Source organism: Streptomyces griseoloalbus (assembly GCA_014650015.1).
Classification (GTDB): Bacteria; Actinomycetota; Actinomycetes; order Streptomycetales; family Streptomycetaceae; genus Streptomyces; species Streptomyces griseoloalbus.
Window position 1 is genome coordinate 113581 of sequence record BMUD01000015.1, and the last position, 55451, is coordinate 169031.

General features: G+C 71.4%; 55 protein-coding genes and 2 pseudogenes (2 of these 57 only partly in view). 17 read left to right on the top strand and 40 right to left on the bottom strand.

Features of this window, described 5'->3' with window-relative positions; all coding sequences use genetic code 11:
- Positions 1 to 536, top strand: the 3' portion of a protein-coding gene (locus IE178_RS22830; protein ID WP_193513588.1) for a class I SAM-dependent methyltransferase. The gene continues 172 nt to the left of window position 1, outside the view; 536 of the gene's 708 nt are visible here — the last part of the coding sequence; the start codon falls outside the window, past its left edge; the stop codon is at positions 534 to 536.
- 45 nt (positions 537 to 581) lie between these two features.
- Here the strand turns inward: IE178_RS22830 and IE178_RS22835 are convergent, their stop codons facing one another.
- Complete coding sequence (locus IE178_RS22835) at positions 582 to 2525, bottom strand: AMP-dependent synthetase/ligase (protein ID WP_193513589.1); 1944 nt, start codon at positions 2523 to 2525, stop codon at positions 582 to 584.
- Between the two features lie 206 nt (positions 2526 to 2731).
- Entirely contained in the window at positions 2732 to 4018 is a 1287-nt protein-coding gene (locus IE178_RS22840) for an acetyl-CoA C-acetyltransferase (protein WP_193513590.1), read from the bottom strand.
- Positions 4019 to 4140: 122 nt separating this feature from the next.
- Here IE178_RS22840 and IE178_RS22845 point away from each other — a divergent pair, with 122 nt between their 5' ends.
- On the top strand, positions 4141 to 5445 hold the full coding sequence (locus IE178_RS22845; RefSeq protein ID WP_193513591.1) for a 3-oxoacyl-ACP reductase: 1305 nt from the start codon (positions 4141 to 4143) through the stop codon (positions 5443 to 5445).
- A 5-nt stretch (positions 5446 to 5450) separates the two neighbouring features.
- Complete coding sequence (locus tag IE178_RS22850; protein WP_193513592.1) at positions 5451 to 6311, top strand: MaoC family dehydratase; 861 nt, start codon at positions 5451 to 5453, stop codon at positions 6309 to 6311.
- Between the two features lie 15 nt (positions 6312 to 6326).
- On the opposite strand, the gene IE178_RS22855 is transcribed toward IE178_RS22850, so the two are convergent.
- The 8 genes from IE178_RS22855 to IE178_RS22885 all read right to left on the bottom strand — a co-directional run bounded on the left by IE178_RS22855 (position 6327) and on the right by IE178_RS22885 (position 12473).
- Positions 6327 to 7046 (bottom strand): TetR/AcrR family transcriptional regulator, encoded by a 720-nt coding sequence (locus tag IE178_RS22855; protein WP_318280193.1) that lies wholly within the window; start codon positions 7044 to 7046, stop codon positions 6327 to 6329.
- 239 nt (positions 7047 to 7285) lie between these two features.
- Positions 7286 to 8590: a dicarboxylate/amino acid:cation symporter gene (locus IE178_RS22860; protein WP_184760887.1), complete on the bottom strand. Its 1305-nt coding sequence runs from the start codon at positions 8588 to 8590 to the stop codon at positions 7286 to 7288.
- 64 nt (positions 8591 to 8654) lie between these two features.
- Positions 8655 to 8852 (bottom strand): putative leader peptide, encoded by a 198-nt coding sequence (locus tag IE178_RS36145; protein ID WP_318280194.1) that lies wholly within the window; start codon positions 8850 to 8852, stop codon positions 8655 to 8657.
- A 54-nt stretch (positions 8853 to 8906) separates the two neighbouring features.
- Complete coding sequence (locus IE178_RS22865) at positions 8907 to 9218, bottom strand: DUF4229 domain-containing protein (RefSeq protein WP_193513593.1); 312 nt, start codon at positions 9216 to 9218, stop codon at positions 8907 to 8909.
- 156 nt (positions 9219 to 9374) lie between these two features.
- Positions 9375 to 9899: a GNAT family N-acetyltransferase gene (locus tag IE178_RS22870; protein ID WP_193513594.1), complete on the bottom strand. Its 525-nt coding sequence runs from the start codon at positions 9897 to 9899 to the stop codon at positions 9375 to 9377.
- Between the two features lie 123 nt (positions 9900 to 10022).
- Positions 10023 to 11186, bottom strand: coding sequence for an aminofutalosine synthase MqnE (gene mqnE, locus IE178_RS22875; RefSeq protein WP_184760884.1), 1164 nt, complete (start codon positions 11184 to 11186; stop codon positions 10023 to 10025).
- A 57-nt stretch (positions 11187 to 11243) separates the two neighbouring features.
- Positions 11244 to 11702, bottom strand: coding sequence for an Lrp/AsnC family transcriptional regulator (locus tag IE178_RS22880; RefSeq protein WP_184760883.1), 459 nt, complete (start codon positions 11700 to 11702; stop codon positions 11244 to 11246).
- A 78-nt stretch (positions 11703 to 11780) separates the two neighbouring features.
- Positions 11781 to 12473 carry a UbiX family flavin prenyltransferase gene (locus tag IE178_RS22885; RefSeq protein ID WP_184760882.1) on the bottom strand — a complete coding sequence of 231 codons (693 nt, stop codon included), beginning with the start codon at positions 12471 to 12473 and terminating at the stop codon, positions 11781 to 11783.
- 91 nt (positions 12474 to 12564) lie between these two features.
- On the opposite strand from IE178_RS22885, the gene IE178_RS22890 reads away from it, so the two are divergent.
- Complete coding sequence (locus tag IE178_RS22890; RefSeq protein WP_193513595.1) at positions 12565 to 13164, top strand: rhomboid family intramembrane serine protease; 600 nt, start codon at positions 12565 to 12567, stop codon at positions 13162 to 13164.
- 12 nt (positions 13165 to 13176) lie between these two features.
- Here the strand turns inward: IE178_RS22890 and mqnP are convergent, their stop codons facing one another.
- From mqnP to IE178_RS22905, 3 genes are read right to left on the bottom strand one after another with little or no spacing between them, the layout of a single operon-like run.
- Positions 13177 to 14100: a menaquinone biosynthesis prenyltransferase MqnP gene (gene mqnP / locus IE178_RS22895; protein ID WP_438874407.1), complete on the bottom strand. Its 924-nt coding sequence runs from the start codon at positions 14098 to 14100 to the stop codon at positions 13177 to 13179.
- On the bottom strand, positions 14097 to 14567 hold the full coding sequence (locus tag IE178_RS22900; RefSeq protein WP_193513596.1) for a hypothetical protein: 471 nt from the start codon (positions 14565 to 14567) through the stop codon (positions 14097 to 14099). Before IE178_RS22900 ends, mqnP begins: the two co-directional genes overlap by 4 nt.
- The gene (locus tag IE178_RS22905; protein ID WP_184760878.1) at positions 14564 to 16021 is read right to left on the bottom strand and encodes a menaquinone biosynthesis decarboxylase; all 1458 of its coding nucleotides are present in this window, start codon (positions 16019 to 16021) and stop codon (positions 14564 to 14566) included. The genes IE178_RS22900 and IE178_RS22905 overlap by 4 nt, the downstream gene beginning before the upstream one ends.
- Positions 16022 to 16087: 66 nt before the next feature.
- Between IE178_RS22905 and IE178_RS22910 the strand changes: the two genes are divergently transcribed.
- Positions 16088 to 16429, top strand: coding sequence for a PLD nuclease N-terminal domain-containing protein (locus IE178_RS22910; RefSeq protein WP_184760877.1), 342 nt, complete (start codon positions 16088 to 16090; stop codon positions 16427 to 16429).
- 12 nt (positions 16430 to 16441) lie between these two features.
- Here IE178_RS22910 and IE178_RS22915 read toward each other — a convergent pair whose 3' ends face one another.
- Positions 16442 to 18211, bottom strand: a complete 1770-nt coding sequence (locus IE178_RS22915; protein WP_193513597.1) for a serine/threonine-protein kinase — start codon at positions 18209 to 18211, stop codon at positions 16442 to 16444.
- 177 nt (positions 18212 to 18388) lie between these two features.
- Here IE178_RS22915 and IE178_RS22920 point away from each other — a divergent pair, with 177 nt between their 5' ends.
- Entirely contained in the window at positions 18389 to 18988 is a 600-nt protein-coding gene (locus IE178_RS22920) for a TetR/AcrR family transcriptional regulator (protein ID WP_193513598.1), read from the top strand.
- 22 nt (positions 18989 to 19010) lie between these two features.
- On the opposite strand, the gene IE178_RS22925 is transcribed toward IE178_RS22920, so the two are convergent.
- The 3 genes and pseudogenes from IE178_RS22925 to IE178_RS22935 all read right to left on the bottom strand — a co-directional run bounded on the left by IE178_RS22925 (position 19011) and on the right by IE178_RS22935 (position 22785).
- Positions 19011 to 20933, bottom strand: a complete 1923-nt coding sequence (locus IE178_RS22925; RefSeq protein WP_193513599.1) for a protein kinase domain-containing protein — start codon at positions 20931 to 20933, stop codon at positions 19011 to 19013.
- Between the two features lie 119 nt (positions 20934 to 21052).
- Positions 21053 to 21664: pseudogene (locus tag IE178_RS36985) on the bottom strand (hypothetical protein).
- Between the two features lie 356 nt (positions 21665 to 22020).
- Positions 22021 to 22785 (bottom strand): CDP-alcohol phosphatidyltransferase family protein, encoded by a 765-nt coding sequence (locus IE178_RS22935; protein WP_193513658.1) that lies wholly within the window; start codon positions 22783 to 22785, stop codon positions 22021 to 22023.
- Positions 22786 to 22892: 107 nt separating this feature from the next.
- On the opposite strand from IE178_RS22935, the gene IE178_RS22940 reads away from it, so the two are divergent.
- On the top strand, positions 22893 to 23351 hold the full coding sequence (locus IE178_RS22940; protein WP_193513600.1) for a nucleoside deaminase: 459 nt from the start codon (positions 22893 to 22895) through the stop codon (positions 23349 to 23351).
- 139 nt (positions 23352 to 23490) lie between these two features.
- On the opposite strand, the gene IE178_RS36990 is transcribed toward IE178_RS22940, so the two are convergent.
- The 8 genes from IE178_RS36990 to hemL all read right to left on the bottom strand — a co-directional run bounded on the left by IE178_RS36990 (position 23491) and on the right by hemL (position 31646).
- Positions 23491 to 23652 carry an RNA polymerase sigma factor gene (locus IE178_RS36990; RefSeq protein WP_438874408.1) on the bottom strand — a complete coding sequence of 54 codons (162 nt, stop codon included), beginning with the start codon at positions 23650 to 23652 and terminating at the stop codon, positions 23491 to 23493.
- Positions 23653 to 23729: 77 nt separating this feature from the next.
- Complete coding sequence (ccsB, locus tag IE178_RS22950; RefSeq protein ID WP_184760871.1) at positions 23730 to 24857, bottom strand: c-type cytochrome biogenesis protein CcsB; 1128 nt, start codon at positions 24855 to 24857, stop codon at positions 23730 to 23732.
- Positions 24854 to 26581: a cytochrome c biogenesis protein ResB gene (resB, locus tag IE178_RS22955; RefSeq protein ID WP_193513601.1), complete on the bottom strand. Its 1728-nt coding sequence runs from the start codon at positions 26579 to 26581 to the stop codon at positions 24854 to 24856. Before resB ends, ccsB begins: the two co-directional genes overlap by 4 nt.
- A gap of 4 nt (positions 26582 to 26585) precedes the next feature.
- Positions 26586 to 27359 carry a cytochrome c biogenesis CcdA family protein gene (locus tag IE178_RS22960; protein WP_184760869.1) on the bottom strand — a complete coding sequence of 258 codons (774 nt, stop codon included), beginning with the start codon at positions 27357 to 27359 and terminating at the stop codon, positions 26586 to 26588.
- Between the two features lies 1 nt (position 27360).
- Positions 27361 to 28029 (bottom strand): TlpA family protein disulfide reductase, encoded by a 669-nt coding sequence (locus tag IE178_RS22965; protein WP_193513602.1) that lies wholly within the window; start codon positions 28027 to 28029, stop codon positions 27361 to 27363.
- A gap of 66 nt (positions 28030 to 28095) precedes the next feature.
- Positions 28096 to 29400: a polysaccharide deacetylase family protein gene (locus IE178_RS22970; RefSeq protein WP_193513659.1), complete on the bottom strand. Its 1305-nt coding sequence runs from the start codon at positions 29398 to 29400 to the stop codon at positions 28096 to 28098.
- Between the two features lie 240 nt (positions 29401 to 29640).
- Positions 29641 to 30288 (bottom strand): histidine phosphatase family protein, encoded by a 648-nt coding sequence (locus tag IE178_RS22975; RefSeq protein WP_184761298.1) that lies wholly within the window; start codon positions 30286 to 30288, stop codon positions 29641 to 29643.
- Between the two features lie 41 nt (positions 30289 to 30329).
- Positions 30330 to 31646, bottom strand: a complete 1317-nt coding sequence (gene hemL / locus IE178_RS22980) for a glutamate-1-semialdehyde 2,1-aminomutase (protein ID WP_184760867.1) — start codon at positions 31644 to 31646, stop codon at positions 30330 to 30332.
- A 499-nt stretch (positions 31647 to 32145) separates the two neighbouring features.
- Between hemL and IE178_RS22985 the strand changes: the two genes are divergently transcribed.
- Positions 32146 to 32583 (top strand): hypothetical protein, encoded by a 438-nt coding sequence (locus tag IE178_RS22985; protein WP_003992141.1) that lies wholly within the window; start codon positions 32146 to 32148, stop codon positions 32581 to 32583.
- Between the two features lie 317 nt (positions 32584 to 32900).
- Here the strand turns inward: IE178_RS22985 and IE178_RS22990 are convergent, their stop codons facing one another.
- Genes IE178_RS22990 through IE178_RS23000 form a run of 3 tightly spaced genes read right to left on the bottom strand, consistent with a single transcriptional unit; the run spans position 32901 to position 35901 of the window.
- Complete coding sequence (locus IE178_RS22990) at positions 32901 to 33548, bottom strand: RraA family protein (protein WP_193513603.1); 648 nt, start codon at positions 33546 to 33548, stop codon at positions 32901 to 32903.
- 34 nt (positions 33549 to 33582) lie between these two features.
- On the bottom strand, positions 33583 to 34572 hold the full coding sequence (locus IE178_RS22995; protein WP_193513604.1) for a hydroxyacid dehydrogenase: 990 nt from the start codon (positions 34570 to 34572) through the stop codon (positions 33583 to 33585).
- A gap of 33 nt (positions 34573 to 34605) precedes the next feature.
- A complete protein-coding gene (locus IE178_RS23000; protein ID WP_318280197.1) occupies positions 34606 to 35901 on the bottom strand; it encodes an MFS transporter in 1296 nt (431 codons plus the stop codon).
- A 316-nt stretch (positions 35902 to 36217) separates the two neighbouring features.
- On the opposite strand from IE178_RS23000, the gene IE178_RS23005 reads away from it, so the two are divergent.
- Positions 36218 to 37759: an IclR family transcriptional regulator gene (locus IE178_RS23005; RefSeq protein WP_193513606.1), complete on the top strand. Its 1542-nt coding sequence runs from the start codon at positions 36218 to 36220 to the stop codon at positions 37757 to 37759.
- A gap of 67 nt (positions 37760 to 37826) precedes the next feature.
- Here the strand turns inward: IE178_RS23005 and IE178_RS23010 are convergent.
- Positions 37827 to 38876, bottom strand: a pseudogene (locus tag IE178_RS23010) (tyrosine-type recombinase/integrase); the annotation flags it as partial.
- A gap of 179 nt (positions 38877 to 39055) precedes the next feature.
- Here IE178_RS23010 and IE178_RS36160 point away from each other — a divergent pair.
- Entirely contained in the window at positions 39056 to 39313 is a 258-nt protein-coding gene (locus tag IE178_RS36160) for a hypothetical protein (protein WP_318280198.1), read from the top strand.
- 122 nt (positions 39314 to 39435) lie between these two features.
- Positions 39436 to 40389 carry an IS481 family transposase gene (locus tag IE178_RS23020; RefSeq protein ID WP_193513607.1) on the top strand — a complete coding sequence of 318 codons (954 nt, stop codon included), beginning with the start codon at positions 39436 to 39438 and terminating at the stop codon, positions 40387 to 40389.
- On the opposite strand, the gene IE178_RS23025 is transcribed toward IE178_RS23020, so the two are convergent.
- The 3 genes from IE178_RS23025 to IE178_RS23035 form a co-directional block, all read right to left on the bottom strand.
- Positions 40386 to 40760 carry a hypothetical protein gene (locus tag IE178_RS23025; protein WP_193513608.1) on the bottom strand — a complete coding sequence of 125 codons (375 nt, stop codon included), beginning with the start codon at positions 40758 to 40760 and terminating at the stop codon, positions 40386 to 40388. The genes IE178_RS23020 and IE178_RS23025 overlap by 4 nt on opposite strands.
- A complete protein-coding gene (gene ctaD, locus IE178_RS23030; RefSeq protein WP_193513609.1) occupies positions 40757 to 42469 on the bottom strand; it encodes an aa3-type cytochrome oxidase subunit I in 1713 nt (570 codons plus the stop codon). Before ctaD ends, IE178_RS23025 begins: the two co-directional genes overlap by 4 nt.
- Before the next feature lie 350 nt (positions 42470 to 42819).
- The gene (locus IE178_RS23035) at positions 42820 to 43257 is read right to left on the bottom strand and encodes an SPW repeat domain-containing protein (protein WP_193513663.1); all 438 of its coding nucleotides are present in this window, start codon (positions 43255 to 43257) and stop codon (positions 42820 to 42822) included.
- A 234-nt stretch (positions 43258 to 43491) separates the two neighbouring features.
- On the opposite strand from IE178_RS23035, the gene IE178_RS23040 reads away from it, so the two are divergent.
- The 3 genes from IE178_RS23040 (at position 43492) to IE178_RS23050 (ending at position 47254) form a co-directional block, all read left to right on the top strand.
- Complete coding sequence (locus IE178_RS23040; protein WP_438874411.1) at positions 43492 to 44049, top strand: DUF4396 domain-containing protein; 558 nt, start codon at positions 43492 to 43494, stop codon at positions 44047 to 44049.
- Positions 44050 to 44252: 203 nt separating this feature from the next.
- Positions 44253 to 46505, top strand: coding sequence for a heavy metal translocating P-type ATPase (locus IE178_RS23045; RefSeq protein ID WP_193513610.1), 2253 nt, complete (start codon positions 44253 to 44255; stop codon positions 46503 to 46505).
- Between the two features lie 125 nt (positions 46506 to 46630).
- Positions 46631 to 47254: a VOC family protein gene (locus IE178_RS23050; protein ID WP_193513611.1), complete on the top strand. Its 624-nt coding sequence runs from the start codon at positions 46631 to 46633 to the stop codon at positions 47252 to 47254.
- Positions 47255 to 47292: 38 nt separating this feature from the next.
- Here the strand turns inward: IE178_RS23050 and IE178_RS23055 are convergent, their stop codons facing one another.
- From IE178_RS23055 to IE178_RS23080, 6 genes are all read right to left on the bottom strand, one after another.
- On the bottom strand, positions 47293 to 48000 hold the full coding sequence (locus IE178_RS23055) for an AAA family ATPase (RefSeq protein ID WP_193513612.1): 708 nt from the start codon (positions 47998 to 48000) through the stop codon (positions 47293 to 47295).
- Between the two features lie 243 nt (positions 48001 to 48243).
- Positions 48244 to 49725, bottom strand: a complete 1482-nt coding sequence (locus IE178_RS23060; RefSeq protein WP_373301200.1) for a HAMP domain-containing sensor histidine kinase — start codon at positions 49723 to 49725, stop codon at positions 48244 to 48246.
- Positions 49726 to 50451, bottom strand: coding sequence for a response regulator transcription factor (locus IE178_RS23065; RefSeq protein WP_184760856.1), 726 nt, complete (start codon positions 50449 to 50451; stop codon positions 49726 to 49728).
- 73 nt (positions 50452 to 50524) lie between these two features.
- Positions 50525 to 51151, bottom strand: a complete 627-nt coding sequence (locus tag IE178_RS23070; RefSeq protein ID WP_184760855.1) for an FMN reductase — start codon at positions 51149 to 51151, stop codon at positions 50525 to 50527.
- Positions 51148 to 52242 carry an LLM class flavin-dependent oxidoreductase gene (locus IE178_RS23075; RefSeq protein ID WP_193513613.1) on the bottom strand — a complete coding sequence of 365 codons (1095 nt, stop codon included), beginning with the start codon at positions 52240 to 52242 and terminating at the stop codon, positions 51148 to 51150. Before IE178_RS23075 ends, IE178_RS23070 begins: the two co-directional genes overlap by 4 nt.
- 282 nt (positions 52243 to 52524) lie before the next feature.
- Positions 52525 to 52998: a MarR family winged helix-turn-helix transcriptional regulator gene (locus tag IE178_RS23080; protein ID WP_193513614.1), complete on the bottom strand. Its 474-nt coding sequence runs from the start codon at positions 52996 to 52998 to the stop codon at positions 52525 to 52527.
- 148 nt (positions 52999 to 53146) lie between these two features.
- Here IE178_RS23080 and IE178_RS23085 point away from each other — a divergent pair, with 148 nt between their 5' ends.
- Positions 53147 to 53482, top strand: coding sequence for a YnfA family protein (locus IE178_RS23085; RefSeq protein WP_184760852.1), 336 nt, complete (start codon positions 53147 to 53149; stop codon positions 53480 to 53482).
- Between the two features lie 23 nt (positions 53483 to 53505).
- Here IE178_RS23085 and IE178_RS23090 read toward each other — a convergent pair whose 3' ends face one another.
- A complete protein-coding gene (locus tag IE178_RS23090) occupies positions 53506 to 53940 on the bottom strand; it encodes an ester cyclase (protein WP_184760851.1) in 435 nt (144 codons plus the stop codon).
- A gap of 206 nt (positions 53941 to 54146) precedes the next feature.
- Between IE178_RS23090 and IE178_RS23095 the strand changes: the two genes are divergently transcribed.
- Positions 54147 to 54923 carry an SDR family NAD(P)-dependent oxidoreductase gene (locus IE178_RS23095; protein ID WP_193513615.1) on the top strand — a complete coding sequence of 259 codons (777 nt, stop codon included), beginning with the start codon at positions 54147 to 54149 and terminating at the stop codon, positions 54921 to 54923.
- Positions 54923 to 55075, top strand: a complete 153-nt coding sequence (locus IE178_RS23100; protein WP_184760849.1) for a hypothetical protein — start codon at positions 54923 to 54925, stop codon at positions 55073 to 55075. The genes IE178_RS23095 and IE178_RS23100 overlap by 1 nt, the downstream gene beginning before the upstream one ends.
- Positions 55076 to 55211: 136 nt before the next feature.
- On the opposite strand, the gene IE178_RS23105 is transcribed toward IE178_RS23100, so the two are convergent.
- Positions 55212 to 55451: the 3' end of an RtcB family protein gene (locus IE178_RS23105; protein WP_193513616.1), read on the bottom strand. It continues 954 nt past the right edge of the window; 240 of the gene's 1194 nt are visible here — the last part of the coding sequence; its start codon lies off the right edge, out of view; the stop codon is at positions 55212 to 55214.

The following is a 55451-nucleotide window of genomic DNA, read 5'->3' on the forward strand; positions in this document are numbered from 1 at the left end:
ACGCCGAACTGGTCGGGCCTGGCGGCCGGGTGGCCGATGTGGGGTGCGGTCCGGGGCGGGTGACCGCGCACCTCGCCTCGCTCGGCCTCTCCGTCTTGGGCCTCGACCTGTCCGAGGGGATGCTCACGATCGCCCGACGCGAGAATCCCGGACTGCGCTTCGAGCAGGGCTCGATGCTGAACCTCGACCTCCCCGACGGCTCACTCGCCGGCGTCGTCTCCTACTACTCGACGATCCATCTCCCGGAGGACGAACTGCCGGCCGCCTTCGCGGAGTTCCTCCGGGTCCTGGCGCCCGGCGGCCATCTGCTGGTCGCCTTCCAGGTCGGCGACGAGCCCCGCCGCCACCAGGAGCCCTTCGGCCACCGGGTCACCCTCGACTTCCAGCGCCGCCGGCCCGAGCTGATCGCCGGGCTGCTGGAGGCAGCGGGTTTCACGCTGGTCCTGCGCACCGTGCGCGCGGCCGACACCGAGCTGGGCGAGTCGACCCCGCAGGCCCTCCTGATCGCCCGCGCACCGCGCGACACCCGCCAGTGACCTGAGTCAGAGATCCGTCGGCAGTGGGCGCACCTCTGACTCAGGTCACTGGTTCCCGGCCGTCCACCCCCGGTCGGCGTACAGCCCCTCCACCTCCTGCGCGAAGTCCCGCAGGATCTGGTCGCGCCGCAGCTTCATCGACGGGGTCAGGTGGCCGGCCTCCTCCGTGAAGTCCACGGGGAGGATGGTGAAGCGGCGGATCGACTCCGGGCGGGAGAGCATCCGGTTGGCCTCGTCGATGGCGCGCTGGAGGATGGCGCGCAGCTCCTCGTCGTCGGCGATGAGCCTCGGGGGCACCGGGTGCCTGCGGTTCATGCGGCGCCAGTGGGTGATGCCGGCCGGGTCGAGCGTGATGAGGGCGGTGATGTAGGGGCGGTTGTCGCCGAGCACCATGACCTGGGAGATCAGCGGGTGGGCCCGGAGCCAGTTCTCCAGCGGGGCCGGGGCGACGCTCTTGCCGCCCGCGGTGATGATCAGCTCCTTCTTGCGGCCCGTGATGGTCAGATACCCCCCGTCGTCCAGCTCGCCGAGGTCGCCCGTGGGGAGCCAGCCGTCGGGGGCGGCGGGGACGACCCCGCCCGCCTGGGGGTCCCAGTAGCCGCGCAGCACGTGTTCTCCCCCGACCAGGATCTCGCCGTCCGCCGCGATGCGGATGCGGGTGCCGGGCAGCGGCCAGCCCACCGTGCCCAGCCGGGGTTTGAGCGGGGGCGTCACCGTCGAGGCCCCGGTGGTCTCGGTCAGGCCGTAGCCCTCGAAGATCTCGATGCCGGCACCGGCGTAGAAGGAGGCGAGGCGGCGGCCGAGCGGGGAGCCGCCGCAGATGGCGTAACGGACCCTGCCGCCCATGGCGTTGCGGATCCGGCGGTAGACCAGCGGGTCGTAGAAGGCGCGGGCCGTCTTCAGGGGGCGGGACGGGCCGGGTCCGGTGCCGGTCTGGCGGGCCTCGACGGCCTCGCCGTAGCGGCGGGCGACCGACGCCGCGCGGTCGAAGGTCGCCAGCCGTCCGCCCGCCTCGGCCTTGGCGCGGGCGGTGTTGAAGACCTTCTCCAGCATGTACGGAATGGCCAGCAGGCAGGTGGGCCGGAAGCTCGCCAGGTCGGGCAGCAGCTCCTCGGCGCTCAGACTCGGCGCGTGACCGAGGCGTACCCGGGCGCGTACGCAGGCGACGGCGACCATGCGGCCGAAGACGTGGGACATGGGCAGGAAGAGGAGGACGGAGGCCTCTTCGCTGGTGCGTGCCTTGAACACCGGGTAGAGCAGCTCGATCGCGTTGTCGACCTCGGCGAAGAAGTTGCCGTGGGTGAGGGCACAGCCCTTGGGGCGGCCCGTGGTGCCCGAGGTGTAGACCAGGGTGGCGAGGGTGTCGGGGACCAGCATGCCCCGCCGCACCTCGACCTCGTGGTCCGGTATGTGGGCGCCGGCCTGCGCGAGTGCCTCGACGTGGCCCTTCTCGGCGGTCCACACATGCCGCAGGTCGGGCAGGTGCGGGAGTTCGGGGCCGAGGGCGGCGGCCTGGCCGGCGGTCTCCGTGACCAGGGCGACCGCGCCCGAGTCGTGCAGGATCCAGCGGGCCTGGAAGACGGAGGAGGTGGGGTAGACGGGGACCGTGACCAGTCCGGCCGCCCAGGCGGCGAAGTCGAGGAGCGTCCACTCGTAGATGGTGCGGGCCATGACCGCGATCCGGTCGCCGGGCACCAGCCCCTCGGCGATCAGCCCTTTCGCCACCGCCGTGACCTGGGCGGCGAACTGACCCGCCGTGACGTCCCGCCACCTGCCGTCCGCCGTCTTCCGGCTCAACACCACCGCGTCCGGCGCCGCGCTCGCGTTGTCGAACGGCAGGTCGGCGAGCGATCCTCGCCGCACCGGCTTCGCCAACGGCGGTACGGACGCTTCCCTGACGACTCCGTCCAGGCGCCTGATCTCGGGCTCGACCGGGACGGGTGCTCCGTGGACGTCGTCGTCGAGAGCGGAGGAATACGCGGTGGACACGGGCGGCTCCTGAGGCGTGCAGGCGAACTGCTTGATGCCACGACGTACGTGCCTCGCACGCCGAGGCGCTCACCGGTGGCCCTCGGGACAAGGAGTTACCACCGGTCGGTGCCGGGATTGTACGGCTTTCACGTGAGGGGGCTGTGCGGGTACGGGGATGGTCCGGAGCCGGGGATGTGCAACGTCGGAGGTTACGTGAGGGTTACTCAGGTACGTTCCAGGATCGCCGTCACGCCCTGTCCGCCCGCCGCGCAGATGGAGATCAACCCCCTTGCGGGGGCGTCCCGTTCGGCCAGGAGCTTGGCCAGGGTCGCCACGATGCGGGCGCCGGTGGCGGCGAAGGGGTGGCCGGTCGCCAGGGACGAACCCGCCACGTTGAGCCGGGCGCGGTCCACCGGCGCCAGCCCCCGCTTCTCCCAGGCGGCCAGGGTGGCCAGCACCTGGGAGGCGAACGCCTCGTGGACCTCGACCAGGTCGAAGTCCGCCATGCCCAGCCCGGCCCGCTCCAGCATGCGCGGGACCGCGTACGCCGGTGCCATCAGCAGGCCGTCCTCGCCGCCGGCGACGTCGCCGTGCACGAAGTCCACGGCCGCCGTCTCGTACGCGGTCAGGTAGGCCAGCGGCTCCAGGCCCCGCTGCCGCGCCCACTCCTCGCTCGCCAGCAGCACCAGTGCCGCGCCGTCCGTGAGCGGGGTCGAATTGCCCGCCGTCATGGTGGGGTCGGGGTGGTCGAGCCCGAACACCGGCTTCAGCGCGGCGAGTTTGTCCACGGTCGAACCCGGGCGCAGGTTCTGGTCGCGGGCCAGGCCGCGGAAGGGCACCACCAGGTCCTGGAAGAGGCCGCGTTCGTACGCCGCCGCCAGCCGCTGGTGACTGGTCGCCGCCAGTTCGTCCTGGGCCTCGCGGGTGATGCCCCAGGCGCGGGCGGTCACCGCGGCGTGCTCGCCCATGGAGAGGTGGGTGCGCGGTTCGGCGTTGCGCGGGATGTCGGGGACCAGGTGGCCCGGGCGCACCTTCGCCAGGGCCTTGAGGCGGGCGCCGAGCGACTTGGCGCGCCGTGCCTCCAGGAGCGCCTTGCGCAGGTCGTCGTTGACGCCGAGGGGCGCGTCGCTCGCGGTGTCGGCGCCGCCGGCGATCGCGGCCTCCGTCTGGCCGAGGGCGATCTTGTTGGCGGCGGCGACGACGGCCTGGAGGCCGGTGCCACAGGCCTGCTGGATGTCGTACGCGGGGGTGCGGGCGTCGAGCCGTGAGCCGAGGACCGTCTCGCGGGCGAGGTTGAAGTCACGGCTGTGCTTGAGCACCGCCCCGGCGACGAACTCGCCCACCGCGCCCGGCGTGTCCAGGCCGTACCGCTCGACCAGGCCGTCCAGCGCGGCGGTGAGCATCTCCTGGTTGGAGGCGGTGGCGTAGGGGCCGTCGGAGCGGGCGAAGGGGACGCGGGTGCCGCCGATGACCGCGACGCGCCGGACGGCGGCCGGCTTCAGGGTGCTCATCTCGACCTGCTCCTCACCGTGACATAGTCTTACTTCCGGTAACCTTACTCCAGAGTCAGTACCGGAGTGAGTGCCGCGCGCGAGAACACCGTGAGCCCTTCTCACCCCGCTGGGAGTCCCCCATGGCCGACCGCTATCTCAGCTTCACCGGCACCGCGCCCGGCCGCTTCCTGACGCGCCGCCTGGGCCTTCCCCAGCCCACGGCGCTGCGGCGCTGGTCGCCGGAGCGGCCGGGCCTGGACGGCGGCCTGCTGCACCTCACCGCGGGCAAGACCGACCTCGACCTGCCGCCCGTCCTCGCCCGTGCCGGACTGGGCGAGGACGACACCGGCCGGCCCGCCGCCGTCGTCCTGGACGCCAGCGGCATCCGGGACGTGGAAGGGCTCGCCGAGGTGCACGCGGCCCTGCATCCCGTCGTACGGTCGGTCGCCGCGAGCGGCCGGATCGTGGTGCTCGGCGCCCCGCTCGATGCCGCCGACCACCACCAGGCCGCCGCGCAGCAGGCGTTGGAGGGGTTCACCCGCTCCCTCGGCAAGGAGATCGGCCGGGGCAGGACCGTGAACCTGGTCCGTCTCACCACCGCCCCCGCCGCCGAGTCCACCCTGTGCTTCCTGCTCTCCCCCAGGTCGGCCTACGTCAGCGGCCAGGTGATCGAGGTGGGCGAGCACGGGTCCGCCGCCCCGCACGACCCGGGCCGCCCCCTCGCCGGGCGCACCGCGCTGGTGACCGGCGCCGCGCGCGGCATCGGCGAGGCGGTCGCCGAGACGCTGGCCCGGGACGGCGCCAAGGTGGCCGTCCTCGACGTGCCGCAGGCCGAACAGGACGCACGGCGCGTCGCCGGACGGCTCGGCGGTATCGCCCTCCCCCTGGACATCACCGCCCCCGACGCGGGCGCCCGGATCGCCGAGGCCCTCCCCGACGGCATCGACGTACTCGTCCACAACGCCGGCATCACCCGGGACCGGCGGCTGGTCAACATGTCCGCCGAGCGCTGGATCCAGGTGCTGGAGGTCAACCTGGCGAGCGTGCTGCGCACGACCGACGCGCTGCTCTCGCGCGGTGCCCTGAAGCGGGGCGGACGCATCGTGGCGACCGCCTCCATCGCGGGCATCGCCGGGAACACCGGCCAGACCAACTACGGGGCCGCCAAAGCCGGCGTCACCGGGCTGGTCCGCTCCCTCGCGCCGCGCGCGCTCGCCGAGCACGGGGTGACGGTGAACGCCGTGGCGCCCGGGTTCATCGAGACGAAGATGACGGCCGCCGTTCCGCTGTTCATCCGCGAGGCGGGTCGCCGTATGAACTCCCTGGGGCAGGGCGGGCTGCCCGTCGATGTCGCCGAGACCACCGCCTGGCTCGCCCACCCGGCCTCGGGCGCGGTGAACGGTCAGGTCGTACGGGTCTGCGGCCAGAGCCTGCTGGGGGCCTGAGCGCCATGGCCTCCGTACCGCCGCCCTCGGTCGAGCTGACCCGTTCTCCCGCCCTCGCCCCGCTCCTCGCGCGCGGTGCCCTGCTGTCCCCCTTCAAACGGCCCCGCCCCGACGCCGCTCACCCCCGCACCCGGCTGGTGCTGCCCGGTCTGCGGATCGACCCCGCCCGGCTCGCCGGGTACGAGCGGGTGTGCGGCTTCCCGACCGGGGAGGAGGCGCTGCCGGTGACGTACCCGCACGTGCTGGGCTTCCCGGTGGCGATGCGGCTGATGAGCGGGCGGGACTTCCCGCTGCCGCTGCTGGGCCTGGTGCACACGTCGATCCGGATCACCCGGCACCGGGCGATGGCGTCCACCGGCGCGTACGAACTGACCGTCTACGTCGACGGGCTGGCCCCGCACCGGCGCGGCACGGAGGCCGCCGTGGTCACCGAGCTGCGGGCCGGCGGGGACGTGGTGTGGGAGTCACGCAGCACGTATCTGGCCCGGCACCGGACCTCCGGGCACCAGCCCGCCGAATCCCACGGGCCGGCAATGCGGGGGCCCCTGCCCGTCATCGAGGACTGGCGCCTGGCCGGGGACGTGGGACGGCGCTACGGTGCCGCGTCCGGCGACCGCAACCCGATCCATCTGCACCGGCTCACCGCCCGCCTCTTCGGCTTCCCCCGCGCCATCGCGCACGGCATGTGGACCGTGGCCCGCTGCCTCGCCGCGCACGGCACCCCGGACGCGGTCGAGGTCCGGGCCGACTTCAGGGCACCGGTGCTGCTGCCGGGGACGGTGACGTACGCGGCGAAGGGCGAACGCTTCGAGCTGCGCGGCGCCGACGACCGGGTGCACCTGACCGGGGAGGTCCGCCCGGCGTGAGCCGGCGGGCGGACCTCAACCGACCTGGCCGGTCCCGCCGTCGGCCCCGCCGTGGATGCCGTGGATCCCGCCGTCGGTGTCGTCGTCGGTGTCGTCGTCGGGCGGCGTCCAGTGGCGGCCGGCCATCAGGTCGCCCAGCCCCGCCCAGGCGAAGTTCATCAGCGTGGCCGCCGACTGCCGGGCCGTGACGCCGGGCGTGGCGTTGGCCCAGTCGGCGAGTGCCTCGGCGGCGCCGACCAGTGCCTCCGCGAGCCCGGAGACCTCGCGTTCGGGCAGGTCGGGGTCACGGTGCGCTTCGCGGGCGGCGGCGAGGATGAGCTGCGTCACGAACGCCACGATCTCCGCGCGTACCGCGGCGATCTCGGCGGCGAACACCTCGCCGTGCGTCCGGGCCTGGAGGTGCAGCACGGCCCAGCCGTCGGGGTGTCGCGCGGTGTGCGTGAAGAACGCCGTCAGCCCCGACCAGAGCTGGCGGTCCGCGGGCAGCCCCGGGCGGGCGCCCGCCCGCACCGCCTCGGTGAGGGCCTTCGCCTCACGCCGGATGCACGCGGTGAACAGGTCCTCCTTGGAGTTCAGGTACAGGTACACCAACGGCTTGGACACGCCCGCCAGTTCGGCGATCTCGTCCATCGACGCGGCCATGTACCCCCGTTGCCCGAAGGTTCGTACGGCGGCGTCCAGCATCTGCTGTTCACGGACCGCACGCGGCATCCGCTTCGTCTTCACGGCACCCATATGGGTTAGCGTACGGGCCCGCCCCCGCCGCACCCTCCGCCCGCCGCACCGTCCCGCCCCGCGCGCCCCCGCCGCACCGTCCGCCCGCGGACATGCCACCGCCCGCGCCGCCCCGTCCGCCCGCGGACATGCCACCGCCCCCGCCGCCCCGTCCGCCCGCGGACATGCCACCGCCCGCGACGGCCCGGGTGGGGCCGGCGCGGGCGGGAAGGCCGGTTGCCGGAACGGGCGGCCGCGGATCAGGCGGCCACCGGAACCCGCTGGGGTTCGTCGACCGGCGAGGCGTGGACCGAGTCGTAGGCGTCACGGTCGAGCAGTCCCTCGCGGGCGGAGACGACGACCGGGACCAGAGCCTGCCCGGCGACGTTCGTCGCCGTGCGGATCATGTCCAGGATCGGGTCGATGGCGAGGAGCAGACCCACGCCCTCCATCGGCAGGCCGAGGGTGGACAGGGTGAGGGTCAGCATGACCGTCGCGCCGGTGAGACCGGCCGTGGCGGCGGAGCCCACCACCGAGACGAACGCGATGAGCAGGTAGTCGCCGACGCCGAGCTGGATGTCGAAGATCTGGGCGACGAAGATCGCGGCGATGGCCGGGTAGATCGCGGCGCAGCCGTCCATCTTCGTGGTCGCCCCGAACGGGACGGCGAACGACGCGTACTCCTTGGGCACACCCAGCCGCTCGGTGACCTTCTGGGTCAGCGGCATGGTGCCCACCGAGGAGCGGGAGACGAAGGCCAGCTGGATCGCGGGCCAGGCGCCCTTGAAGAACTGCACCGGGTTGACCTTGGCGACGGTCGCGAGCAGCGCCGGGTAGACGCCGAAGAGGACGATCGCGCAGCCGACGTAGATGTCGGCGGTGAAGGTGGCGTACTTGCCGATCAGGTCCCAGCCGTAGGTGGCGATGGCGTTGCCGATGAGGCCGACCGTGCCGAGCGGGGCCAGGCGGATGACCCACCACAGGGCCTTCTGGAGGAGTTCGAGGACGGACTCGCTCAGGGTGAGGATCGGCTGGGCCTTCTCGCCGAGCTGGAGGGCGGCGATACCGGCGACGGCGGCCATGAAGACGATCTGCAGCACGTTCAGCTCGGTGAACGGGGTGATCACGTCGGTCGGCACGATGCCGGTCAGGAAGTCGATCCAGGAGCCGGTGTTCTCGGGCTCGGCGCCGTCGGCGGGTGTGAGGCCGGTGCCCGCGCCCGGGTTGGTGACCAGGCCGATGACCAGGCCGATCGCCACCGCGATCAGCGAGGTGATCATGAACCAGAGGAGGGTCCGCGAGGCCAGCCGGGCCGCGTTGTTGACCTTCCGCAGGTTGGTGATGGAGACCAGGATGGCGAAGAAGACGAGCGGGGCCACGGCGAGCTTCAGCAGGCCGATGAAGGTGCCGCCGACCTTCTCCAGGGTGGTGACGAGCCAGGAGACGTCCTGGCTGCGGGCGAGCCAGCCGAGCAGGACGCCCAGGACGAGGCCGGCGAGTATCTGGGCCCAGAAGGGCGCGCGTAGGCGCAGGGGTGAGGACTTCGTGTTCGTGGACACGGACATGCTCCGTTGAATCCGTAAAGGGGGACGCGTGAGGGAAGGTGACGTGGGACTCGGGTGCGGAACGTCAGTGACGACAGTTCGCGGAAGTGACCCGGCAGAGGTCCACGTGCAGGCGCGCCACGAGCGGAACACTCCGGGGCGTGGGGAACACGGCTGCTGACTTCACCAGGAGACCGTAACACCTGAACTTTGAGATCCTCAAAGCCTTACTTTGAGAGGTGTGAGGCCAAAAGCGTCCATATAACGCAAAGCGCCCCGGCATCCCAGGGAATCAGGGAACCGGGGCGCCCGACGCGGTGCGCGGAGGTGACGGAGGTTACGAGGTCTGGCCCTGCGTCTGCCCCTGCGCGCGGGCGGTGTCGTCGGCCTCGTCCTCCTGGTTGCGGTTGGCCTCCAGGTTGGACTTCACCCGGTCCACCCGCCGCACGATCCGCTCGGAGGCGCGGTCCCGCTCCTCGCGGAGCACGACGAAGCTGATGGGGGCCGAGATCAGCAGCGCGAGCAGGACGATCCACAGGCCGTTGGAGTCGCCGAGGCCGCGCGGGGCGAGGCCGGAGTGGACGAGGCCCCAGACGACCACGAGGCAGCCCACGAAGATCCCGAGGCGCATCAGTGTGTAGCGGAGCATCTCATCCACTCTTCCTACGTACGGCCAGAACATCCCACCAGAACATCCCAAAGGGACACCCTCCAGTGAAGCACGCCCCGGCGATCGGTCCGGCAGGGGGGTGCGGGCCTCGGGCACAGCGGGCCTCGGGCGGTGCGGGCGTCAGGTGGTACGCCCTCAGGTCAGGGGCAGCACCATGGTGATGTCGTCGCGCTCGTCGCCCGGGGCGACCCGGATCGCGCCGGGGACCCGGCCGACCTCCTTGTAGCCGCAGGCGGCGTAGAAACGCTCCAGCCCCAGGCCGCCGCGGCAGCCGAGCCGTATCGCCTCGATCCCGTCGAAGCCGCGGGCGGCGCGCTCGGCGGCGGCCATCAGGTCACGGCCGTAGCCCTTGCCCTGGTGAGAGGGATGGACCATCACCGTGTAGAGCCAGATCCAGTGGGTCATCAGACGGTGGGTGTTGAACGTGAGGAAGGCCGTCGCGGCCACCCGCCCGTCCTCGTCGTGCCCGACGAGCAGGCGGGAGCGCCTCTCCTCCATGGCCACGAGCTGCCGCAGCAGTTCGGGACGGATCTGCTCGCGCGTCACGGGCGGCACGAAGCCGACGGCTCCGCCCGCGTTGGTGACTTCGGCCCACAGATCGATGATCCCGTCGCGGAGTTCGGGGGTGACGGCGGGATCCAGCGTGAACGTAAGGGGCATGTGACCATCGTAGCCATTACCCCGTGGTGGGTCGTCGGACCCGCTTGTCACCCGCCGGATCGGGTGGCGGGTGGGCGACAGCGGAACCCCCTGGCGGGGGCGAAGGGGCGGAGCCCTTTCGCCTCACACACGCATCGGCTGCGGCGACTCCCGACGCGCCGGGTCGGGACCGTCGTACTCCCGGATGATCTCGTACCGCGTGTTGCGCTCCACCGGCCGGAACCCGGCGTCACGGATCAGGTCCAGCAGGTCCTCGCGGGTCAGCTTGTTCGGCGTGCCGAAGTTGTCCGCGTCATGCGTGATCTTGTACTCGACGACCGAACCGTCCATGTCGTCCGCGCCGTGCTGGAGCGCCAGCTGCGCCGTCTGCACGCCGTGCATGACCCAGAACACCTTGACGTGCGGCACGTTGTCGAAGAGCAGCCGCGACACGGCGAAGGTCTTCAGCGCCTCCGCGCCGGTCGCCATCTGCGTGCGCGCCTGGAGCCGGTTGCGTACCTTGCCGTCCTTCATGTCCACGAAGTCGTGCTGGTAGCGCAGCGGGATGAAGACCTGGAAGCCGCCGGTCTCGTCCTGCAGCTCACGCAGCCGCAGCACGTGGTCCACGCGGTGGCGGGGCTCCTCGATGTGGCCGTACAGCATGGTGCACGGGGTCTTCAGCCCCTTCTCGTGCGCCAGGCGGTGGATGCGCGACCAGTCCTCCCAGTGGGTGCGGTGGTCGACGATGTGCTGCCGCACCTCCCAGTCGAAGATCTCCGCGCCGCCGCCGGTCAGCGACTCCAGACCGGCGTCGATCAGCTCGTCCAGGATCTCGCTCGCACTCAGGCCGGAGATGGTCTCGAAGTGGTGGATCTCGGTGGCGGTGAACGCCTTCAGCGAGACGTCCGGCAGGGCGGCCTTCAACTCCCGCAGGGAGCGCGGGTAGTAACGCCACGGCAGGTTGGGGTGGAGCCCGTTGACGATGTGCAGCTCGGTCAGGTTCTCCGACTCCATCGACTTGGCGAGCTTCACCGCCTCCTCGATGCGCATCGTGTAGGCGTCCTTCTCCCCCGGCTTGCGCTGGAAGGAGCAGTAGGCGCAGGAGGCGGTGCACACGTTCGTCATGTTGAGGTGGCGGTTGACGTTGAAGTGCACGACGTCGCCGTTCAGCCGCGTGCGCACCTCGTGGGCCAGCCCGCCCAGCCAGGCCAGGTCGTCCGACTCGTACAGCGCGATGCCGTCCTCACGGGTCAGGCGCACACCCGCCCTGACCTTCTCCTCCAGCTCGCGCTTGAGCCCGACGTCCATGCCGATCCCTCTTTTCCTCGACCTCTTCAGGCAGACCCCGTCAACCGTACGCCCCGGTCACTCCACCTCTTCGGGCAGCTCACCGACGCGGTTCTCCCACTTCGTGGAGAGCACGATCGTCGTACGGGTCCGGGAGACGCCCTTGGTGCCGGACAGCCGGCGGATGGTCTTCTCCAGGCCGTCCACGTCGGTCACCCGCACCTTGAGCATGAAGGAGTCGTCGCCGGCGATGAACCAGCAGTCCTCGATCTCCTTCAGGTCCCGCAGCCGCTGCGCCACGTCCTCGTGGTCGGCGGCGTCGGAGAGCGAGATGCCGATCAGGGCGGTGACGCCGAGGCCGAGCGAGGCGGCGTCCACAGTGGCGCGGTAGCCGGTGATGACACCGGCCGCCTCCAGCCGGTTGATGCGGTCGGTGACGCTGGGTCCCGACAGACCGACGAGGCGTCCCAGCTCCGCGTAGGAGGCCCGGCCGTTCTCCCTCAGGGCCTGGATGAGCTGCCTGTCCACCGCGTCCATCGAATCGAAGCCTTCCACTGAAGAGGTACGAGAGTTGCTGCAAAGGGTGGTGCGTCGCCGCGGCGTCGCGGCGCGTGCTCAGTCGGTGCGGGATCCACCGGACCCACCGCCGAGTTCGCCTTCCCAGCGGCGGTAGAGGCGGTGCTCGACGCCCGCCGCGTCGAGTACGCGCCCCGCGACGAAGTCCACCAGGTCCTGGATGTGCGTCGCGCCCGCGTAGAAGGCCGGTGAGGCGGGCACCACGGTCGCGCCGGCGTCGTCGAGGGCGACCAGATGCCGCAGGGTCTGACCGTTCAGCGGGGTCTCCCGTACGGCCACCACCAGCGTGCGCCCCTCCTTCAGGGTCACGCTCGCCGCCCGCTGCAGCAGGTCCTTGGACAGCCCGAGCGCCACCCCGGCCACGCAGGCCGTGGAGGCGGGCACGATCAGCATGCCCTTGCTCGGATACGACCCCGAGGACGGCCCGGCCGCGAGGTCGCCGGCGGCCCAGTGCCGTACGCCGTCGAGGTCGACGGTGAAGGTGCCCGGCTTGCCGTCCGCGCCCCGGGACAGCCATTCCCGCAGGTCGTCCCGCCAGTGGGCGTCACGGAAGGAAATGCCGGTCTCGTCCAGCAGGGTGAGCCGCGAGGCCCGGCTGACGACGAGATCGACACTCTCGCCGGCGGCGAGCAGCGCACGCAGCACCGAGGCGGCATACGGGGTGCCGGAGGCGCCGGAGACCCCTACGATCCAAGGCGTACGCCGCGTCTCTCCTGGCTTGACTGGGTTCACGACACCGAGCCTATCCGGAGTCACAGGGTGGGAACCGGCCGAGGGGGCCGGGCGTTCCTCAGACAGAACGAGCCGATGCCGGGGGTGAGCGATGTCGGGTGCGCGTCCCGAATGGTCGCGACGTGACCGGGTCAAGGTCGCGGCCCGGCTGATGGTGGGCTGGGTGGCGCTGCTGTGGCTGCTCGAAGTGGTCGACGTGGTCAGCGGTCACGCCCTGGACGACTTCGGCATCGTGCCGCGCGTACCGTCCGAGCTGGCCGACATCCTCCCGGCGGCCTTCCTCCACTTCGGCTTCGCCCATGTGGCCGCCAACAGCGTGCCGTTGCTGGTGCTCGGCTTCCTCGCGGCGCTCGGGGGCATACGCCGGTTCGCCGCCGTCTGCGCGCTGATCGTCGTGGCCGACGGTCTGGGAGTGTGGCTCATATCCCCGGCGCACACCAACACCGCGGGCGCCTCCGGCCTGATCTTCGGCCTCTTCGGCTTCCTGCTGGTCAGCGGCTTCGTCGAGCGCCGTCCGCTCGGCGTCCTGGCCGGTGTGCTGGTGGCCGCGGTCTGGGGCGGCTCGATCCTCGCGGGGCTCGCCCCGACGCAGTCCGGCGTCAGCTGGCAGGGCCACCTGATCGGTCTGGCGGCGGGTCTGGCGGCGGCGTTCCTCTTCCGCCGTCGGCCCGCTGGACCGTCGGGCCGCTGAACCGTCAGGCCGCTATACCGTCAGGCCGCGCACCAGCAGATCCAGCAGCGCGCACACGAACAGGGCAATGCCGATGAAGCCGTTGACGCTGAAGAACGCCCTGTTCAGGCGGGTCAGGTCGTGCGGGCGGACGATGGTGTGCTCGTAGACGAAGGCACCGGCGACGATCAGCAGGCCCAGCCAGAGGAAGGCCCCGGCGTCGGTGAGGACGGCGTACCAGGCGAACAGGGCCGTCGTCACGGCGTGGCAGACGCGGGCGCCCCAGATGGCGGCCGGGATGCCGAACCGGGCGGGGACGGACTTCACGCCGATCTCGCGGTCGGTGTCGACGTCCTGGCAGGCGTAGATCAGGTCGAAGCCGCCGATCCAGATGCCGACGGCGAGACCGAGGACGACCGCCTCCCAGGACCAGGAGCCGGTGATGGCCAGCCAGCCGCCGACCGGGCCCATCGCCTGGGCGAGGCCGAGGATGGCCTGCGGGAAGTTGGTGAACCGCTTGCCGTACGGATACACCACCATCGGGATGACGGCGACCGGGGCGAGGGCCAGGCAGAGCGGGTTGAGCAGGGCCGCCGCGCCCAGGAAGACGACCAGGGCGACGAGCGCGCCGGTCCACGCGTGCTTCACCGACATCGCGCCGGTGACCAGCTCGCGGTGCGCGGTGCGCGGGTTACGGGCGTCGATCTCGCGGTCGATGATCCGGTTGGCGGCCATCGCGAAGGTGCGCAGGCCCACCATGGCGAGGGTGACCAGCAGCAGCCGGCCCCAGTGGATGTTCTCGTCCCACTCGTACATCGCGGTGAGGGCGGCGATGTAGGCGAAGGGCAGCGCGAACACCGAGTGCTCGATCATGACCAGGCGCAGGAAGGCCTTCACCTTCCGGGTCGGCCGCGGTGCCGGGCCCGGACCCACGATCCCGTCGGCGGTGGTCATCATGCGAGGCTCCCGAGGAACGCGTCGAGGTCGGCCAGCAGTCCGGCGACGGGCAGCGGACCCGTCTCCACGGTCAGTGGTGTCCCGGCGTCGTCGGGCGGGGTGACGTACGCCGTGAAGGCGTACGCGTCCGCGCCGGACGGACGGGCGTCCAGCCGCAGCACCGCGCCGCCGTCGACCGTGAACGGCCCGCTCGCCGCGGTGAGCTCGTCGCGCAGCAGCCGGGCGAAGCCGACGGGTTCCGCGTCGCGCACGCCGGGCAGCTCGAAGCCGTCGCCCTCGCCGCGGTGCTCGAACAGCACCGCCCAGGTGTCGCCGGAGCCCGCGAGCTCCTCCGGCGCGACGCCCGCCTGCTCGGCGGCCCGCCGGACCCCCGGGTCCTGCGGGTCCAGCTCGGGGCGCACCAGGGCCACGTAGTCGGTGTCGGTGCCGATGAAGAGCGCCGGGCCGCCCATGGCGAGGGGGCTCACAGTCCGTACTCCTTCCAGCGGCGGTCGACCAGGGCGGCCGTGTCCGGGTCGGACTCGACCATGTCGGGCCAGCCGCCGTCGCGCGTGTACCCCTCCTCGGGCCACTTCTTCGTCGCGTCGATGCCCGCCTTGCCGCCCCAGAACTGCTGGTAGGAGGCGTGGTCGAGATGGTCGACGGGGCCCTCGACGACGGTGAGGTCACGCGCGTAGTCGGTGTTGCCGAGGGCCCGCCAGGAGACCTCGTGCAGGTCGTGCACGTCGCAGTCGGAGTCGACGACCACGATCAGCTTGGTCAGCGACATCATGTGGGCGCCCCAGATGGCGTGCATGACCTTCTGCGCGTGCTTGGGGTACTTCTTGTCGATCGAGACGATCGCGCAGTTGTGGAAGCCACCGGACTCGGGGAGGTGGTAGTCCACGATGTCCGGGACGATGATCTTGAGGAGGGGGAGGAAGAAGCGTTCCGTCGCCCGCCCCAGCGGTCCGTCCTCCGTCGGGGGCCGGCCGACCACGATCGACTGGAGCAGCGGACGCTTCCGCATCGTCACGCAGTCGATCGTCAGCGCGGGGAACGGCTCCTGGGGGGTGTAGAAGCCGGTGTGGTCGCCGAACGGGCCCTCGGGCAGCATCTCGCCCGGCTCCAGCCAGCCCTCGAGCACGACCTCCGCCTGCGCCGGGACCTGGAGCGGCACCGTCTTGCAGTCGACCATCTCGATCCGCTTGCCCTGCACGAACCCGGCGAACAGGTACTCGTCGATGTCGCCGGGCAGCGGCGCGGTGGACGCGTACGTCACGGCCGGCGGGCACCCGAAGGCGATGGCGACCGGGAGCCGCTCACCGCGCCGGGCGGCGACCTGGTAGTGGTTGCGGCTGTCCTTGTGGATCTGCCAGTGCATGCCGATGGTGCGCTTGTCGTGGCGCTGGAGGCGGTACAGGCCGAGGTTGCGGATGCCCGTCTCCGGGTCCTTGGTGTGCGTCAGGCCCAGGTTGAAGAAGGAGCCGCCGTCCTTGGGCCAGGTGAACAGCGCGGGCAACCGGTCGAGGTCCACGTCGTCGCCGGTGAGCACGACCTCCTGCACGGGCGCGTCCCCGGATTTCACCTTCTTCGGCGGCACGTGCGTCATCGCGCCGAGCTTCCCGAACGCCTCGCGCACCCCGACGAAGCCCTGCGGCAGCTCGGGCTTCAGCAGCCCGCCGATCTTGTCGGAGATGTCCGCATACGACGTGAGGCCCAGCGCCTTCAGCAGGCGGCGGTCGGTGCCGTACACGTTCATCGCGAGGGGCATGCCGGAGCCGCGCACGTTCTCGAAGAGCAGCGCCGGACCGCCGGCCTTCTGCACCCGGTCGACGATCTCACCGACCTCCAGATACGGGTCGACCTCGGCCTTGATGCGCTTGAGGTCGCCCTCGCGCTCCAGCGCTCTGAGCAGGGAGCGAAGATCGTCGTAAGCCATGCGGTCAAGTATCCCCGAGCGGTTACCCTGGCCCTGTACCACCCACCGCTTTCGCTGGAGAGGCCCATGCTGCGGGTGCTGATGTTCCTGGTACCACTGGCCCTGAGCGTGTACGCGTTCATCGACTGCATCAGCACGAAGGACGAGGACATCCGGCACATGCCCAAGCCGTTGTGGGCGATCCTCGTGCTGCTGTTCCCGCTCGTCGGCTCGATCTCGTGGCTGATCGCCGGCAAGAAGCGGCACCCCGCGGGCGCGGGCGGCACCATCGGTTCCGCCTGGAGCCGGGGCGGCGGCCGGCACCAGTGGGTGGCGCCGGACGACAACCCGGACTTCCTCAAATCGCTGGACGAGGAGAAGGACAAGGACGACAAGCCGGGTGACGACGGGCGCGGCGGCTCCGCCTGACCGGCCCGCGCGTCAGCTCCTGATCCAGCGCTGGCCCGCCGAACCGTCGCACGTCCGCGTCATCACCATGCCGCTCGGCCGGGCGTGATCCAGGCACTGGCCGGTGTTCGTGAGAATCAGGGTGCCGCCCGAACCGAATCGCCACTCCTGACCGCTCTGCGCACCACAGGACGCGCTGTGGAGCGCCCCGTATCGGGTGAGGCAGCTGCCGGACGCCGTGTGGACGACCCGGTAGGTGCCGGAGGAGACGCCCCGCAGGTTCCATCCGGCCGTCGCGGCGGTGCAGCTGCCCATGGAGATGTTGCCGTACGCGCTGCTGTCGGAGGCGGTGAGGCACTGTCCGCTCGACGCGTTGCGCAGGGTGAATCCGCCCGTCGACGGGGCCTCGGTCGCCGTGCCCGTGCCCGAGGAGGAGTCGTCCCCTCCGCTGCCGCCCGAGTCCCCGCTCGTGCCCGCGTCGCCATCGCCCTTCGCGCCCGCGTCGTCGGTGTCCGCGCCGGCGCCCTCCGCCCCGGGCGCGGTCGCCGGCTCCCGGGATTCTGATCCCGGTTCCTTCGAGGAGGACCCGCTGGGGGACGGCGACGGCTTCCCGGACGCACCGGCCGTGCCCGACGGCGGCACGGTGGCGGGGGCCGTGACCGACACGGAGGGGGTGGGTCTCGCCTCGTTGCCGGTGTCGAAGGTGTACGGCAGGAGCGTGAAGGCGAGGGTGGTGCCCGTCGCGACGACAACGACGGGGATGATCACGGGGATCACCCGTGTCCGGCGGCCACGCTTCTCCCGCGCCGGCCCGGACGCCTCGGGCGCCTGCGGTTCCCCGGGCTTCGCCGGTTCTCCCGGTTCCTCCGGCACGTCCGGAACGGTCGGCGTCCGCCCCGTGAACGCGGCCCGCTCGGTCAGCACCCCGGTGATGGCCTTCGGCCAGAGCGGCGGGGTGAACGGACCGTGCCGTTCGGCGAGTTCGACCAGTTCGGCGGCGGTGGGCCGGCCCTCGTAGTCCTTGTCCAGGCAGGCCGCGACCACGTCGGCGAGCTCGGGGTCCAGGGCGCGTACGGCATCGAGGTCGGGTTCCTCGTGCACGATCCGGTACAGCACCCCGTGCCCGGACTCGTCGCCGAAGGGGGGCCGGCCGCTCGCCGCGTACGCGAGGACCGAACCGAGCGCGAAGATGTCGACGGCCCCGGTCGACTTGCGTGCCCCCGAGGCCTGTTCGGGTGACATGTAGGCGGGGGTGCCCACCACCATGCCGGTCCGGGTGAGCTGGCTCTGCTCGGCCGCCCGGGCCACCCCGAAGTCGATGAGGGTGACGCCGTCGAGGGTGAGCATGACGTTGGACGGCTTGATGTCCCGGTGCACCATGTCCAGCGCGTGCACGGCGGCGAGCCCGGAGGCGGCCTCGCGCAGCAGCAGCCACAGGGCGGCGGCGGGCAGGGGCCCCTCGTGGGCTTCGAGGGCCTCGCGCAGGGTGAGGCCGGGGACGTAGGCGGTGGCGAACCACGGGGGCCGGGCGGTGCGGTCGCCCGCGAGCAGCGGGGCGGTCGCCTCCTCGGGCAGACGCGCGAGGTTGTCCAGCTCGTGCCCGAAGCGGCGCAGGAAGTCCTTGTCCTCGGCGACGACCGACGGCAGCAACTGCTTGACGGCGGCGTACCGCCCCTCGTGCACACCGAGGTAGACGCGGCCCATGCCGCCGGCTCCGAGCCGTCCGACCAGCGGAATCGGTCCGATCCGCCGCGGGTCCTCGTCCTCCAGCGGCTCGGCGCCGCTTCCACCCAGCTCGATCACGCCTGCCCCGTTGTTGTGTTCTGTCCGCACCGGACCGGCGGCGGCCCGCCCGTTCCCCCCTGCGCCGGGCGGACACGCACGTCGGCAGAGCCAGTCTGGACCAGTACGAGCTAGAATTGGAAGCGAATTCTAGAAATTCACTCCAGAAACACTTCCGGAAGGGGCGACGATCCTGCGATGAGCCCCAAGCAGCACCGCGGCGAGGTCACCGCCGAACAGCTTCTGGACGCGGCACTGCGCGTCTACGCGGAGTCGGGCGAGCAGGGTCTCACGGTCAACGCGGTCACCAGGGCCAGCGGTGTCAGCATGGGCAGCCTCTACCACCACTTCGGCAGCCTGGACGGCCTGGTGAACGCCCTGCTGATGCGCTGGCTGGAGCGGCTGCTGGGCGAGATGGTCGCGGCCGTGGAGCACGCGGACTCCGCCCGGGCCGGCGTCGGCGCGCTCGTACGGATGTATCTCGCCTTCGTCCAGGAACACCGGGAAGTGGGCCTCCTCCTGCACTCCTCCCGTGCCGACCAGCTCGGGATGCGGCAGGCGAGGATGCTCCGGGACGCCCAGGAGGCCCGGCTGACACCGCTGACCGCGTGGGTGAGCGGGCACGTCGAGACGGGCGAGGTCGCGCCCCTGCCCCTGTCCGTCCTCGAGTCCCTCATCCTCGGCCCGGTCATCGGCGTCAGCCGCCGCTGGCTGACCCTCGGCGACGTCGACCTCGACGAGGCGGCCCGTGTCCTGCCCGACCGGATCTGGCGGTCGATCCGCGCGGACCCGGGGTGAACGCGGGCGGTGCCGGGGCGGGTCAGCCGAGCTTCTTGATCCGGGCGGGGGCGAGGGCCCGGTCGAAGATCCGTACGTCCCGGACGGCGCCGGGGAAGAAGTCGACGGCCCGGCCGCCGTACGACGCCCGGCCGATGATGAAGGGGCCGGTGCCGGACAGCGGGTTGGTGTCCTCGACGGCCACTTCGAGCTCGCCGTTGACGTACAGCCGCAGTCTGCGCGCCGGGCCGTCGCAGACGCCGGCCAGGTGGGTCCAGACGTTCACGGCGGGCTCGCTGCGGCCCGTGGCGCGCAGGCCGGGGCGGGAGAAGGCCCAGCGGTTCTCCGTGACGGCGTACTGGAGGTAGAAGCTGCTGGCGTCCCCGGCGTCCTGGCTGACGGCGGTGGCCCAGTTACCCGGTGCGGCGGAGAGCCGGACCCAGGCGGCGACCGTGAAGCTGCGGCCCTCCCCGGTCCGCAGCACCGGGCCCGCGGTCATGATCTGGCTGCTCCGCCCGTCGAAGACGGCGCCGCCTCCGCCGGGCAGCCAGGTCACGCCGGTCGCGGTGCCGTCGTGGCCGCCCGCCTGGTCCCGTGCCAGCGTGCCCGAGGTCTCGGCGAGGCGCCAGTGCCCGATGGGCGGGGCGGGCTGCGGGGCGGCGGAGGGCGTGGACGAGGGGCCGGCCGAGGAGGGCGGTGTGGCACGGTCCCGGTCCGCGGCGGACGACCGGTTGAGCCAGAACCCCGCGCCGACGCCGGCCGCGGCGACCGCGCCCGCGCCGGCACCGAGGAGCAGGAACGCCCGTCGGCTGCCGCCCCGTTCGCGGGCCGCGTCCCGGGCCGCCCGGCGGCCACCGGGTCCACCCGGGCCTGCGGGTCCGCCCGGTCCAGCGGGTCCGCCCGGTCCGGCGGGTTCCGTCGTGCCGGGGGTGGGCTCCAGGGCGGCGCCCACCCGGGTGGCCTGGTCGTGGAACCTGGGCGCCACCATGGTCGCCTGCTGGGGGAAGGCACCGGGCCCGCCGTCGCGCGGGAGGACGCTGGTGGCGGCCCCCAGGTCGGTGGGACGGCCGACCGGGAGGGGCGTCGCGGACGCGGCCGGGGACGCGGGGCCGTTGCCCGGCGGCCAGGGGCCGGGGTGCCGCAGGGCCATCGTCGACTCGTTGCCGAGTGCGCCGACCCGGGCGAGGATCTCGTGCGGAGTGGGACGGCCGGCCGGGTCCTTGGCGAGACAGTCGCCGATGAGGGCGCGCAGGGCCGGGTCGGTGACGGCCTGCACGTCCGGAGGGTTGTGCACGACGCGGTAGAGCAGTGCGGGGGTCGGTCCGCCGCCGAAGGGGTTGGCGCCGGTCGCCGCGAACGCGAGCACCGCGCCCAGGCAGAAGACGTCGCTCGCCGGGGTGACGTCTTCCCCGTTGACCTGCTCGGGGGACATGAACCCCGGGGAGCCCGCCACCTGCCCCGTCCTGGTGACCGAGTCGGAGTCCACGCTGCGCACGATGCCGAAGTCGATGACCCGGGGCCCGTCTTCGGCGAGCAGCACGTTGGAGGGTTTGAGGTCGCGGTGGACGAGGTGCGCGGCGTGGATCGACACCAGTGCCTCGGCCAGCCCGGCCGCCAGCGCCAGCACCGCCCCCGCCTCGAACGGCCCCCGCTCGGCGACCGCCTGCTCCAGCGACGGCCCGGCGATGTAGCTGGTCACCAGCCAGGGCAGGGGCGCGTCCGGGTCCGCGTCGACGACCGGGGCGGTGAAGGCGCCGCTGACTTTGCGGGCCGCCTCGACCTCGCGGCGGAACCGGTCACGGAACTCGGGCCTGCGCACCAGCTCGGAGTGCACCACCTTGACCGCGACGAGCCGCCCGCCCGGGGAGCGGCCGAGGTAGACCCGGCCCATGCCGCCCGCGCCCAGCCGGCTCAGCAACCGGTACGTCCCTACGGAGTGCGGGTCGTCCGGCTCCAGCGCTGACACAAATGCCTCCACGGCGTGCGATCTCGGCCCTTGGGGGCAGGCCAAGCATAAAGCCAATCGCACCCGTGTTCGCCGAAGTGCCGCACGCCGTACGGCACTTCGGTCGACGGCCCGCCCGGTCACTCGCCTTCGAAGATCTCCTCGGCCTTCGGGACGGTGACGGCGCGGGCGAGCCAGCAGCGAAGGAGGTCGGAGTCGATGCAGCCCGTGATACGGCTGCGGACGTCGTCCGAGACGTCGAGGCCACGCTGCTCCAGGACGAGCAGGATGTCCTCGACACGGCTCTCGGCGCGGGCTTCGGCGCGGGCTTCGGCGCGGGCTTCGTCCCGGATCTCTTCGACGAGGTAGGACTTGCAGAAGGAGAGGTCCACGGCCACCAGGTTCCCCCGGAGGTGCTTGGCCGGGTGCTCGCCCAGCCCTGTGCGGTGAATTCGGCGATGGGGTCCGCGATGTCAGGTAGCTGGTGCAGTACGCCCAGCTCGCCGGCTTGTCCGGGTCCTGTTTTCCTGGACCTCGACGGCGAGGAGGAAGTCGCCCTGTTCCGCGGCCTCGAACCTCAGGACCGTGTCGACCCGGCGTTCGACGGAGCTGGTCTCGGTGAGGTCGGTCGGCAACGGTGTGGCCCCGCCGGGCCTGGGGATGTCGACCCCGAGGAAGCGCGAGACGCGACTGAAGAGTCCGGGGTCGTGCCCGAAGATGCGGTGCATCGCCTCACGAGACGGCTTGACCATGGGTTTCCTTCATGCCGGCCCCGATGAGGGCTGACATATGTCGGTGGCATGTGCCTCCACGTAAGGGAATATGACACGTTAAAAGCAGGCAAACCGGTGATGCTCACCCAGGTGAGTGAACCGATGCCGCGCGAGGGTCAGCCGCGGATGCGGGTTCGCGGAGGGGTGCGGGGGCGACGGTCTGGGGAGGGGGAAGGCGGAATGTGCGTGAGCATGTGGGGCGGTCGTGTTGGAGGTGCGCTCAGATGTGAGGGGTGTGGACAAGGCCGCGGTTGGTGCTCACAGACTTCAGGCGGGGGTGGCTCTGTGGGCGGGGGGTCGGGGCAACCCTTCGCGGACGCGGCCCGGTCGGCGGGTCAGCGCAGGCGGGACGAGGACAGGATCGACAGGAGGTGGGCGGGGACCATCACCCAGGTGATGGCGGCGAGCGCGCCCAGTGCCCAGCGGGTCGGTTCGATGCCGCCGGTCACCTGGTCGGCGACCGCCGCGACGAGGAGGACGAGGGAGGCCTCGATGCCGTTGGTCACGCGGTGGATCCTGAAGGCGGCGGCGATGCGGCGGACCGTGGCGACGCCCTGAGAGCGGGGGCGGGTGGACTCGTCGTCGGCGACGGTCAATCCGCGGCGGGCGCGGGCGACGTCCACCAGGTCGGTGGAGGCCTTCAGGAGGACGACACCGAGGGCCGTCGCGATGCCGACCGACAGCCAGCCGCCGACGCCGGACTCGGCGGCCCGGTAGCCGGCGCCCGCCATCAGCGCCGCGTCCGCGAGGTACGCGCCGAGCCGGTCGACGTAGATGCCGGCCGCGCTGTTCTGTCCCTTCCAGCGGGCGACCTCGCCGTCCACGCAGTCGAAGAGCAGGAACAGCTGCATGAGGATCACGGCGAGGATCGCGCCGGTCAGCCCCGGGATCATCAGCGCGGCGCCGGCGGCGACTCCACAGACGACCATGGTCCAGGTCAGCTGGTCGGGGGTGACCGGGGTGCGCACGAGGTGGCGGGTGGTGCGCAGGGAGATCTTCCGCATGTAGAGCCGGCCGGCCCAGTGCTCGCCGTTGCGGCTCGCCAGCTTGGCCTGCGGCTGGCAGACCTCCCGCAGCTCCTCAAGTGCCGGAGCACCCATGACGTTCCTCCCAGCCCAACTGCCGCCCGTACGGCGATGATCGGGCCAGGCTACCGAGCCGGTGCGGCGTCCCTGACACGGGCCACCGGCAGGGGGAGACTGGCCGCATGGAACCGATCGATCCGGTGACCGCCCGCGCCTGGCTCGCCACCGCCCTCGCGGAGGCCCGCACCGGGCTGGAGGAGGGCGGCGTCCCCATCGGTGCCGCGCTGTACGGCGCCGACGGCAACCTGCTCGGCCGCGGCCACAACCGCCGCGTCCAGGACGGCGATCCGTCGGCGCACGCGGAGACCGCCGCCTTCCGCGCGGCGGGACGCCAGCGGTCGTACCGCGGTACGACGATGGTGACGACCCTGTCCCCGTGCTGGTACTGCTCGGGGCTGGTCCGGCAGTTCGGCATCTCCCGGGTGGTGATCGGCGAGGCGGCCACCTTCCGCGGCGGGCACGACTGGCTGGCCGACCACGGCGTGGAGATCGTGCTGCTGGACGATCCGGAGTGCGCCGCGACGATGCGGGAGTTCGTCGCCCGTCATCCACGGCTGTGGAGCGAGGACATCGGAGACTGAAGAGCCCGGTCACGGCCGCTGCCCCCGCGGCGGCGTGCCGGCGGGCCGCGCGGCGGGTGTTGCGGACGACGTTGGTGGTGATGCCCAGCAGCCAGGGGCGCACGGAACCGCCCTCCGCGTCGAGGCGGTCGCGCAGTCATCAGGCGTCCAGGAAGGTCAGGGAGACGGCCTCCTCGGCGGCCGTCCCGTCGCCGGTCAGCCGGAAGGCATGGTTGTGGACGGAGCGCGCGTACGCGTCGAAGAGGTCGCCGAAGGCGTCGTGGTCCCCCGCATGGATGCGTCTCCGCGGATTCGTGTCCACGCCCTCTTGCCTGTCCGGACGACGAAGGCCGGTTCCCGTGACTCAGGTCACGGGAACCGGCCTCGGCGGTACGCGGCTCAGAACCCCACGGACCGCAGCGCGCCCAGGCCGACGTCGGCGTACGAGTGCTTGCCGGAGACGAAGATGTTGACGCCGTAGTAGTTGAACAGCCAGCAGCCGAAGGCGAGCAGGGCCAGGTAGGCGGCCTTGCGGCCCTTCCAGCCGGCGGTGGCGCGGGCGTGCAGGTAGCCGGCGTAGGCGACCCAGGTGATGAAGGACCAGACCTCCTTGGGGTCCCAGCCCCAGTAGCGGCCCCAGGCGTCGCCGGCCCAGATGGCGCCCGCGATGATCGTGAACGTCCACAGCGGGAACACGGCCGCGTTGACCCGGTAGGCGAACTTGTCCAGCGAGGCGGAGGCGGGCAGCCGCTCCAGGACGGAGGTGGCGAAGCTGCCGGGCTTGCCGCCGCTCGCGAGCTTGTTCTCGTACGCGTCCTTGAACAGGTAGAGGATCACGGCGACCGCGCCGACGTAGAAGACCGCGCCGCACAGGATCGCCGTGGAGACGTGGATGTACAGCCAGTACGAGTGGAGGGCGGGGACCAGCTGGTCGCTCTCGGTGTAGAGCCAGGTGACGGCCACACCGAGGTCGAGGAGGACGGTGGTGGTCAGGAACAGGCCGAGCCAGCGCACGTTCTTCTTCAGCGCCAGCAGCAGGAGGTACACGCCGACCGCGGTGGTGGAGAAGGTGATGTTGAACTCGTACATGTTGCCCCACGGCGCCCGTTCCACGGACAGCGCGCGGGTGAGCACGCCGCCGAAGGAGAGGCAGAACGCGAGCACGGTGAGGGAGATGGCGATGCGCCCGTAGAGGTCGCCCTTCTCGTCCCCGCCGTGCGCCCCGGGCCCGTCGGGCACGTCCCGCGATCCGGCCGCGGCGCGTACGACGACCTTCGGCCGCTCCAGTACGGCGGTGCCGCCGGCCTGGTTGACGGTGACGGCCGGTGCCTTCTTCGCCTCCGCCTCCGGGGTGAGGGCGGCGGCGGTGCGGGCGACCTTGCTGCGGCTGCCGAAGGTCCACTCCGCGATGTACGCGAAGAAGGCAAGGGTGTAGACCGTCATCGCGGAGTAGATCAGCACGTTGCTGATCTCCGCGAGGTTCTCGTTGGCCGCGGCGGCCAGATCTGTTGCGGCGGCGAGAGTCATTTCTCAGCCCCTTCGGCAGGTACGGCTACAGGATCGGTGTCGGTGGGATCGGATGGGTCCGGGGAGGGATCGGGCGCGCCCGGTGCCCGGTCGTAGAGGATTCCGGCGAGGTCGCCGAGTTCCTCGGGCACCTTCGCGGACTCGCTGCGGCCGAGGCCGGCCATCTCGACGACGGTGACGCCGTCGGGGCCCTCGACCGCGCGCACCCACACGCGGCGGCGTTGGATGAACAGGGAGGCGGCGAGACCGCCGATCGCGGCGACGGCACCTCCGAGCGCCCAGCCGCCGCCCTGTTCCTGGACGACCTGGAAGCCGGCCCACTCCTTGACGTCCTTCTCGAAGGTGACCGAGCCGGCGCCGTTCGGGAGCCTCATGGTCTCGCCGGGCATGAGCAGCTTCTTGAACAGCTCGCCCTTGGCGTCCTTGAACTCCTTCATCTTGGTCTTGTCCATCTGGTACACGCTCTGCGGAATGCCGGAGTCGGCCTTCAGGTCGCCGTGGTAGGCGGACAGCGCGAGCACCGGATAGTCGAGCGCCGGGAACTGGGAGAGCATCGTGCCGCTCGCCGAGCCGCCGAAGGTGGGCACGAAGAAGGCGTTGAAGCCGAGCTGCTCCTTCTCGCCCTGGGGGTTGCGGTAGCCGTCGAGGACCTTGACCACGCCGGAGGAGGTGACGTTGGCGTCGAGCGGCAGCAGCGGCACGGCGTCCTGGAAGACGATCTTTCCCTTGCCGTCGCGGACGGTGACGACGGGTGCGTAGCCGTGGCTGACGAGGTAGACCTTGGCGTCGCCGATCTTCAGTGGCTTGTTCACCTTGACGAGGGCCGTCTTCTCCTCGCCGTCGGCGCCCTCGGTGTAGGTGAGCTCGGTCTCGTACGTGCGCGGGGTGCCCTTGTTGGGGCCGGTGCGCTCGTAGGTACCGGTGAACTCCTTCACGTGGAAGCTGAACGGCACCAGGTCGTCGTTGGTGAAGAGGCTGCCGGACTTGAAGTCGTCGTACTGGGTGAGCGTGTTGGAGAAGCCGTCGCCCTCGACGATCAGCTTGTTGCCCTCGGACTTGAACAGCTGGCCCCAGCCGAAGGCGATCAGCATCACGATCAGCGCGATGTGGAAGAGCAGGTTGCCGACCTCGCGCAGATAGCCCTTCTCGGCGGCGACGGCGTCACCGGCGAGGTGGGCGCGGAAGCGGCGCCTCTTCAGCAGGGCGAGCGCGGCCTCGCGGACCTGATCGGGCTCGGCCCCGGTGCGCCAGGTGGTGTGGGCGGGCAGCCGGGTCAGCCGGCGGGGCGCGCCCGGCGGACGACCGCGCAGCTGGCCCACGAACTGCCAGGTGCGGGGCACGATGCAGCCGATGAGGGAGATGAACAGCAGGATGTAGATCGCCGAGAACCACACCGAGCTGTAGACGTTGAAGAGCCCGAGCTTGTCGTAGACCGGCGCGAGGACGTCGTGGCGCTCGCGGAAGTCGGCGACCGCGGTCTCGTCGATGCCGGTCTGCGGGATGAGCGAGCCGGGGATGGCGCCCAGCGACAGCAGCAGGAGCAGCAGCAGCGCGACCCGCATGGAGGTGAGCTGCCGCCAGAACCAGCGGGCCCAGCCGATGACGCCCAGGGAGGGCAGGTTGGGCGGCTCCTCGGTGGGGGCGGTGGACAGCTGGGAGCCGGCGGCGCCGAGGTCCTGGTCGTCGGCGGCCTGGGGGGTGTCGTCGGTTGTCGTCTTGCTCATCGGGTCAGATCCCCACAGTGAAGCCGTTGGACCAGGTCTGCATCTCCGCCACGAGGCTGTCCCACGCGCCGGTCAGCAGCAGCACACCGGTCACGATCATCATCGTGCCGCCGATGCGCATGACCCAGACGTAGTGCCGCTTGACCCAGCCGAAGGCACCGAGCGCCTTGCGGAAGGCCACGGCGGCGAGCACGAAGGGCAGGCCCAGCCCCAGACAGTACGCGACGGTCAATATGGCGCCGCGTCCGGCGCTCTCCTGCTGCGCGGACAGGGTCAGTACGGAGGCGAGGGTGGGGCCGATGCAGGGGGTCCAGCCGATGCCGAACAGGGCGCCGAGGACGGGGGCGCCGACCAGCCCGGTCGCCGGGCGCTTGTGGAAGCGGAACTCGCGCTGGGTGAGCCAGGGCATCAGGCCCATGAAGAACACACCCATGAGGATCATCAGGACGCCGAGCACCTTGGACAGCACGCTCGACTGCTCCTGCAGCGTCTGCCCGAAGTAGCCGAAGAAGGCGCCGCCGGAGACGAACACGGCGGTGAAGCCGAGGACGAACAGGGAGGCGCCGGCGACCATCCGGCCGCGCCGGGCCTCGGCGAGGTCGGTGCCGGAGACGCCGGTGACGTAGGAGAGGTAGCCGGGGACCAGCGGCAGCACGCAGGGCGAGAAGAAGGAGACGAGCCCGCCCAGCAGGGCGATGGGCAGGGCGACGAGGAGGGCGCCGTTGAGCACCGTGCCGTTGTAGCCCGTCTCTGCGGCGAGCGTGTGCAGGGCGGTCACGTCACTTCTCCGCGACGACCGGCTCGAGCATCTTCAGCAGGCGTTCCTCGCTGAGCGGGGACAGTGTGCGGGCGGCGATCTTCCCGTCGCGGTCCAGGACCAGGGTGGAGGGGATCGCCTGCGGGTTGAGGGTGCCCTTCTCGAAGCGGAGCATCAGCTTGCCCGTGGGGTCGTACAGGCTCGGGTAGGTGATGCCGAAGTCCTTCTCGAAGGCGAGCGCGGCCCCGGTGCTGGTGTCCCGGGTGTTGATGCCGACGAACTGCACGCCCTGGTCGGCGTACTCCTCGGACACCTTGGCGAAGTACTTGGCCTCCGCGCGGCACGGGTTGCACCAGGAGCCCCAGACGTTGAGGACGACGACCTTGCCCTTGTAGTCGGCGACGTCGAGCTGCTTGCCCTCCAGCGTCTTGCCGGACAGGTCGGGCGCGGCGTCGCGCTCGCCCTTGGCGACCGTGGAGATGCCGTCGCTGCCGGCGACGAAGTTGGTGTCGCCGCCCCCGCCGGACGTGCCGCCGGAACTGCACGCGGAGACGAGCAGTGCGGCCGCGGCGGCACCGGCGGCCAGAGTGGCGCGACGGCGGACGCGGGGCGCGCGGATGGCACGGGTGGCACGGTTCGAGCGCTGAAGGGCTCGGTTCGAGCGCTGGGGGGCGCGACTGGCGGCACTCATGTGAAAAGTTTCGCATGCCCGTTCTGGGGATCTTGCGCACCCCCCTTGCGGGTGGAAACCCGCATTTCAGGCGGCGTTGCCGGTCCCTGATCCGGTGCCCGTTCCGGCGGTGGCGCCCGATACGGCGGCGCCGTCCGTCTCCTTCAGGAAGTTCTTCCAGCCGCCGGCCGGTTCCTGTCCGACGTCCAGGGTGCGCAGCCGGTCCAGCACCTCCGGCTTCTGCGCGTCCAGCCAGTCGGTGAACTGCCGGAAGGAGACGAGCCTCACGTCGCCGCCCTTCTCCTTCTCGCGCGCGATGTGCCGGAGCGCTTCCTCCACGGCGTCCATGTAGATGCCGCCGTTCCACTGCTCGAAGTGGTTGCCGATGAAGAAGGGCGCCCGATTCGTCTCGTAGGCCCGCCTGAAACCCGATATGTACGCCTGCGCCGACTGCCGTCGCCAGCCCGGGTGGTTGTGGGCGGGTGCGTTGGTCGAGTTGAGCGACTGGTTGGCGAGCATGTTGTAGTCCATCGACAGGACCTCGAAGGAACGTCCGGGGAAAGGTATCTGCTGCAGGGGAAGGTCCCATATGCCCTGCTTCTTCGCCGGCCAGACCTGGCGTCCGCCCGGCGAGGAGGCGTCGTAGCGCCAGCCGAGCTCGCGGGCGGTGGGCAGCAGGTTGTCCTGGCCGAGCAGGCAGGGCGTACGGCCGCCGACGAGCTCCTTGTCGTAGTCGAAGGGCAGGGACTCCAGGTCGGTCCAGCCGGAGTTGGTCCGCCACTCCTTCACGAACGACGTGGCCTGCTCTATCTCGCTGCGCCACTGCCGCGGCGTCCAGTTGCCGACGCTGCCGGAGCCGGCGCAGAAGTGACCGTTGAAGTGGGTGCCGATCTCGTGGCCCTCGAGCCAGGCCCGGCGCACGTTCTTCAGCGTGTCCTTGATGTGGCCGTCGGTGAGGTAGCCGATGTCGGAGGCGCCGCGCGGGTTGTTCGGCGGGTCGTAGAGGCGCTTCTTCGACTCGGGGAGCAGATACAGGCCCGAGAGGAAGAAGGTCATGTGCGCGCCGTGCTCCTTGGCGAGGTCCAGGAAGCGCGGGAAGAGCCCGTTGCCGACCTCCCCGGCCCCGTCCCAGGAGAAGACGACGAACTGCGGCGGCGTCCGGCCCGGCTCCAGCGGCACCGGCCGGTCGGGCTGGTGGGGCTGCTTGCCGGTGAAGGAGGTGGAGCCGTCACCGATCGGACGGGCGGTCTTCGACGGCTCCGGTTCCGGCGCCCCGGGACGGTCGTCGCCCCCGGGGCGGGAACCGCCGGCACGGTCCGCACCGTCCGAGCCCGTGAGGCCGCCGCAGCCGGCCAGTGAAACGGCGGCGGCACCCGCGCCGAGCCCGATCATTCCCCTGCGAGTGAGAGCGCGCATGACATCCCCGATCGTCACGTCCCCTGGTGGTCACTCACTCAGAGGACGCGACGAAGGCGGAGGTTCCCGTCAAGTGCGGAGGTTTCGCAACGAAGCCCTAGAAGGCCCTGCGGAGCCCTGCGGAAGCCCCACGGCGATGGCGCTTGCCGCCCTTGCCGGGGTTGCCGGGGTTGCCGCCCTTGCCGTGGTTCCCGGGGTTACCGGCATTACCGCGCGTCACGCCCCGAAGGCCTTGCCCTTCCCCTTCACCGGCTTGGCGCCGGCGAGCAGATGGGCGGGGACGAGATCGCGGGCCGGCTCGCTGTAGCCGACGGAGACGATCCGGTCGCCCTGGTAGGTGAAGGTGGTCAGCGAGGCGAGCGTGCACTGCCGCTTGCGCGGGTCGTGCCACAGGCGCCGCCGCTCGGCGTAGGAGCGCACGATCCAGATCGGCAGCTGATGACTGACCAGCACCGCCTCGTGCCCGCGCGCCGCGTCCTTGGCCGCGTTCAGCGCGCCCATCATGCGGATGACCTGGTCGACGTACGGCTCGCCCCAGGACGGCTTGAACGGGTTGACGACGTGCCTCCAGTTGGCCGGGCGGCGCAGCGCGCCGTCACCGATGCCGAAGGTCTTGCCCTGGAAGACGTTGTCGGCCTCGATCAGCCGCTCGTCGGTGGCGATGTCCAGGCCGTGCGCCTTGGCGATCGGCTGGGCCGTCTCCTGCGCCCGCTCCAGCGGGGAGGCGCCGACATGGACGATGTCGCGGGGGGCGAGGTGCTCGGCGACCCGGTCGGCCATGCGCCGGCCCAGCTCGGAGAGGTGGTAACCGGCGAGACGGCCGTACAGGATCCCGTCCGGGTTCGCGACCTCGCCGTGCCGCATCAGGTGGACGACGGTGACGTCGTCGCTCTTCTTCACGGCGCTCACTCGGTCGCCTCCGCTGCCGCTCGGGCCGCCGCCGGGAGGGCGTCGGCGATCCGCTGGACGGCCCGCTCGTCGTGCGCGGTGGACACGAACCAGGACTCGAAGGACGACGGCGGCAGGTAGACGCCGTTCGCGAGGAGGGAGTGGAAGAACGCGGTGAAGCGGAACGACTCCTGTGCCTTGGCGTCCTCGTAGTCGCGCACCGGGGCGTCGGTGAAGAAGACCGAGAACATGTTGGAGGCGTTCTGCAGCGTGTGCGCCACGCCCTCCTTGGTCAGCGCCTCGGAGACGAGCGCCTGGATCCGCGCCGACACGGCGTCGACCGTCTCGTACGCGGCGTCGTCGAGCAGCCGCAGCTGGGCGAGCCCTGCGGCGGTGGCGACGGGGTTACCGGAGAGGGTGCCGGCCTGGTAGACGGGCCCGGCCGGGGCGAGGTGCGCCATGACGTCGGCGCGCCCGCCGAAGGCCGCCGCCGGGAAGCCGCCGCCCATCACCTTGCCGAAGGTCATCAGGTCGGGCCGCACGCCGTCGACGCCGTACCACCCGGCGCGGCTGGTCCGGAACCCGGTCATGACCTCGTCGGAGATGTACAGCGCGCCGTTCGCCGCGCACGCGTCCTTCAGCCCCTGGTTGAAGCCGGGCAGCGGCGGTACGACGCCCATGTTGCCGGGCGATGCCTCGGTGATCAGGCAGGCGATCTCACCGGGGTGCGCGGCGAACGCGGCGTGCACGGCGTCGAGGTCGTTGTACGGCAGCACGATGGTGTCGCCGGCCTGGGCGCCGGTGACACCGGGCGTGTCCGGCAGCGCGAACGTGGCGACACCCGAGCCGGCGGAGGCGAGCAGGGAGTCGACGTGCCCGTGATAGCACCCGGCGAACTTGATCACCTTGGTGCGCTGCGTGAACCCGCGGGCGAGCCGGATCGCCGACATGGTGGCTTCCGTCCCGCTGGAGACGAGCCGCACCTGCTCCAGCGGCTCGATCCGGGCGACCATCTCCTCGGCGAGCGCGACCTCGCCCTCACCGGGCGTGCCGAAGGACGTACCGCGCGCGACGGCCTCCTGCACGGCGGCGATCACCTCGGGGTGCGCGTGTCCGAGAATCATCGGACCCCACGAGCAGACGAGGTCGACGTACTCCCGCCCGTCGGCGTCGGTCAGATACGGACCGCTGCCGGACACCATGAACCGGGGCGTACCGCCGACGGCGCGGAAGGCGCGCACCGGCGAGTTCACGCCACCGGGAGTGACGGCCGCGGCACGATCGAACAGCGCCTGCGAGGCTTGGGCTTCGTATGAATATGGCAGTTCGCTCATGACCTGCGACTTCTCCGACCTTCTCCGACGTCCCGGGTACTCCGGGCTGCGGGTGCGTGTGACTTGTTCAGGGTAGGCCAGGGGCGGCCTCGGGCATCCGGCCCCCGATCCGCCACGATCTGCGAAACTGGCGTCTGATACACACAGCTCACACGGCCGGGCGGCCGGAGGCTGCGAAGATCCCGCGGGCGGATGTTTCACCGTACGTTTCGGCGGGCGGCCGTGGGGGAGGTCACTGACACGATGATCGGGTTGCGCGGCGGGGGCACGCGTCCTAGAAAAGCAGTCGGGTGGAGATATGCATCGCGGTGGCGGACTGGGCGAGGGGACCGATGACCTGGGTCCTCGACGCGCCCGGCGGGGAAGGCACCGGCGAGAAGCGGAGAACGCGGAAAACGCGGACGAGGCACGTCGGGTACGCGGGGTACCGGGCGAGTCCGAGCGGATCGACCGGCGGATCGGCCCTCTGCGAGGGGCAGGGAGCGGAAATGGTGGCCGGGTGGGGGTGACGTACAAGTACTTCGGCGCGCCGGACGGCGCCACCGCGGCCCGCGTCCCGATCTCGATGCGCCCCGAGGAACTCGGCGGCGACGAGCTCGGCATGAACGGCATGTTCACCAAGATCAAGCCGGAAACCATGGCCGCGATGGTCCTCACGGGCATCGAAGGCGTCCCCCTGCACAAGGTCCCGCCCCTGGAACTGGTCGTCCTCCACCCCGACTACGCGGTCGTGAAACTCCCCATGACGGTCGTCGACCCCCTGCGCGGCATAGGCGAGGAGGCGGTCGGCGCGGCCGCCTTCATCTGGTCGACGGTCCCGGACCGGGGCGGCCCGCGGGACGCGTTCAACGTGTACCAACTGCTGCACGAGTGGCAGGACTTCAGCCACCGACTGCACGAGGCGGGGCATCAGGCGTACTGCCTGGTGTGGCCCTGAGCTGTCCTGACCTGGGGTTTCGCGGGATTCGGGCGGGGCTTTCGGGCTCCGCCCTCATCGTGTGCCGGAGGCGCCTTCGGGGGGTCAGGGCACTTTAAGGGCACATTGGTTCGGCCGGGGACTCAGGTGTGCCCTGCCGGGCGGACGTGCCGCCGTACGTCCACGCCGTAACGGTGAGCGGTCTGCCGGGGATGGACGGCACCCTCATGTGCCGTCCATCCCCGGTTCCCGCACTGCACGCGTCCCGCCAGGACCACTGTGCGGTGGGGTCCAGGCAGCGAGCGACGCGTGGTGCAGGGGTCTGGCTCAGGCCGTGGTCAGTGGGCGAGCTGGGCAGCCGCGTTGATGGCCTCGCGCATCCTCTGCTCGGTCTGCTCCTGGGCCAGGGTCCGTTCGACGACGGCGGTGAGATCACGTCGAGGGATGACGACGATGCCATCGCTGTCGCCGAGGATGGCATCGCCGGGATTGCAGACGACGTTGCCGCAGGCGACGGGGTAGCCGATGCGGCCGGGGCCGTTCTTCCAAGGGCCGGCGGGGGAGATACCGCGGGCGTAGACGGCGAGTCCCTGGCCGGCGAGTTCTTCGACGTCGCGGACGGCTCCGTCGATGACGATGCCGGTGACGCCCTTGGCGAGACAGATTTCGCCGAGGAGGTCACCGAACACGGCGCGGTTGATCTCGGCGTTGGCGTTGACGACGAGGACGTCGCCCGGGCGGGCGTCGTCCAGGGCCCGGTGGATGGCGAGGTTGTCGCCCTCGCGGGCGAGGACGGGCAGGATGGTGCCGGCCAGTCGCGGTGCCGGGGTCACAGGACGGATGGCCGCGGCCATGATGCCCATTCGGGCCTGCACGTCGCCGACGAGCGCGACCGGGTACTGGGCGAGCCTTTTCACCTCGTCCAGGTCGGCGCGTTCCCAGGCGGGGGCGATGTCGATGTTGTCGGTCGAGGCGTTGATGAACAAGGCGTTCTCGTCTCCGGGAAGGTGAGGGCGGGGTTCAGGCTGCGGCGCTGATGGCGTTGACGGCGTGCTCCGGGTCCTGGCCTGCGAGGGCCTGTTGGATGCAGGCGAGGGCCTGGGTGCCCGCGGCCAGCAGCGACTGGCTGGTCTGCCCGGCGATGTGCGGCGTGACGATCAGGTTGTCCAGGCTGCCGAGCCGGGCCGCGAGTTCCGGACTGTGCGGGAGGGGGTCCTGCATGTCGGTCGACTCACCGTCCAGGACGTCGAGGGCCGCGCCGCCCAGGTGACCGGACTCCAGTCCCGCCAGAACGGCGGCCTCATCGACGAGTCCGCCGCGCGCGGTGTTGATCAGTACGGTTCCCGGGCGCATCCGGGCGATGGCCTCGGCATCGACGACGTGCTTGGTCGCCGCGGTGAGGGGGGCGTGCAGGCTCAGCACGTCGCTCTGGACGATGAGGTCGTCGAAGGGGACGAGCCGGGCGCCTTGCTGCTCCACGGTGTCCGGAGCGACGTAGGGGTCGGAGACCAGCACGGGCATGCCGAAGCCGCGGGCGATGCCGGCGGTCAGGGCGGCGATGCGTCCGAAGCCGAGCAGGCCCAGTGTGCGGCCCTGCAGTTCGAATCCGGTAAGCGCGGGCTTGATGGCGGTCCACTGGCCGGCGGCGGTACCCGCCGTGGCGGCCGGGATGCGACGGGCGAGAGCCAGGGTGAGCGCGAAGACGTGCTCGGCGACGGAGCGGGCGTTGCTGCCGGGCGTGACGGTGACCCACACGCCGGCGGCGGTGGCCGCCTGGATGTCGACGTTGTCGGTGCCCACCCCGTGTCGGGCAATGATCTTCAGACGGCTGGACGCCTGGATCTTGTCGGCGGTGAACCGCTCGGCGCGCAGCATGACCGCCTCGACGCTCTCCTGGACCGCTGTGTAGGGAGTGGCGGTGGGGCCGTAGCCGAGGTGGACCTGGCCCATCCTGTGCAGTTCGTCCAGGACGCGGGGGTGGATGGGGTCGGAGACGTAGAGGGACGACATGGGTGTCCGGTCCGTTCGATCATGGGGGGTCGGTCAGGCGTAGAGGTGGTCGGCCGAGGTGCTGCGGCGTACCGCGCCGAGGGCGAGGGCGAGGCCGAACAGGCCGAAGGCGACGAGGATGTAGGCGGGCACGAGGGTGCTGCCGGTGGCGTCGATGAGCCAGGTGCTGACGTAGGGGCCAGCTCCGCCGCCGATGACGGCACCGATGCTGTGGCCGAAGGCGACGCCGGTGTTGCGTACCTGGACGGGGAAGAACTCCGGCATCACCGTGTAGGTGCCTGCCTGGCACAGGGCGTACGGAACCATGCCGAGGACCAGACCGGCGATGGCCAGGCCCACCGATCCCCTGCCCATGAGCAGGAACGACGGGATGGTGAGGGCGATGTAGGCGATGTAGGAGACGATCAGGACGCGCTTGCCGCCCAGTCGTGAGCCGAGCTGTCCACACAGGGGGATGAACACGGCGGCCGTGAGCACGGCGAGCAGCACGATGGTCGCGGCCTGGCCCTTGCTGAAGTCCAGGACGGTACTCAGGTAGGACGCCACGAAGACGGTGCCGACGTAGGTGCCGACATTCTGCACGGTGGAGATCGCCATGACCTTGGTCAGCGGCCCGCGGTGGTCGGCCATGAGTTCCTTGAGCGGCTTGCGGTTGGTGCGCTCGGTGACGTCGGTGTCGCGGAACTCGGGGGTGTCCTCGATCTTGAGGCGCAGGTACAGACAGAGCAGGCCCAGTGGCACCGCGAGGAGGAACGGCAGGCGCCAGCCCCACGCCTCCATGGAGTCTTCCGGTACGAGGGAGGCGGCCAGCGCGGCCATGCCCGCCGCGCACGCCTTGCCGAACACTCCCACGCCGGGGATGAACGAGATGTACAGCGAGCGCCGTTCCTTGGGCGCCCACTCCCGGATGTAGCTGGCGGCGCCGCCGATCTCGCCTCCGGTGGAGAAGCCCTGGAGCATGCGGAGGATGACCAGCAGGATGGGGGCGGCCACGCCGATGGTGGCGTAGCCGGGCAGCAGTCCGGTCAGGGCCGCGGCCAGGCTCATGAGGCCGATGCTCGCCACCAGGCTGACCCGGCGGCCGGCGCGGTCGCCGAGGCGGCCGAAGAACAGGGCGCCCAGCGGGCGAACGACGAAGGCCGAGCCGAACACCAGGAAGGTGTTGAGCAGGCTGACGGTCGGATTGTCGCTGGGGAAGAAGACGATCGACAGGGTCGCGGCGACATAGCCGTAGACGCTGAAGTCGTAGTACTCGATGAACGTGCCGAAGGCGGCCACGGTGGTGGCCTTCTTCGCTTTACGGCGGCGTTCGTCGGTGACGGGGGTCACCTCTGCAGTGTCCGTGGGGACTGACATCTCGCACCTCGCTGTGCAAAAAATGGGACAGCGTCCTGTAAACTGTTCGGTGAGTGTCTGGCCGGTCTTCGCCTGCTGTCAACCCTCGGACGCGTCCCGCTCGAAACGCGGACGGCCCGACCGCGACCGCGAGCGACCGGCGACAGCAGCGGGGCGCCCGCGCCGAAAGACGCCACGTACAGTGGCCGACCAGGTGAGAAACGGCAGGGGGAAGGCGGAGGATGGAGCGTCCGCGCATGCTCGCGTCGCTGTGGAGCGAGTCGATGAGTCACGCCTGGCGGTGGTCGCTGTGAGCAGCGGATCGGCCGTCAACGACCGGATCGTCGCCACCCTCGACGCCCTCACCCGTCGGCCACCGGAGCTGCCCTGGGGCGTGCGCGAGCTTGCCGAAAACCTCGGCCTCAGCCGCAGCACGGTCCACCGGACCCTCCACGCGCTCACCGAGCGCGACCTGGCGACGCAGACAGTGAACGCCACCTACGTCTGCGGACCCCGGCTACGCGTCCTCGCGGACCGGCTCCACCGCTCGCACCCGCTGCTCGGCCAGGCCCGTCCACTGGCCGAGGAACTCGCCCGGGCCTGCGACGCCACCATCCTGCTGTCCCTGTACGACCCCGTTCGCACGGAGGGCTTCGTCGCCCTGTCCGCGATTCCGGACGGTCCCGTCCGCTACCGGCTCGACCCCGGCGCCGTGATCCCCCTGCACGCCGGCGCGGCCGGCCGTGCCATGCTCGCCGAGCTGGGCCCCGACGTCCTCGCCCGCCTCGACCTGGTCGCGCACACGCCGGACACCGTAACCGACGTCGCGGAACTGCAGCGTCTCCTGCACCAGGGACGCGAGGACGGTGTGACGATCAGTATCGGACAGCACGTCGCCCTGGCCGCCGGAGTCGCCGCCCCGTTCCAAGCGGCGGGTCTGCTGGGGGCGGTTTCCGCCACCCGCCCCCGGCACGAGACCCGTCACGCCGACCTTGCACGTTTCGCCCCCCTCGTCCGCGAGACCGCCCTCAAGGTCGGCAGCCTGACCGCACCAGCGCCCCGGTCAACGCCGGAACACGGCCGAGCGACCCCCACCAGCCCGAGTCCCACCGAAGACGGCGGTTCGGCCACTGCTCGGATTGAACGCTTGATCTCCGCGCTCACCGCTTCGGCGCCTCTGCCGTTGGGAGGGCGGGCGCTGGCTCGCGTACTGCGAGGCAACCCTGCGACCGCCGCCCGGCTCCTCGACACCGCACTCGCCACAGGGCTCGCCACCACCCACGGGGAGCACGCCGTGGCCGGGCCGCTGCTACTGCGCTGGGCAGCCGCACTCGGGCCGCTCCACTCCATCACCCCGATCGTCTTCCCAACACTGCGGGACCTGGCACAGCAGACCGGGGAAACCATCGGTCTGGCCGAGTACGACCCGGCCACCCGGACGGCACGCATGACCGCCGTCGTACCAGGCAGCAAACCGATCCACTACGACCTGCCTACCGGATCGGATGTCCCTCTCGCCGCGGGCGCCGCGGGCAAAGCCATCCTCGCCTTCCTGCCCGACGACACCCTCTCCGACCTTCCGCTGGTCACATACACCGAGCGCACGCCACTGCATCGCACCACGATCCAGAAGGACTTGGCCCAGGTACGCGACCGCGGCTGGGCCGTCGGAGACGGTGAACGCATCCCGGACGGCTACGGCATCGCCGTGCCGTACTTCGCCCAGCACACCGTGGTCGGCTCCATCACGGCCACCATCCCGCGCCACCGGGCCGATGAGATCGACGTCGACGCCGTAAGAACCCGACTCTCCGCCGCGGCCCTGTCGATCACACAGCTGCTGTCGGTGTAACCGAGGTTCTGCCCGCCACAGGGAGGTGCGAGAAGCTTTCAGCCCACCCTGGTCATGTGTCGGGCCGTCAGGCAACCAAGGCGCATTGAGGACACAATGGTTCGGCCGAGGCCACTGATGTGCCCTCGGTGGCGGGCGGGTCGCCCCTGCCACCCGCGTCTGCGAAGGCATCGTCGATCGCCCTGCGGGTCCGGCTCTCGCTGGACGGCAGCAGGTGCGTGTACGTCCGGAGCGTGAAGCCGGGATCCGAGTGGCCGAGGTACTCGGAGATCGCCTTGATGCTCTCCCCCGCGTCCAGGAGCACTGAGGCGTACGCGTGCCGGAGGGCGTGCATGCCGTCCTCCGGCGCCGCCTGGAGGTACCTTGCTCCGCGCTCGCGGGGAGGGATCACGCCGGCGGCGACCAGGGCTCGCTTCCAAGCGCCCATGTTGAAAACGCTGCGGTTGTAGGCCCGGCCCTTCTCGTCGGCAAAGAGGAGTGGGAAGGACTTGGGCTCGCCGTCCGGCTTTGCCCAAGGGAGCGTGACCGTCGTCGGTGGGAACCGCCTCATACGGGCCTTGAGGGCAGTGGCCAGCTGAGCCGGCAGCGGCACTGATCGGATCCGGTTGCCCTTGGGCAGAGCGAAGACCGGCTTCGTGCCGACGAGCCGCACCTGCCGGTTGACGTGGATCCAGCCGCCCTTGAAGTCGATGTCCTCGACGGCGAAGCCGAAGACCTCCCCTTGGCGCAGGCCGCAGCCGAAGGCGAGCTTGCCGCCGGCCTGGAAGCGCTCGGGCAACCCGGCGATGACGGCACGCACACGCTCCACGGACCAAGGGACGATCTTCTTCTTGGTCGCGGTCGGCAGCTTGACCGACTTCGACTTGCACGGGTTCTTCGGCAGCAGCCCGTCCTCCACGGCCATGCCCAGGATGCTGGAGAGGATGTCGAAGATACCCTCGATCGTCGACACCTCGAAGCCGCCGTCCTGCAGTGTGCGAATCCAGCCCTGAATGACCGAGGGCTTGTTCAAGGACCGCAGCTCACACAGGCCGAGGTGGGCGACGATGTGGTTGCGGACGGTGGCCTCGTAGCGGAGGGCCGTGGTCGGGCCGACCGAGTTCGCGTCGAGCCACTTCCCTGGATCTCGTCATACGCCGCCACCCCACCGGACGGCACTCGACTGAACCGGTCAGTGCTCAGCGCCACACTCACGTCGAGAACGTGCTGCGGCCCGCTCTGAACAGCGACACGGCCGATGCCTCGAAGGGCGCGGCACAAGCACGGCCTGAAGTTGTGGCGGAGGACATCGCGGACGTGGCGAACCCTCCGGCCGAAGTGGCGGAGGCGCGTCAGCCCCACAGCCCGATCAAGGGTCGGCAGCCCAGCGCTTCCACGCCAACGCTCCTGGTTCTCGGCCGCGCCGCTCCCCTGGGCCGCCAAGGACGTATCTCCCGCCGCCACGTCGAAGCGGCGATCCGAGCCCAGGGCCACCCCGTCGGCAAAGACCGCCTCACCGAGATCACACGCCGCCTGCAGGCCGAACTCGACCGTACGCCCGAGCGCGTCTCCTAGCTGTTCTGTCCCGGGAGGTTGTGGACGGTGACAGGGCTCACGGCTGATCGATCTTGAAATGGGTGAGGGCCTTCTGGCCTGGTGTGGATTGCGACATCTGCACCGGCGGCAGAAAGGCCCTCGTGCCCCACCGTAATGCACCCCTGACCGAGACCGGACGGCTGCGTCTGGCCCGCTGTGTGGTCGAGGACGGCTGGCCCCTGCGCCGGGTCGCGGAACGCTTCCAGGTCTCGCCGACCACGGCCCAGCGCTGGGCCGAACGCTACCGGCAGTTCGACGAGGCCGGCACGTCCGACCGTTCCTGCCGTCCGCACACCAGCCCGCGCCGCACCCCGACCCGCACCGAGCGCCGGATCATCAAGGTCCGCCTCCTGCGCCGCTGGGGCCCGGCCCGCATCGCCCACCTGCTGCACCTGGTGCCCTCGACCGTGCACCGGGTGCTGACCCGCTTCGGCCTGGCCCGCCTCACCCACCTGGACCGGGCCACCGGCCACGCCGTCCGCCGCTACGAACGCGAGCGGCCCGGCGAGCTGGTGCACATCGACGTCAAAAAACTCGGCAACATCCCCGACGACGGCGGCCACAAGGCCCTGGGCCGGCAAGCGGGCCGCAGGAACCGCAAGAACGCCGGTTACAGCTACCTGCACACCGCCGTCGACGACCACTCCCGCCTCACCTACAGCGAGATCCTCTCCGACGAGAAGAAGGAGACCGCCACCGCCTTCTGGACCCGAGCCCAGGCGTTCTTCACCCAGGCCGGGATCACCGTCGAACGCGTCCTGACCGACAACGGCTCCTGCTACCGCTCACGCGACTGGCGCGACCTGCTCACCACGGCCGGGATCGCCCACAAACGCACCCGGCCCTACCGCCCGCAGACCAACGGCAAGGTCGAACGCTTCAACCGCACCCTGCTCGACGAATGGGCCTACGCCCGCCCCTACCGGTCAGAAGCCGAGCGCCGCGAAGCGTTCCCGCAGTGGCCGCACACCTTCAATCACCACCGCGGACACACCGCGCTCGCAGGCAAACCACCCGCCAGCCGCGTCCCCAACCTCACAGGGCAATACACCTAGCGCGCCAACGCACACAGCGCGCCACTGACGCCGGCGGCGCAGGCCAGTACGCCCGACGCCCAGGCGGCATGGCGTCTGAGCAGGGTGCCCCGCAACTGCTGGTACCGGGCCTCGTACTCCCGGCGCAGCTCGTCGGCGCGGTGCACTGTCGCGCTGAGCATCTGGCGGGACACGGCGATGCGGTGGCTGATGTAGTGACGCGTCAGTTCTTCCGCCTGCGCGGTGGTCAGCCAAGGGAGTGCGTCGCACAGGGTCTGCGCCTCCCGGCGCGCCGCGGCCCGGTGCGACCGTGCCAGCAGGAAGCCCTCCGCCTCGGCCGCGAGGGCCGAGGCGACGTCGGGGGAAGGGCGACGGGCGTGATGGCTCGTCATGTCCGGTCGCTCCGCTGACCGCTGGGGTCCAAGACGTCGCGCTGCCCCATGTTCTCCGCCTGGTCGAGGCCGGCGATCGTGGGGTGATGCAGGTCGAAGGCGGGAGACTCCGACCGGACCCGGGGCAGGGTGACGAAGTTGTGGCGGGGCGGCGGGCAGGAGGTCGCCCATTCCAGCGAGCGTCCGTACCCCCAGGGGTCGTTGACCTCGATCCGCTCGCCGACCTTGGCGGTCTTCCAGACGTTGTAGAGGAAGGGCAGGGTGGACAGACCGAGGAGGAAGGCGCCGATGGAGGAGATGGCGTTGAGGGCGGTGAAGCCGTCGGCGGCGAGGTAGTCGGCGTAGCGGCGGGGCATGCCCTCGGCGCCGAGCCAGTGCTGGACCAGGAAGGTCGTGTGGAAGCCGACGAACAGTGTCCAGAAGTGAATCTTCTCCAGCCGGTGGTCGAGCATGGTGCCGGTCATCTTCGGCCACCAGAAGCTGAATCCGCCGAACATCGCGAACACGATCGTGCCGAAGAGCACGTAGTGGAAGTGCGCGACCACGAAGTAGCTGTCCGTGACGTGGAAGTCCACGGGCGGCGAGGCCAGGAGGACACCGGTCAGGCCGCCGAAGAGGAAGGTGACCAGGAAGCCGACCGCCCACAGCATCGGGGGCTCGAAGGAGATCGAACCCTTCCACATCGTGCCGATCCAGTTGAAGAACTTCACTCCGGTGGGGACGGCGATGAGGAAGCTCATGAAGGAGAAGAACGGCAGCAGCACGGCGCCGGTGGCGAACATGTGGTGCGCCCAGACGGTCGCGGACAGGCCGGTGATGGCGATGGTGGCGCCGACCAGGCCCATGTAGCCGAAGATCGGTTTGCGGGAGAAGACGGGGAGGATTTCGCTGATCACGCCGAAGAAGGGCAGGGCGAGGATGTAGACCTCGGGGTGGCCGAAGAACCAGAACAGGTGCTGCCACAGGATGGCTCCGCCGTTTTCCGGGTCGAAGACGTGCGCACCGAATTTCCGGTCCGCCTCCAGTGCGAACAGGGCGGCAGCCAGCACGGGGAAGGCGAGCAGCACGAGGACCGAGGTGAGCAGCACGTTCCAGGTGAAGATCGGCATCCGGAACATGGTCATGCCGGGAGCGCGCATGCAGATGATGGTGGTGATGAAGTTGACCGCGCCGAGGATGGTGCCGAATCCTGCCAGCGCGAGGCCCATGATCCACAGATCGCCGCCGACGTGGGTGGTGCGCTCGCCGCCGCTGAGCGGGGGATAAGCGGTCCAGCCGAAGTCGGCGGCGCCGTCCGGGGTGAGGAAGCTGGACATCACGATGAGGCCCCCGAGGGCGAACAGCCAGTACGACAGCATGTTCAGCCGGGGGAAGGCGACGTCCGGGGAGCCGATCTGCAACGGCATGATCGCGTTGGCGAATCCGGCGAACGTCGGCGTCGCGAACAGCAGCAGCATGATCGTGCCGTGCATCGTGAACGACTGGTTGTACTGCTCGCTCGACAGCAGCTGGAGCCCCGGTCGCGCCAGCTCCGCCCGGACCGCCATCGCGAGCAGGCCGCCGATCAGGAAGAACCCGAACGACGTGATGAGGTACAGGTGGCCGATCTTCTTGTGATCGGTCGTGGTCAGCCAGGTGACCACCACGTGGCCCCGCCCCCGGCGCTCGGCCACAGGGACGGGAGCCACCGGCTCGGTGTGGGTCGCCATCACGTTCCTCATTCGGCAGCGGCACACGAACGGCCGCGGACGCGGGTGGGCCCGCCCCTCCGGCCCCGTGTCGGGCAGTACGTAATCCAGCCCCGTGGAAAGTAGTCCCGCCGAGCGGCACCGCCCCCGCCCGAAGCGGTCTTCCCGGCCGAATGGCCGAAGGGGTTTCAGCCCTCCGAGTGATGTGCGAGGAGCTCCGCCCTTCTGGCCGGCCTCGACCTTCCGCCCGGGAGAGGACGTCGTGGTGCCGCAGTGCCCTGACGGCCCTCGGGGGACGGTTGGCCCTCACAGGCCGTGGGCAAGACGCGGAACCGAGCGGGCGCGGCAGCGGCCGCAGTCCGTCGACACGTCTACTGACGGTCGCCGTGCCGTTCCGACAGCTTCAGCATCAGCAGCGAGATGCCGGCGAGCACCACCAGAACGACGCCCACGGCCACATCCATCACCTGCGTACCGTCGAACACCGCGGTTTTCTGCGTACTGAGCGCCCAGGGGGCGGCGATCATCCATGCGCCGGCCAACAACACGACCAGATCCGGCCACTTCCCGGGGTACCAGATGAACCGCGCTGCCGCGATCAGCAGCACGATCACTCCGACTCCCAGCTCATTCCGGTGGGCGTCCTTGGCCGTGTCGGGATATCCCGCGATCCATGGGGCGACGATGAGCAGCAGTGCGCTGACGATCATCAGCAGCCCGATGATCTGTTGCCTTTGTGCCCCCATCAACGACTGCTGCGAACGGACGCGCCTTGACTGGGCGGATTTCGCATCGTGCGCGGTTGTCATGTCGACGACCTCCGTCTGGCAGGGACGCTGCGCCCGCCCGGGTACCCAATCCCCGGGCCCGGCACCGCGGGGCCGCCGGCTCCCGTCCGCTGGAGTGGGGGTGGGGCGCCGGTGGTACCCCACCCCGTGCCGGACTGGGCCGACTCCGACTTCCGGAATACCCCCTGGGGGTATATGGTTCCCGTCGTGGGACCGCCGCGGGTCCTCGCGGGACGTCGAATGGGGATGAAGGCCATGGACCACCACGCGCACCACTCCGGTACCGCACACGGCCGCTCGGCCCCGGCGGGCGGTCGCGACCACAGCGACCACAGCGGTCACGGTGGGCACGGAGGGCGCCACGACAGTGACGCGCACGGCGCGTCCTGGGCGACGGCGATGAAGGCGACGCTGCACTGCCTCACCGGGTGCGCCATCGGCGAGATCCTCGGCATGGCCATCGGCACCGCCCTGCTGTGGGGCAACGTGCCGACGATGATCCTCGCGATCGCCCTGGCCTTCGTCTTCGGCTACTCGTTCACCCTCTTCGCGGTGGTGCGCGCCGGGGTTCCCCTGAAGGCCGCGGTCAAGGTCGCGCTGGCCGCCGACACCGTCTCCATCGCGGTGATGGAACTGGTCGACAACGCCATCATCGCGCTGACGCCGGGAGCGATGGACGCGCACCTGTCGGACGGGCTGTTCTGGTCGGCACTGCTCGGAGGCTTCGCCGTGGCGTTCGCGATCACCACGCCGGTCAACAAGTGGATGATCGGGCGGGGCAAGGGCCACGCCGTGGTCCACGCCTTTCACTGACCTCCACGGCAGGACACGGCGGGGTGGGCCCTTCGGCGGCCAAGCCCCCTCGCCGTACGCACCCCGACAAACCTTGAATGATACCCCTAGGGGGTATAAAGGGGACGCCGGACGGCCTGCGGGCGCCGACCCTTCCCCCTCCCTCCCCCCTCCCCCCTCCCCCCTCCCTCTTCCCTTTCTCCTGACCAGCCCGAGGAGCAGTGATGGCTACCACGGTCCCCGACACCGCCGAGGTCGAACTCGTCATCGGCGGCATGACCTGCGCCTCGTGCGCCGCCCGGATCGAGAGGAAGCTCAACCGGCTGGGCGGGGTCACCGCCACCGTCAACTACGCGACGGAGAAGGCCAAGGTCAGCTACACCGGTGACGTGTCCGTCCCGGAGCTGATCGCCACGGTCGAGGCGACCGGTTACACGGCCCGCGAGCCCGAGCCGCCGCGCGCCGAACCCGAGTCCGGGCCGGAGAGCGCCCAGGCCGCCGACGAGCTCCGGCCGCTGCGGGAGCGGCTGGTCACCGCCGTGGTGCTGGCCGTCCCGGTCATCGCGATGGCGATGGTGCCGGCGCTGCAGTTCGAGTACTGGCAGTGGCTGTCGTTGACCCTCGCGGCGCCTGTGGTGACGTACGCCGCCTGGCCCTTCCACAAGGCCGCCCTCACCAACGCCCGGCACGGCGCCGCCACCATGGACACGCTGATCTCGGTCGGCACCTCGGCGGCGTTCCTGTGGTCGCTGTGGGCGCTGTTCCTCGGCACCGCGGGCACACCCGGCATGACCCACCCCTTCGAGCTGACCATCGCCCGCAGTGACGGCGCCGGGAACATCTACCTGGAGGCCGCCGCCGGAGTCACCGCCTTCATCCTCGCCGGCCGCTACTTCGAGGCCCGCTCCAAGCGCAGGGCCGGCGCCGCGCTGAGGGCCCTGCTGGAACTGGGCGCCAAGGACGTCACCGTGCTCCGGGGCGGCCGTGAGGAGCGGATCCCGGTCGGTGAGCTGAAGGTCGGTGACCGTTTCCTCGTCCGTCCCGGCGAGAAGATCGCCACCGACGGCACCGTCGTCGAGGGCACCTCGGCCGTCGACGCGTCGATGCTCACCGGCGAGTCCGTCCCCGCCGAGGTCGGCATCGCGGACGCGGTCACCGGGGCGACCGTGAACGCGGGCGGCCGGCTGGTGGTCGAGGCCACCCGGGTCGGCGCCGACACGCAGCTGGCCCGCATGGCCGAGCTGGTCGAGGACGCGCAGAACGGGAAGGCGCGGGCGCAGCGGCTCGCCGACCGCATCTCAGGGGTCTTCGTCCCGGTCGTCATCGCCCTGGCCCTGGGAACCCTCGGCTTCTGGCTCGGCAACGGCGCGGAACTGTCCGCCGCGTTCACCGCCGCCGTGGCCGTCCTGATCATCGCCTGCCCCTGCGCCCTGGGGCTGGCCACCCCGACCGCGCTGATGGTCGGCACCGGGCGCGGCGCGCAGCTCGGCATCCTCATCAAGGGGCCCGAGGTCCTGGAGTCCACCCACCGAGTGGACACCATCGTTCTCGACAAGACCGGCACCGTCACCACCGGACGCATGACCCTGCTCACCGCGCACACCGCCGACGGGACCGACGAGGACCAGGTGCTGCGGCTGGCCGGCGCCCTGGAGCATGCCTCCGAGCACCCGATCGCCCAGGCGGTGGCCGCGGGCGCCGCCGGCCGCGTGGGCACCCTGCCCGTACCGGAGGACTTCGCCAACGTCCCCGGCCTGGGAGTGCGGGGCGTCGTCGACGGGCACGCCGTCCTGGTCGGCCGCGAGCGGCTCCTGCGGGAACGGGCCGTGGAACTGCCCGTGGAGCTGGCGCGCGCCAAGGCCGGCGCCGAGGCCGCGGGCCGCACCGCGGTCGCGGTCGCCTGGGACGGGAAGGCCCGGGCGGTCCTCGAGGTCGCCGACGCGGTCAAGGACACCAGCGCCGAAGCCGTCACCCGGCTGCGGGCCCTGGGGCTCACCCCGATCCTCCTCACCGGGGACCACAGGGCCGTCGCCGAGGCGGTGGCCGCGGAGGTCGGTATCGACGAGGTCATCGCGGAGGTCATGCCCAAGGACAAGGTCGACGTCGTCAAGCGCCTCCAGGGCGAGGGCCGATCGGTGGCGATGGTCGGCGACGGAGTCAACGACGCCGCCGCGCTCGCCCAGGCCGACCTCGGACTGGCCATGGGCACCGGCACCGACGCCGCCATCGAGGCCGGCGACCTCACCCTGGTCCGCGGCGACCTGCGCGCCGCCGCCGACGCCATCCGGCTGGCCCGCAGGACGCTGGGCACCATCAAGTCCAACCTGTTCTGGGCCTTCGCCTACAACGTGGCCGCGCTTCCGCTCGCCGCGGCCGGACTGCTCAACCCGATGATCGCGGGAGCCGCGATGGCGTTCTCCTCGGTCTTCGTCGTCGGCAACAGCCTGCGGCTGCGAGGCTTCGAGGCCGCGAGCTGAGTCGCCGCCGGAGGGAGGGGAGGGCCGGCCGGCTCGCCCTCCCCTGCTTCCGGGGCCGGGCCGCGGCCCGCACCGGTCAGTTTCCGAGAAGCGGAAGTGCCCCGGGCGCCCCTACCGTCGAAGGCATGGAATCCATCGACTCCGTCACCCTGGAGGTGGCCGACCCCACGGCCGCCGCCCGTTTCTACTCCGACGCCTTCGGGCTGGACCCGGCGCAGGTGGGCGTGCGTGCGTCCGAGGCCCCCACGAGCGGCTTCCGCGGTTTCACACTGTCGCTCCTGGTGTCCCAGCCGGGCGACGTCGACGCGCTCTTCCGCGCCGCTCTCGACGCCGGTGCCACCGGCCTCAAGCCCGCCGCGAAGTCGCTGTGGGGCTACGGCGGCGTCGTCCGGGCGCCGGACGGCACCATCTGGCAGATCGCGACGTCGGCGAAGAAGGACACCGGCCCGGTCACCCGCGAGATCGACGAGGTCGTGCTCCTGCTGGGCGTCGAGGACGTGAAGGCCGGCAAGCAGTTCTACGTCGAGCAGGGCCTCACCGTGGGCAAGAGCTTCGGCGGCAAGTACGTCGAGTTCGCCACCGGGCCGGGCACCGTCAAGCTCTCCCTCTACAAGCGCCGCGCCCTGGCCAAGGTCGCCGGTGTCCCCGCCGACGGGACCGGATCGCACCGGATCGTGATCTCCGGCGCCACCAGGCCGTTCAGCGACCCGGACGGGTTCGTCTGGGAGGCCACCGCCGCGACGGGCTGACCTCGCGGGGCGGACAGGTGCCGGCCGAAGGCGTGGGGTCAGTCCAGCACGTGCCGCAGATAGGCCGCCGGGTCGGCGAGGTAACGGCGCCAGTGGTCGACCAGGGCGAGGTCCTGCCAGGAGGTGCGGCGGATGCCGTGGTCGCCGACCTCGATGATGTCCGCGCCGGGGAGCGCGGTCAGCAGCGGGGAGTGCGTGGCGCAGATGATCTGTGCGCCGGCGGCGGACAACTGGTCGAGGTGGCCGATCAGTTCGAGGCAGGAGGAGAAGGACAGGGCCGCTTCCGGCTCGTCCAGGACGTACAGGCCGGGGCGCAGGAACTTGTCCCGGAACGCCGCGAGGAAACCCTCGCCGTGGCTGCGCGAGTCGGGGGCGAGCCCTTCCCGGCCGAGGGCGTCCAGTGCCGTTTCGGCGCGCAGGAAGAAGCCCTGGCGGGCGGACCAGGAGGAGAGCATCCGGCGGCCGCGGGGGGCCGCGTCGAAGCGGATGCGCTCGCCCAGCACGGACTTCGTGCGGTGGCTCGCGTAGCGCCATTCGTGCGAGCCGCCCCAGGGGTCCAGGCCGAAGCCCTCGGCGAGGGCCTCGACCAGGGTGGACTTGCCCGAGCCGTTCTCACCGACGACGAAGGTCACCGGAGCGCTGAAACGCAGCCCGTCGCTCAGGAGTTCGCGTACGCAGGGGACGGACCAGGGCCACTCCCCCACGTCGTACGAGCCCATGTGTGCGTACGCGCGTTCGATGATCACGGGTCGAGTCTCCCATGCCGCTCGGCTCGGGGCAGGCCCTCGTGCGGGAGTGCGGGCGGGCCGGGCGGGACCCGCGGGACAGGCGGGACGGGCGGGACAGGCGGGCCGGGCGGGCCCGTACGCCACGGCCGGAACACCGCCCCCGCCCCCACACCTCGACCGGAACACCCGCCCCCACCCCCACACCTCGACCGGAACACCCGCCCCCACCCCCACACCTCGACCGGAACACCGCCCCCGCCCCTACGCCTCGACCGGAGCACCCGCCCCCGTCGTCCCCACCGTCCCGCCGCCCACCGTGAACCCGGTCACCGTCCCGCCTCCCTCGCGGCGGAAGGCGTACGGGGCCCCGCCGTGGGCGAGGGCGACCTCACGGACGATGGAGAGGCCGAGGCCCGAGCCGGGCAGGGAGCGGGCGTCGGCGGCGCGGTAGAAGCGGTCGAAGACGCGGATCAGGTCGTCGTCGGCGATGCCGGGCCCCCGGTCGCGCACCTCCACCCGTACCGTGCCGGGCCGGGCCGGGCCCGCGACGCGGATCTCGATGGGTGACCGGCCGTCCCGGTCGAACTTGACGGCGTTCTCGACCAGGTTGGACAGCGCCCGCGTGAGCATCCCGGGCCGCCCGTCGGTCGTGGTGTCGCCGCTCGCGCCCACCACGATCTCCCGCCCGGTGCGGCGCCGGGCCAGTCCCGCCACGTCCTCGGCGATGTCCGCGAGGTCGACCCGCTGCGGTGGCTCGGTGTCGGACTGCCCGGCCGCGAGGTCGACGAGCTCGTTGACGAGGTCGGTCAGTTCGCGGGCCTCCTGGGTGAGGTCGGCGACGAGTTCCTCACGGGTGCCGGGCGGAAGCTCGTCGATGCGGCGCAGCAGCGAGATGTTGGTGCGCAAGGAGGTGAGCGGCGTACGCAGCTCGTGCCCGGCGTCCTGGACCAGCCGGCGCTGGTCCTCCTCGGACTGGGCGAGCCGGCCCAGCATCCGGTCGAAGGCGCGGCCGAGGCGCCCCACCTCGTCGTAGCCGGCGACGGGCACCTGGATGCCGAGCCGGCGGGTGCGGGCGACGTCCTCGGCGGCGTTGGTGAGGACGACCAGACGGCGCGTGATGCGGCGGGCCAGCCACCAGCCGAACAGCCCGGCTCCGACCACCACGGCCGCCATCAGGATCAGCGTGCGCCGCTGGAGCGCCCGCAGCAGGTCCTCGGTGTTGCTGAACTCCTGCGCGACCTGCACCGCGCCCCGGCCGTCGCCCAGCGCGACGGTCGCCACGCGGTAGACGTCGTCGCCGACGTCGACGTCCGCGTGCTCGACCACCCGTCCGGCCGTGGCGGCACCCGCGACCCGGCGGTCGGCGGCGACCACCGGCAGCCCGGGGTCGCCCGGGTCGAAGACGCTGCCGTCCGCCCCCAGTACCTGCACGTCGGTCCGCGCGGGCCGCACCAGGTCGTGGCCGGGCGCGGCGGAGGAGAAGTCGAGGGGCGACATCCGGTTCTCCCGCACCTCGTCCCGCAGGTCCTGCACGACCTCGTGGAACACGGAGAGCTGGTCGACCCGCACCAGCCGGGCCGCCGCGCTGTACGACAGGATGCCGACCAGGACGGTGACGGTGGCGGTCACGGCCGCGAACGCCACCGCGAACGTGGTGCCCAGCGACAGCAGCCGCAGCCGCCGACGCGGGACCGGCCGCCCGTGCGCACGCCCCGAGCCGCCCGGGACGGCGCCCTGGGACACTCAGCCCTCCCGCAGCACGTAACCCACGCCGCGCACCGTGTGGATCAGCTGCGGCGCACCGGGCTCGTCCAGCTTGCGGCGCAGATAGCCGACGTAGACGGCGAGGTTCTTGGAGCCGGGGCCGAAGTCGTAGCCCCAGATGCGGTCGTAGATGGTGGAGTGTTCCAGGACGACGCCCGCGTTGCGGATCAGCAGCTCCAGCAGTTCGAACTCGGTACGGGTCAGTTCCAGTTCCCGCCCGCCCCGCCAGGCCCGGCGCGCCTGCGGGTCCATGCGCAGCCCGGCCGCCTCGACGAACCGCCCGGGCGTCCCCGGCCTCGCCTCCTCCGTGGGCGCGGGCGCCGGGGCCGGCTCGGGCGGGGCCGCCCTGCGCAGCAGGGCCCGCAGCCGGGCGAAGACCTCCTCGACGTCGAACGGCTTGACGACATAGTCGTCGGCGCCCGCGTCCAGTCCGGCGATCCGGTCGGCGGTCTCCACCAGCGCGGTCAGCATCAGCACGGGGGTGCGGTCGCCCTCGGCGCGCAGTACCCGGCACACCTGGAGCCCGTCGATGCCGGGCATCATCACGTCCAGCACCAGCACGTCCGGCCGGCTGCGATGGGCCTGCGCGAGGGCCTCGACGCCGTCGGCGACGGCCGTCACCCGGTAGCCCTCCAGGGTGAGGGCGCGCTCCAGCGCGTTGCGGATGGCGCGGTCGTCTTCGGCGAGCAGAACGGTGTGCGGCACGCCCCCAGTCTGCCAACCGCCCCCGTCCCCCGGCCCCGGCGCCCGGCACCGGGGCCCGCTTCTTACTCTGCTCTCACCCGGTGGGCCGCAGTGCGGCGAGCCGCTCCTCGAACGGCACGACCTCCTCGAAGGAGTCCCGCCTGGGCAGCGGGCGGGACGTGGACAGCCCGGCCATGAGCGCCGCCAGTTCCCCGGCCGCGCGCTCGATGCGCCCGTTGAGTCCCTCGGCGCCCCAGTCCTCGGAGGCGGCGTAGACGCCGGTGGGGACGACGACGGCCTTGAGGTACGAGAAGAGGGGACGCAGCGCGTGGTCCAGGACGAGGGAGTGCCGGGCGGTGCCGCCGGTCGCGGCGGTCAGCACCGGCTTGCCCGCGAGGGCGTCGGGGTCGGTGACGCTCAGCGCGTCGAAGAACGACTTGAACAGCCCGCTGTACGACGCCGAGAACACCGGCGTGACCACGATCAGCCCGTCGGCGCCGGCCACCGCGTCGAACGCGTCGGCCAGCGCCCGCCCCGGGAAGCCGTTGGTGAAGGTGTGCGCGATCTCCACGGCGAGGTCGCGCAGTTCGATCACCTGGACGTCGGCCGGGGCGGGTTCCGGAGCGGTCGCGGCCGGGGCGGCTGCGGCGGCCAGCCGGTCACCGAGCAGCCGGGTGGAGGACGGCACGCTCAGTCCGGCGGACACGAGGACGATCTTCATGCCCGCGCCCCTTCCTTCTCCTTGGCGGTGGCCAGCAGCGAGCTGTGGCTCGGCGCGTCCGGCACGCCGGCCGGCCGCCCCTTGGCGAACTCCTCGCGCAGCACCGGCACGACCTCCTCGCCGAGCAGGTCGAGCTGCTCCAGCACGGTCTTCAGGGGCAGGCCGGCGTGGTCCATCAGGAACAGCTGGCGCTGGTAGTCACCGGCGTACTCGCGGAAGGCCAGCGTCTTCTCGATGACCTGCTGCGGGGAGCCCACGGTCAGCGGGGTCTGCTCGGTGAACTCCTCCAGCGACGGCCCGTGCCCGTAGACCGGCGCGACGTCGAAGTACGGCCGGAACTCGCGCACCGCGTCCTGCGAGTTCTTCCGCATGAACACCTGCCCGCCGAGTCCGACGATCGCCTGCTCGGGGGTGCCGTGCCCGTAGTGGGCGTAGCGGGCCCGGTACAGCTCGACCATGCGCTTGGTGTGGTCGGCCGGCCAGAAGATGTTGTTGTGGAAGAAGCCGTCGCCGTAGTACGCGGCCTGCTCGGCGATCTCCGGCGAGCGGATCGACCCGTGCCAGACGAACGGCGGTACGCCGTCCAGCGGGCGGGGCGTGGAGGTGAAGCCCTGCAGCGGGGTGCGGAACTTCCCCTCCCAGTCGACGACGTCCTCGCGCCACAGCCGGTGCAGGAGCGCGTAGTTCTCCACCGCCAGGTTGATGCCCTGACGGACGTCCTGCCCGAACCAGGGATAGACCGGACCGGTGTTCCCGCGCCCCATCATCAGGTCCACCCGGCCGTCGGCCAGGTGCTGGAGCATCGCGAAGTCCTCGGCGATCTTCACCGGGTCGTTGGTGGTGATCAGGGTGGTGGAGGTCGACAGGACCAGCCGCTCGGTGCGCGCCGCTATGTAGCCGAGCATGGTGGTCGGCGACGACGGCACGAACGGCGGGTTGTGGTGCTCCCCGGTCGCGAAGACGTCCAGGCCGACCTCCTCGGCCTTCAGCGCGATGGCGACCATGGCCTTGATCCGCTCACGCTCGGTCGGCGTACGCCCCGTGGTCGGGTCGGGCGTGACATCCCCGACGCTGAAGATCCCGAACTGCATGGTCGCTCACCCTCCAGGTTGTTGACGGTTCAACCATACCCCTGGAACGACTCCCCGCTCCCCCCTATTCCCCACCCCGGGGCACCCCCGGTCCCCCACCCCGAGACCATGACGGCGGCCCGGCGGCGCGAACAGACGCACTTCGCGTACGACGCGTTCTTCCGGAGCCGCCCCAGCCACCAGCCCCCGGACCGCATCAGCGACAAGAGGGGCGGCCTGCCGTCAGCGCCCTTTCCGCGGGGGCCCGCGAGCGCTACGACGCCGAGACTGCCCGGACAGGCCCTAGACAGCACCCGCCCGCAGACGGGCGGTCTGCTGCGCGCCGAACTCCGTCGTACGCCGCATGTGGTCGATGAACAGGGCGAGTTGAGAGTCGTCCAGGTCGTCGAAGAGCGCGACCCAGCCGCCGCCGGCCCGGTCCCACACCCGCCCAAACTCGGCGGCCTTCTCCGGCACCGTCGCCACCAGCACCAGCCGCCGGTCGTCCGCGTCCTGCTCCCGGACCACATAGCCCGCCCGCTCCAGCCGGTCCACCAGCCGCGTCGCCGACCCGGTCGTCAGCCCCGTCAGCTCCGCGATCCGCCCGGTGGTCACCGGGCCGCCCTCCAGCGTCAGCAGGTTCAGACACTGCAGATCGGTGGGGTGCAGGCCCAGATGGTCGGCGAGGGCCTGGTTGAACAGGGCGTACGAGGCCATGTACCGCCGGGACACCACGGCCAGCTCCGCCATCAGCCGCTCCCGCGTGCTCGCCGACATCCCCGCTCCTCCTCGTCCGTCCGCCACGGGTGGACGCATCCCCGGCCCGGGCGGGCCACGGGTGGATGTATCCCCGGCCCCGCCCGGCGCAGGCGCCGTCCATCAGGTGACGTGCCGGGGGGCGGCGGACGCGTGCGAGGCTGCACGCATGCTGATCCTCCGCTCCGCCGCCCTGTTCGTCCTCGCCGCCGTGCTGGAGATCGGCGGCGCCTGGCTGGTCTGGCAGGGCATACGCGAACACCGCGGCTGGATGTGGGCGGCCGGCGGCGTCCTCGCCCTCGGCGCCTACGGATTCGTCGCCACCTTCCAGCCCGACGCCCACTTCGGCCGCGTCCTCGCCGCGTACGGCGGCATCTTCGTCGCCGGTTCGATCCTGTGGGGCGTGGTCGCCGACGGCTACCGCCCGGACCGGTACGACATCACCGGCGCGCTGGTCTGCCTCGCCGGCATGGCCGTGATCATGTGGGCCCCGCGCAACGGCTGACGGCCTCAGGGGCCTCAGGGGCCTCAGGCCACGGTCTCGGAGAGCAGCCCCAGTTGCTCGAGGAAGGCCAACTGGTCGAAGTAGAGCCGATAGCTGACGATCCTGCCGTCCTCGACCGTGGCGAGATCCACCCCGCGGATCCTGATCTCCTTCCCCGTCGCCGGTACGGACCGACCGTCCGGCGACTGCGACGGACCGGTGTTCCTGCCACTGAAGTACCCCTCGTCGATCGCGGTGCTGCCGACCTCGAACGTGTGCAGCGACTCGTACCGGGCGTCGGGCACGGCCGTCTTGATCTGCCGCCAGTACTCGACGATCTCGTCCCGCCCGTGCAGCTCCCCGGCCTCGGGCGTGTAGGCGACGGCGTTCTGCGCGTACAACTCCGCCACGACCCTCAGATCCGGGGTCGTGGTGACCGCCTCGGTGAGCCGGTCCATGACCTCGCGCGCCTCTCCCATGATCCACCTCCTGCCCCGCAGGACCCCCCGTCCCATTCTCCCACCGGGGCACCGCCCCCGCCGCCGCCCGGCCGGGCCCGCCTATGCTGGCCGGGCAGTCCCGGCCACGAGCGAACGGGCCGGACCGCCCGCACCGCCCGCCCGCACCGCCCGTCCGTAGCGCATGTCCGTAGCGCATGTCCGCACCGTCGCCCGAGGAGCAGTCCATGGCCACCGCCGCACCGTCCGCCGCGTCCCGTATCGCCGTCGTCACGGGTGCGAGCAGCGGGATCGGCGCCGCCACGGCCCGCCGGCTCGCCGAGGCCGGGTACCGCGTCGTCCTCACCGCCCGCCGCAAGGACCGCATCGAGGCGCTCGCCGAGGAGCTCACCGCGGCCGGCCACTCGGCCGCCGCGTACCCGCTCGACGTCACCGACCGCGCGGCCGTCGACGAGTTCGCCACCGCCTTCAAGACCGTCGGCGTCCTCGTCAACAACGCCGGTGGCGCACTCGGCGCCGACCCGGTCGCCACCGGCGACCCGGACGACTGGCGCACGATGTACGAGACGAACGTCCTCGGCACCCTCAACATCACCCAGGCCCTGCTGCCCAAGCTCGACGCGAGCGGTGACGGCACGGTCGTGGTCGTCTCCTCCACCGCCGGCCACGCCACCTACGAGGGCGGCGCGGGCTATGTCGCCGCCAAGCACGCCGAGCACGTCCTCGCCGAGACCCTGCGCCTGGAGATCGTCGGCCGCCCGGTGCGCGTCATCGAGATCGCGCCCGGCATGGTCAGGACGGAGGAGTTCGCCCTCACCCGCTTCGGCGGCGACACGGAGAAGGCCGCCAAGGTGTACCAGGGCGTGGCCGAACCCCTCACCGCGGACGACGTGGCCGACACCATCGCCTGGGCGGTGACCCGCCCGCCCCACGTCAACATCGACCTGCTGGTCGTCCGCCCGCGCGCACAGGCGTCCAACAGCAAGATCCACAGGGAGGCGTGATGCCCGACCCGGACGCCGAGGCGGCCGACCGGCGCCGCCTGGCCCTGGAGAAGAAACGCGAACGCTACGTCTGGTACTACCTCGCCTACTTCCTCTTCGGCATCCACATCGTGGCGTTCGTGATGATCTACGCGGTGACCCACGCGAAGTAGCGGTCACCCGGGCGGCCACGAAGCCGTCCATGCCCCGACGTCGAGCCGCAGGAGCCGCAGGGCTGACCCCACGGCTGCGTGCGGGCGCGGGACCTCGTACGGCCCAGGGGCCCCGGTATCCCGGGGCCCCGTTGAGTCAGCCCTTCACACAGACGACCTGCTTCAGCTTCGCGACGACCTCCACGAGGTCCCGCTGCTGGTCGATGACCTGCTCGATCGGCTTGTAAGCGCCCGGTATCTCGTCCACGACGCCGGAGTCCTTACGGCACTCCACGCCCCGCGTCTGCTCCTCCAGGTCCTTCGTCGAGAAGCGCCGCTTCGCCGCGTTGCGGCTCATCCGCCGACCGGCGCCGTGTGACGCCGAGTTGAAGGACTT

What these genes read in the sequence shown, in the direction of transcription:
- IE178_RS22870 (WP_193513594.1), bottom strand. Translation starts at nt 9,899, where the DNA reads ATGCCCCTTACGTTCACGCTGGATCCCGCCGTCACCCCCGAACTCCGC.
- mqnP (WP_438874407.1), bottom strand. Translation starts at nt 14,100, where the DNA reads ATGATGACCACCGCCGACGGGATCGTGGGTCCGGGCCCGGCACCGCGG.
- hemL (WP_184760867.1), bottom strand. Translation starts at nt 31,646, where the DNA reads ATGAGCGAACTGCCATATTCATACGAAGCCCAAGCCTCGCAGGCGCTG.
- IE178_RS23095 (WP_193513615.1), top strand. Translation starts at nt 54,147, where the DNA reads ATGGCCACCGCCGCACCGTCCGCCGCGTCCCGTATCGCCGTCGTCACG.
- IE178_RS23080 (WP_193513614.1), bottom strand. Translation starts at nt 52,998, where the DNA reads ATGTCGGCGAGCACGCGGGAGCGGCTGATGGCGGAGCTGGCCGTGGTG.
- IE178_RS23050 (WP_193513611.1), top strand. Translation starts at nt 46,631, where the DNA reads ATGGAATCCATCGACTCCGTCACCCTGGAGGTGGCCGACCCCACGGCC.
- IE178_RS23075 (WP_193513613.1), bottom strand. Translation starts at nt 52,242, where the DNA reads ATGCAGTTCGGGATCTTCAGCGTCGGGGATGTCACGCCCGACCCGACC.
- IE178_RS23040 (WP_438874411.1), top strand. Translation starts at nt 43,492, where the DNA reads ATGGACCACCACGCGCACCACTCCGGTACCGCACACGGCCGCTCGGCC.
- IE178_RS22840 (WP_193513590.1), bottom strand. Translation starts at nt 4,018, where the DNA reads ATGAGCACCCTGAAGCCGGCCGCCGTCCGGCGCGTCGCGGTCATCGGC.
- IE178_RS22845 (WP_193513591.1), top strand. Translation starts at nt 4,141, where the DNA reads ATGGCCGACCGCTATCTCAGCTTCACCGGCACCGCGCCCGGCCGCTTC.
- IE178_RS22970 (WP_193513659.1), bottom strand. Translation starts at nt 29,400, where the DNA reads ATGATCGGGCTCGGCGCGGGTGCCGCCGCCGTTTCACTGGCCGGCTGC.
- IE178_RS22920 (WP_193513598.1), top strand. Translation starts at nt 18,389, where the DNA reads ATGAGCCCCAAGCAGCACCGCGGCGAGGTCACCGCCGAACAGCTTCTG.
- IE178_RS22865 (WP_193513593.1), bottom strand. Translation starts at nt 9,218, where the DNA reads ATGCTCCGCTACACACTGATGCGCCTCGGGATCTTCGTGGGCTGCCTC.
- IE178_RS22935 (WP_193513658.1), bottom strand. Translation starts at nt 22,785, where the DNA reads ATGGGTGCTCCGGCACTTGAGGAGCTGCGGGAGGTCTGCCAGCCGCAG.
- IE178_RS23070 (WP_184760855.1), bottom strand. Translation starts at nt 51,151, where the DNA reads ATGAAGATCGTCCTCGTGTCCGCCGGACTGAGCGTGCCGTCCTCCACC.
- IE178_RS23085 (WP_184760852.1), top strand. Translation starts at nt 53,147, where the DNA reads ATGCTGATCCTCCGCTCCGCCGCCCTGTTCGTCCTCGCCGCCGTGCTG.
- IE178_RS22890 (WP_193513595.1), top strand. Translation starts at nt 12,565, where the DNA reads ATGTCGGGTGCGCGTCCCGAATGGTCGCGACGTGACCGGGTCAAGGTC.
- IE178_RS23025 (WP_193513608.1), bottom strand. Translation starts at nt 40,760, where the DNA reads ATGACGAGCCATCACGCCCGTCGCCCTTCCCCCGACGTCGCCTCGGCC.
- IE178_RS36145 (WP_318280194.1), bottom strand. Translation starts at nt 8,852, where the DNA reads ATGCCGGGGCGCTTTGCGTTATATGGACGCTTTTGGCCTCACACCTCT.
- IE178_RS22860 (WP_184760887.1), bottom strand. Translation starts at nt 8,590, where the DNA reads ATGTCCGTGTCCACGAACACGAAGTCCTCACCCCTGCGCCTACGCGCG.
- ccsB (WP_184760871.1), bottom strand. Translation starts at nt 24,857, where the DNA reads ATGACTCTCGCCGCCGCAACAGATCTGGCCGCCGCGGCCAACGAGAAC.
- IE178_RS23100 (WP_184760849.1), top strand. Translation starts at nt 54,923, where the DNA reads ATGCCCGACCCGGACGCCGAGGCGGCCGACCGGCGCCGCCTGGCCCTG.
- ctaD (WP_193513609.1), bottom strand. Translation starts at nt 42,469, where the DNA reads ATGGCGACCCACACCGAGCCGGTGGCTCCCGTCCCTGTGGCCGAGCGC.
- IE178_RS22995 (WP_193513604.1), bottom strand. Translation starts at nt 34,572, where the DNA reads ATGTCGTCCCTCTACGTCTCCGACCCCATCCACCCCCGCGTCCTGGAC.
- IE178_RS22850 (WP_193513592.1), top strand. Translation starts at nt 5,451, where the DNA reads ATGGCCTCCGTACCGCCGCCCTCGGTCGAGCTGACCCGTTCTCCCGCC.
- IE178_RS22975 (WP_184761298.1), bottom strand. Translation starts at nt 30,288, where the DNA reads ATGCGGCACGGCGAGGTCGCGAACCCGGACGGGATCCTGTACGGCCGT.
- IE178_RS22880 (WP_184760883.1), bottom strand. Translation starts at nt 11,702, where the DNA reads ATGGACGCGGTGGACAGGCAGCTCATCCAGGCCCTGAGGGAGAACGGC.
- IE178_RS23035 (WP_193513663.1), bottom strand. Translation starts at nt 43,257, where the DNA reads ATGACAACCGCGCACGATGCGAAATCCGCCCAGTCAAGGCGCGTCCGT.
- IE178_RS22905 (WP_184760878.1), bottom strand. Translation starts at nt 16,021, where the DNA reads ATGGCTTACGACGATCTTCGCTCCCTGCTCAGAGCGCTGGAGCGCGAG.
- resB (WP_193513601.1), bottom strand. Translation starts at nt 26,581, where the DNA reads ATGAGCAAGACGACAACCGACGACACCCCCCAGGCCGCCGACGACCAG.
- mqnE (WP_184760884.1), bottom strand. Translation starts at nt 11,186, where the DNA reads ATGGACGTCGGGCTCAAGCGCGAGCTGGAGGAGAAGGTCAGGGCGGGT.
- IE178_RS22910 (WP_184760877.1), top strand. Translation starts at nt 16,088, where the DNA reads ATGCTGCGGGTGCTGATGTTCCTGGTACCACTGGCCCTGAGCGTGTAC.
- IE178_RS22965 (WP_193513602.1), bottom strand. Translation starts at nt 28,029, where the DNA reads ATGAGTGCCGCCAGTCGCGCCCCCCAGCGCTCGAACCGAGCCCTTCAG.
- IE178_RS23090 (WP_184760851.1), bottom strand. Translation starts at nt 53,940, where the DNA reads ATGGGAGAGGCGCGCGAGGTCATGGACCGGCTCACCGAGGCGGTCACC.
- IE178_RS22940 (WP_193513600.1), top strand. Translation starts at nt 22,893, where the DNA reads ATGGAACCGATCGATCCGGTGACCGCCCGCGCCTGGCTCGCCACCGCC.
- IE178_RS23045 (WP_193513610.1), top strand. Translation starts at nt 44,253, where the DNA reads ATGGCTACCACGGTCCCCGACACCGCCGAGGTCGAACTCGTCATCGGC.
- IE178_RS22855 (WP_318280193.1), bottom strand. Translation starts at nt 7,046, where the DNA reads ATGGGTGCCGTGAAGACGAAGCGGATGCCGCGTGCGGTCCGTGAACAG.